The organism is Saccharopolyspora erythraea NRRL 2338, from assembly GCF_000062885.1.
Taxonomy (GTDB): domain Bacteria; phylum Actinomycetota; class Actinomycetes; order Mycobacteriales; family Pseudonocardiaceae; genus Saccharopolyspora_D; species Saccharopolyspora_D erythraea.
The window spans coordinates 6,352,713-6,410,383 of record NC_009142.1 but is presented as its reverse complement, the minus strand read 5'-3'; the positions used below and the strand labels follow the sequence as shown (position 1 = coordinate 6,410,383).

The 57,671-nt window shown below is 70.6% G+C and carries 51 protein-coding genes and 2 riboswitches (2 of these 53 cut by a window edge); of the genes, 29 read left to right on the top strand and 22 right to left on the bottom strand.

Going from position 1 to position 57,671, the window contains the following annotated elements; genetic code table 11:
- The 3 genes from leuA to SACE_RS38465 form a co-directional block, all read left to right on the top strand.
- A protein-coding gene (gene leuA / locus SACE_RS27350) for a 2-isopropylmalate synthase (protein ID WP_009948128.1) crosses the window boundary here: on the top strand, positions 1–1,059 show its 3' portion. 672 nt of this gene lie to the left of the window's left edge; the window shows 1,059 of its 1,731 coding nt (coding positions 673–1,731); its start codon lies beyond the left edge, outside the window; the stop codon is at positions 1,057–1,059.
- Positions 1,060–1,208: 149 nt separating this feature from the next.
- The gene (locus SACE_RS38000) at positions 1,209–1,376 is read left to right on the top strand and encodes a hypothetical protein (RefSeq protein WP_157355949.1); all 168 of its coding nucleotides are present in this window, start codon (positions 1,209–1,211) and stop codon (positions 1,374–1,376) included.
- 55 nt (positions 1,377–1,431) lie between these two features.
- A complete protein-coding gene (locus SACE_RS38465) occupies positions 1,432–1,581 on the top strand; it encodes a hypothetical protein (RefSeq protein ID WP_009948131.1) in 150 nt (49 codons plus the stop codon).
- Between the two features lie 21 nt (positions 1,582–1,602).
- Here SACE_RS38465 and SACE_RS27340 read toward each other — a convergent pair whose 3' ends face one another.
- From SACE_RS27340 to SACE_RS27320, 5 genes are all read right to left on the bottom strand, one after another.
- Positions 1,603–2,154: a PH domain-containing protein gene (locus SACE_RS27340; protein WP_009948132.1), complete on the bottom strand. Its 552-nt coding sequence runs from the start codon at positions 2,152–2,154 to the stop codon at positions 1,603–1,605.
- A 216-nt stretch (positions 2,155–2,370) separates the two neighbouring features.
- Entirely contained in the window at positions 2,371–3,762 is a 1,392-nt protein-coding gene (locus tag SACE_RS27335; RefSeq protein ID WP_011874810.1) for an amino acid permease, read from the bottom strand.
- A gap of 282 nt (positions 3,763–4,044) precedes the next feature.
- Complete coding sequence (gene glyA / locus SACE_RS27330; protein WP_011874809.1) at positions 4,045–5,325, bottom strand: serine hydroxymethyltransferase; 1,281 nt, start codon at positions 5,323–5,325, stop codon at positions 4,045–4,047.
- A 37-nt stretch (positions 5,326–5,362) separates the two neighbouring features.
- Positions 5,363–6,466 carry a glycine cleavage system aminomethyltransferase GcvT gene (gene gcvT / locus SACE_RS27325; RefSeq protein ID WP_009948208.1) on the bottom strand — a complete coding sequence of 368 codons (1,104 nt, stop codon included), beginning with the start codon at positions 6,464–6,466 and terminating at the stop codon, positions 5,363–5,365.
- Between the two features lie 119 nt (positions 6,467–6,585).
- A riboswitch (glycine riboswitch) is annotated at positions 6,586–6,690 on the bottom strand.
- 1 nt (position 6,691) lies between these two features.
- A riboswitch (glycine riboswitch) is annotated at positions 6,692–6,785 on the bottom strand.
- Positions 6,786–6,961: 176 nt separating this feature from the next.
- On the bottom strand, positions 6,962–7,624 hold the full coding sequence (locus SACE_RS27320; RefSeq protein ID WP_009948210.1) for a TetR/AcrR family transcriptional regulator: 663 nt from the start codon (positions 7,622–7,624) through the stop codon (positions 6,962–6,964).
- 138 nt (positions 7,625–7,762) lie between these two features.
- Here SACE_RS27320 and SACE_RS27315 point away from each other — a divergent pair, with 138 nt between their 5' ends.
- From SACE_RS27315 to SACE_RS39535, 8 genes are all read left to right on the top strand, one after another.
- A complete protein-coding gene (locus tag SACE_RS27315; protein WP_009948211.1) occupies positions 7,763–8,941 on the top strand; it encodes an acyl-CoA dehydrogenase family protein in 1,179 nt (392 codons plus the stop codon).
- Between the two features lie 127 nt (positions 8,942–9,068).
- Positions 9,069–9,224, top strand: coding sequence for a hypothetical protein (locus tag SACE_RS38460; RefSeq protein ID WP_009948212.1), 156 nt, complete (start codon positions 9,069–9,071; stop codon positions 9,222–9,224).
- A 170-nt stretch (positions 9,225–9,394) separates the two neighbouring features.
- Positions 9,395–9,712, top strand: coding sequence for a YbaB/EbfC family nucleoid-associated protein (locus tag SACE_RS27310; RefSeq protein WP_011874808.1), 318 nt, complete (start codon positions 9,395–9,397; stop codon positions 9,710–9,712).
- A 165-nt stretch (positions 9,713–9,877) separates the two neighbouring features.
- Positions 9,878–11,113, top strand: a complete 1,236-nt coding sequence (locus tag SACE_RS27305; protein ID WP_009948215.1) for a Tm-1-like ATP-binding domain-containing protein — start codon at positions 9,878–9,880, stop codon at positions 11,111–11,113.
- Positions 11,114–11,118: 5 nt separating this feature from the next.
- Positions 11,119–11,952, top strand: coding sequence for a phosphoenolpyruvate hydrolase family protein (locus SACE_RS27300; protein WP_009948217.1), 834 nt, complete (start codon positions 11,119–11,121; stop codon positions 11,950–11,952).
- A gap of 44 nt (positions 11,953–11,996) precedes the next feature.
- Positions 11,997–12,431 (top strand): SRPBCC family protein, encoded by a 435-nt coding sequence (locus tag SACE_RS27295; RefSeq protein ID WP_009948219.1) that lies wholly within the window; start codon positions 11,997–11,999, stop codon positions 12,429–12,431.
- A 120-nt stretch (positions 12,432–12,551) separates the two neighbouring features.
- Entirely contained in the window at positions 12,552–13,526 is a 975-nt protein-coding gene (locus SACE_RS27290) for an NAD-dependent epimerase/dehydratase family protein (protein ID WP_011874807.1), read from the top strand.
- Positions 13,523–15,982: a glycosyltransferase family 2 protein gene (locus SACE_RS39535; RefSeq protein ID WP_011874806.1), complete on the top strand. Its 2,460-nt coding sequence runs from the start codon at positions 13,523–13,525 to the stop codon at positions 15,980–15,982. Before SACE_RS27290 ends, SACE_RS39535 begins: the two co-directional genes overlap by 4 nt.
- 138 nt (positions 15,983–16,120) lie before the next feature.
- Here SACE_RS39535 and SACE_RS27280 read toward each other — a convergent pair whose 3' ends face one another.
- Complete coding sequence (locus SACE_RS27280) at positions 16,121–16,582, bottom strand: GtrA family protein (RefSeq protein WP_009948223.1); 462 nt, start codon at positions 16,580–16,582, stop codon at positions 16,121–16,123.
- Positions 16,583–16,878: 296 nt separating this feature from the next.
- Here SACE_RS27280 and SACE_RS27275 point away from each other — a divergent pair, with 296 nt between their 5' ends.
- Positions 16,879–18,048: an NAD-dependent epimerase/dehydratase family protein gene (locus SACE_RS27275; RefSeq protein WP_009948224.1), complete on the top strand. Its 1,170-nt coding sequence runs from the start codon at positions 16,879–16,881 to the stop codon at positions 18,046–18,048.
- 632 nt (positions 18,049–18,680) lie between these two features.
- Here the strand turns inward: SACE_RS27275 and SACE_RS27270 are convergent.
- Complete coding sequence (locus SACE_RS27270; protein WP_009948225.1) at positions 18,681–19,589, bottom strand: sulfite exporter TauE/SafE family protein; 909 nt, start codon at positions 19,587–19,589, stop codon at positions 18,681–18,683.
- A gap of 1,077 nt (positions 19,590–20,666) precedes the next feature.
- Between SACE_RS27270 and SACE_RS27265 the strand changes: the two genes are divergently transcribed.
- A complete protein-coding gene (locus tag SACE_RS27265; protein ID WP_009948226.1) occupies positions 20,667–21,509 on the top strand; it encodes a M23 family metallopeptidase in 843 nt (280 codons plus the stop codon).
- Between the two features lie 141 nt (positions 21,510–21,650).
- Here SACE_RS27265 and SACE_RS27260 read toward each other — a convergent pair whose 3' ends face one another.
- The 4 genes from SACE_RS27260 to SACE_RS27245 form a co-directional block, all read right to left on the bottom strand.
- Entirely contained in the window at positions 21,651–22,493 is an 843-nt protein-coding gene (locus SACE_RS27260) for an RNA polymerase sigma factor SigF (protein ID WP_009948227.1), read from the bottom strand.
- Entirely contained in the window at positions 22,490–22,930 is a 441-nt protein-coding gene (locus tag SACE_RS27255; RefSeq protein ID WP_009948229.1) for an ATP-binding protein, read from the bottom strand. The genes SACE_RS27260 and SACE_RS27255 overlap by 4 nt, the downstream gene beginning before the upstream one ends.
- A 150-nt stretch (positions 22,931–23,080) precedes the next feature.
- Positions 23,081–23,692 carry a vitamin K epoxide reductase family protein gene (locus tag SACE_RS27250; protein ID WP_009948230.1) on the bottom strand — a complete coding sequence of 204 codons (612 nt, stop codon included), beginning with the start codon at positions 23,690–23,692 and terminating at the stop codon, positions 23,081–23,083.
- Positions 23,689–24,435, bottom strand: a complete 747-nt coding sequence (locus SACE_RS27245) for a DsbA family protein (RefSeq protein WP_009948232.1) — start codon at positions 24,433–24,435, stop codon at positions 23,689–23,691. Before SACE_RS27245 ends, SACE_RS27250 begins: the two co-directional genes overlap by 4 nt.
- A 265-nt stretch (positions 24,436–24,700) precedes the next feature.
- Between SACE_RS27245 and ligD the strand changes: the two genes are divergently transcribed.
- Positions 24,701–25,702, top strand: a complete 1,002-nt coding sequence (ligD, locus tag SACE_RS27240; protein WP_009948233.1) for a non-homologous end-joining DNA ligase — start codon at positions 24,701–24,703, stop codon at positions 25,700–25,702.
- Between the two features lie 433 nt (positions 25,703–26,135).
- Here ligD and SACE_RS27235 read toward each other — a convergent pair whose 3' ends face one another.
- Positions 26,136–26,801 carry a GntR family transcriptional regulator gene (locus tag SACE_RS27235; protein WP_011874804.1) on the bottom strand — a complete coding sequence of 222 codons (666 nt, stop codon included), beginning with the start codon at positions 26,799–26,801 and terminating at the stop codon, positions 26,136–26,138.
- 287 nt (positions 26,802–27,088) lie between these two features.
- Here SACE_RS27235 and SACE_RS27230 point away from each other — a divergent pair, with 287 nt between their 5' ends.
- The 7 genes from SACE_RS27230 (at position 27,089) to SACE_RS27200 (ending at position 36,776) form a co-directional block, all read left to right on the top strand.
- Positions 27,089–28,297 carry a PucR family transcriptional regulator gene (locus SACE_RS27230; protein WP_009948235.1) on the top strand — a complete coding sequence of 403 codons (1,209 nt, stop codon included), beginning with the start codon at positions 27,089–27,091 and terminating at the stop codon, positions 28,295–28,297.
- Positions 28,298–28,551: 254 nt separating this feature from the next.
- Positions 28,552–29,850, top strand: a complete 1,299-nt coding sequence (locus SACE_RS27225) for an MFS transporter (RefSeq protein ID WP_009948236.1) — start codon at positions 28,552–28,554, stop codon at positions 29,848–29,850.
- A gap of 482 nt (positions 29,851–30,332) precedes the next feature.
- Positions 30,333–31,808, top strand: a complete 1,476-nt coding sequence (gene lpdA / locus SACE_RS27220) for a dihydrolipoyl dehydrogenase (RefSeq protein WP_009948237.1) — start codon at positions 30,333–30,335, stop codon at positions 31,806–31,808.
- Positions 31,809–31,826: 18 nt separating this feature from the next.
- Positions 31,827–32,933, top strand: a complete 1,107-nt coding sequence (pdhA, locus tag SACE_RS27215) for a pyruvate dehydrogenase (acetyl-transferring) E1 component subunit alpha (protein ID WP_029621810.1) — start codon at positions 31,827–31,829, stop codon at positions 32,931–32,933.
- Between the two features lie 170 nt (positions 32,934–33,103).
- The gene (locus SACE_RS27210; protein ID WP_372491171.1) at positions 33,104–34,090 is read left to right on the top strand and encodes an alpha-ketoacid dehydrogenase subunit beta; all 987 of its coding nucleotides are present in this window, start codon (positions 33,104–33,106) and stop codon (positions 34,088–34,090) included.
- A gap of 135 nt (positions 34,091–34,225) precedes the next feature.
- On the top strand, positions 34,226–35,524 hold the full coding sequence (locus tag SACE_RS27205; protein ID WP_029621812.1) for a pyruvate dehydrogenase complex dihydrolipoamide acetyltransferase: 1,299 nt from the start codon (positions 34,226–34,228) through the stop codon (positions 35,522–35,524).
- A gap of 412 nt (positions 35,525–35,936) precedes the next feature.
- Complete coding sequence (locus SACE_RS27200; RefSeq protein ID WP_009948243.1) at positions 35,937–36,776, top strand: hypothetical protein; 840 nt, start codon at positions 35,937–35,939, stop codon at positions 36,774–36,776.
- A 114-nt stretch (positions 36,777–36,890) separates the two neighbouring features.
- On the opposite strand, the gene SACE_RS27195 is transcribed toward SACE_RS27200, so the two are convergent.
- The 4 genes from SACE_RS27195 to SACE_RS27180 all read right to left on the bottom strand — a co-directional run bounded on the left by SACE_RS27195 (position 36,891) and on the right by SACE_RS27180 (position 41,899).
- Positions 36,891–37,877, bottom strand: coding sequence for a DUF6528 family protein (locus SACE_RS27195; protein WP_011874803.1), 987 nt, complete (start codon positions 37,875–37,877; stop codon positions 36,891–36,893).
- 122 nt (positions 37,878–37,999) lie between these two features.
- Entirely contained in the window at positions 38,000–38,830 is an 831-nt protein-coding gene (locus tag SACE_RS27190) for a hypothetical protein (RefSeq protein ID WP_009948245.1), read from the bottom strand.
- 228 nt (positions 38,831–39,058) lie between these two features.
- Positions 39,059–40,444 carry an aspartate aminotransferase family protein gene (locus SACE_RS27185; RefSeq protein WP_009948246.1) on the bottom strand — a complete coding sequence of 462 codons (1,386 nt, stop codon included), beginning with the start codon at positions 40,442–40,444 and terminating at the stop codon, positions 39,059–39,061.
- Positions 40,445–40,528: 84 nt separating this feature from the next.
- Positions 40,529–41,899 (bottom strand): APC family permease, encoded by a 1,371-nt coding sequence (locus SACE_RS27180; protein WP_009948248.1) that lies wholly within the window; start codon positions 41,897–41,899, stop codon positions 40,529–40,531.
- 207 nt (positions 41,900–42,106) lie between these two features.
- Here SACE_RS27180 and SACE_RS27175 point away from each other — a divergent pair, with 207 nt between their 5' ends.
- Positions 42,107–43,540, top strand: coding sequence for a gamma-aminobutyraldehyde dehydrogenase (locus SACE_RS27175; protein ID WP_009948249.1), 1,434 nt, complete (start codon positions 42,107–42,109; stop codon positions 43,538–43,540).
- Positions 43,541–43,559: 19 nt separating this feature from the next.
- On the opposite strand, the gene SACE_RS27170 is transcribed toward SACE_RS27175, so the two are convergent.
- Positions 43,560–44,087 carry an Lrp/AsnC family transcriptional regulator gene (locus SACE_RS27170; protein ID WP_009948250.1) on the bottom strand — a complete coding sequence of 176 codons (528 nt, stop codon included), beginning with the start codon at positions 44,085–44,087 and terminating at the stop codon, positions 43,560–43,562.
- 138 nt (positions 44,088–44,225) lie between these two features.
- Positions 44,226–45,263, bottom strand: coding sequence for an ABC transporter substrate-binding protein (locus SACE_RS27165; RefSeq protein ID WP_009948253.1), 1,038 nt, complete (start codon positions 45,261–45,263; stop codon positions 44,226–44,228).
- Positions 45,264–45,453: 190 nt separating this feature from the next.
- Between SACE_RS27165 and SACE_RS27160 the strand changes: the two genes are divergently transcribed.
- From SACE_RS27160 to SACE_RS27140, 4 genes are all read left to right on the top strand, one after another.
- Positions 45,454–45,687, top strand: coding sequence for a hypothetical protein (locus SACE_RS27160; protein ID WP_009948254.1), 234 nt, complete (start codon positions 45,454–45,456; stop codon positions 45,685–45,687).
- Between the two features lie 352 nt (positions 45,688–46,039).
- Positions 46,040–46,795 (top strand): EI24 domain-containing protein, encoded by a 756-nt coding sequence (locus tag SACE_RS27155; RefSeq protein ID WP_009948256.1) that lies wholly within the window; start codon positions 46,040–46,042, stop codon positions 46,793–46,795.
- Between the two features lie 156 nt (positions 46,796–46,951).
- Positions 46,952–48,421 (top strand): M20 family metallopeptidase, encoded by a 1,470-nt coding sequence (locus SACE_RS27150; protein ID WP_009948257.1) that lies wholly within the window; start codon positions 46,952–46,954, stop codon positions 48,419–48,421.
- Positions 48,422–49,020: 599 nt separating this feature from the next.
- A complete protein-coding gene (locus tag SACE_RS27140; RefSeq protein ID WP_011874798.1) occupies positions 49,021–49,557 on the top strand; it encodes a hypothetical protein in 537 nt (178 codons plus the stop codon).
- 84 nt (positions 49,558–49,641) lie between these two features.
- Here SACE_RS27140 and SACE_RS27135 read toward each other — a convergent pair whose 3' ends face one another.
- The 3 genes from SACE_RS27135 to SACE_RS27125 all read right to left on the bottom strand — a co-directional run bounded on the left by SACE_RS27135 (position 49,642) and on the right by SACE_RS27125 (position 54,331).
- Positions 49,642–50,493, bottom strand: coding sequence for a hypothetical protein (locus tag SACE_RS27135; RefSeq protein WP_162131625.1), 852 nt, complete (start codon positions 50,491–50,493; stop codon positions 49,642–49,644).
- 396 nt (positions 50,494–50,889) lie between these two features.
- The gene (locus tag SACE_RS27130; protein ID WP_009948260.1) at positions 50,890–52,824 is read right to left on the bottom strand and encodes an ABC transporter permease/substrate-binding protein; all 1,935 of its coding nucleotides are present in this window, start codon (positions 52,822–52,824) and stop codon (positions 50,890–50,892) included.
- Positions 52,817–54,331, bottom strand: a complete 1,515-nt coding sequence (locus SACE_RS27125; protein ID WP_009948262.1) for a sugar ABC transporter ATP-binding protein — start codon at positions 54,329–54,331, stop codon at positions 52,817–52,819. Before SACE_RS27125 ends, SACE_RS27130 begins: the two co-directional genes overlap by 8 nt.
- Before the next feature lie 173 nt (positions 54,332–54,504).
- Between SACE_RS27125 and SACE_RS27120 the strand changes: the two genes are divergently transcribed.
- A complete protein-coding gene (locus SACE_RS27120) occupies positions 54,505–55,464 on the top strand; it encodes a LacI family DNA-binding transcriptional regulator (RefSeq protein ID WP_009948263.1) in 960 nt (319 codons plus the stop codon).
- 53 nt (positions 55,465–55,517) lie between these two features.
- Here the strand turns inward: SACE_RS27120 and SACE_RS36975 are convergent, their stop codons facing one another.
- Positions 55,518–55,715 carry a helix-turn-helix transcriptional regulator gene (locus SACE_RS36975; protein WP_231849799.1) on the bottom strand — a complete coding sequence of 66 codons (198 nt, stop codon included), beginning with the start codon at positions 55,713–55,715 and terminating at the stop codon, positions 55,518–55,520.
- A gap of 564 nt (positions 55,716–56,279) precedes the next feature.
- On the opposite strand from SACE_RS36975, the gene SACE_RS27115 reads away from it, so the two are divergent.
- Both SACE_RS27115 and SACE_RS39530 read left to right on the top strand, forming a co-directional pair.
- Positions 56,280–56,552 carry a hypothetical protein gene (locus SACE_RS27115; RefSeq protein WP_081468351.1) on the top strand — a complete coding sequence of 91 codons (273 nt, stop codon included), beginning with the start codon at positions 56,280–56,282 and terminating at the stop codon, positions 56,550–56,552.
- A 5-nt stretch (positions 56,553–56,557) separates the two neighbouring features.
- Positions 56,558–57,671, top strand: the beginning of a protein-coding gene (locus tag SACE_RS39530; protein ID WP_231849797.1) for an alpha/beta hydrolase. It continues 1,226 nt past the right edge of the window; the window shows 1,114 of its 2,340 coding nt (coding positions 1–1,114); the start codon lies at positions 56,558–56,560; its stop codon lies off the right edge, out of view.

Genomic DNA, 57,671 nt, shown 5'->3' with positions numbered 1-57,671 from the left:
AACCTGCCCGCGACGGTCGAGGTCGCCACCCCCAACGTCTACGCGGACCAGATCGAGCACATGCACCGCAACCTCGCGCGGCGCGAGCACGTGATCCTGTCCGTGCACCCGCACAACGACCGCGGCACCGGCGTCGCGTGCGCGGAGCTGGCGGTGCTGGCCGGTGCGCAGCGGGTCGAAGGCTGCCTGTTCGGCAACGGCGAGCGGACCGGCAACGTCGACCTGGTCACGCTGGCGTTGAACCTGCACGCGCAGGGCGTCGACCCGATGATCGACTTCTCCGACGTCGACTCGGTGCGCGAGACGGTCGAGCACTGCAACCGCATCGGTGTCCACGAACGCCATCCCTACGTGGGCGAGTACGTGCACACCGCGTTCTCGGGCACGCACCAGGACGCGATCCGCAAGGGGTTCCGCCAACACGCCGAATCGGCGGCGCGAGCGGGAGTGCCGGTGGAGCAGGCCAGGTGGGAGGTGCCTTACCTGCCGATCGACCCGAAGGACATCGGGCGCGACTACGAAGCCGTAATCCGCGTCAACAGCCAGTCCGGCAAGGGCGGAATCGCCCACGTCATGCAGACCGAGCACCAGCTCGACCTGCCGCGAGGGCTCCAGCGCGACTTCTCGCGCGTCGTGCAGCGCCACACCGACGAAACCGGCACCGAGGTCGACGCGGCGACGCTCTGGGAGCTGTTCGCCGCGGAGTACCTGGTCCCCGGTGCGGTGGGGCTCAAGGAGTGGTCGATCGGGCACGGCCCGGACGGTGACCGGCTGCGCGCCACCCTGGAGGTCGACGGCGAGCCGGTCGCCCACCAGGTGACCGCCGACGGCGCGGTCTCGGCGCTGGTGCGGATGCTCGCCCAACACGGCCGGGACGTGGAGATCGTCAACCTGGTCCAGCAGTCGGTCGGCGCGGGAGACCGGGCGCGCGCCGCGACCTACCTGGAGCACCGGGTCGGCGCGAGCACGCGGTGGGCGGTCGGCATCGACGACTCGGTGATCGCGGCCAGTCTCGCCGCGGTGCTCGGCGCGGCGAACTCGGCGACCGCCGGAAGCTGAACCGGGCGGGGCCGGGACACGGCGCGTGTCCCGGCCCCCTGGTGTCAGCCCCGCTGGGCGCCGCGCTTGCAACCCTCGGTGGCGATGGCCTCGGGCACGGCGTGGTGCCTGAGAAGGCCCGTGCACGCCTCCTGGCGGCCCTTCTCAGCGTGCTCGCAAGCATCGAGTGCGAGTCGCGAAGCGCGGCGCAGGACGAGTGGGACGCGGCGGTGGCCGGGATGCGCGAGAACGTGCGCGAGATGCACCGGCTGCTGGTGACCGCGCACGGGAACCAGGCCTCTGCGGTCCGCGCCAACTCGAGGATCTGGCAGGTCTGAGCCGTGCGCCCGACCTCGCTGGCACCGCCGCCCGGCCCCGGCCCGGCGACGCCGGTTGAACGTCCGCCCGGAGGACTACTACGAGGTCGCCCGGACCTTCGCCGACGGGCAGAACCGCGTCATGCGGGCATACCGAGCGCTCACCCAGGCCCTGGGCGACCTCAGCGGTGCGGCGCAGCTGGCCCCTGAGGGCGAAGGGCAGTAGGACCCGCCGGCCACAGTCGGGCTAGCTGCGCACCTGCACGGCGCCGTCGCTGAGGTAGTACACCGACTGCCAGACCTGGCCGGTGTCCACGCCGCTGCCGGGCAGCGGCAGGGCGAGCCTGCCCACGCGGCCGAGGCGGTTGAGCCTGCCGACCTCGGCGGCCGGGCCGCCCCAGTCCAGGGCGTCGACCACCACGAAGGCGGTGCCCAGGTGGCGGCGGAAGCGGATCTGGCGCACCGCCGACCAGGGTGCGAAGAACGTTCCCGCGCACGAACGGTAGGCCACGCCCTTGGAGGTGAGCGCCAGCTGGAGGTTGCGCATCGCGCGGTTCAGCCGGCGCATCCGGATCTCGGTCCACATCACGTAGAGCCCGAGCACCGATGCGAAAAGCGGGAGAAACGCGAAAAGACCGGGAATTCCCACGATGGTCCCGGTCAGCCAGCCCACGGTCAACGTGGCGCACAGCGTCGAGCTCAGCAGCAGGCACACGATGCTGACCAGCGACGACCGCTGCACCCGCCGCTCCTCGGCCGCACTGCGGGTGATGACCAGCATGTCGGTGTGCGGCGGCATGAAGGGGATTCTCCCGCAGGACGGAGGTGGTGACCAGATTGTTGTCGTCACTTTTCGTCCGCGGGATATCCGGCAAAGCTGTCAGCCCGAGACCGGTCGCCGGTCCTATGAGGACGGTCGGTCCGCAGTGGACGCTCCCGGCCGGGCGGCGCAGGCGGAGCGACCTGTGAGTCCTTCGGGTTGCCAGAGCTACCCGAAGGACTCACAGGCTCCGGATCACTTGGTCGGCTGTTCAGCCGGCGCGGGGGACTGCTGCTTGTTGCGGGTCGCGAGGTAGCCCACGACCATCGCCACGGCCAGGACCGGCGTGATGTAGAGGGCGATGCGGGTTTCGGCGTCGAAGGCGAGCAGGACCACGACCAGGGCGAGGAAGGCCAGCACGACGTAGTTGGAGTAGGGGGCCAGCGGCATGCGGAAGGTGCCTTCGGGCAGGGTGCCGGTGGCGACCTTGCGGCGGTAGCCGAGGTGGGCGATGAGGATCATGCCCCAGGTGAAGATCGCTCCCACGGTGGAGGCGCTGGTGATGTAGGTGAAGGCCTGCTCGGGCACGAAGTAGTTGAGCACGACCCCGATGAGCATGGCCACGAAGGTCACCGCGATCGCCCGCGCGGGCACCGCCCGGGAGCTGAGCTTGGACACCGCCCGCGGGGCCTGGCCGTCCTCGGACAGGGTGCGCAGCATCCGCCCGGTGGAATAGATCCCGGAGTTGCACGACGACAGCGCGGCGGTGGTGACCACGAAGTTGACCACGCCGGCCGCGGCGGGGATGCCGATCAGGGTGAAGGCGTGCACGAACGGGCTGCCGTCGGCGGGGAACTGGTTCCACGGCACCAGCGCGCACAGCGCGGCCAGCGCACCGACGTAGAAGATCAGGATCCGCCACATGATGGAGTTGACCGCGCGCGGCAGCACCTTCTGCGGGTTCGCGCTCTCGCTGGCGGTCTGGCCGACCATCTCCACGCCGATGAAGGCGAACATCACGATCTGGAACGCCAGCAGCGCCTGGGTCGAGCCGGTGGGGAACATCCCGCCGTGGGCCCACAGGTTCGACACCGCCGCGGTGTCGCCGACGTCGGAGAACCCGAACGCCAGGATCGCCGCGGCCAGCACGATCAGGCCCACGATCGCCACGACCTTGACCAGGGCGAACCAGAACTCGAACTCGCCGAAGAGCTTGACCGCGATCAGGTTGACCCCCGAGAGCACGATCAGCGCGCCCAGCGCGGGAATCCACTGCGGCACGTGGGGGAACCAGAACTGGAAGTACTCGCCCACCGCGGTGATCTCGGCCATGCCGGTCACGATCCACACCAGCCAGTAGCCCCACCCGGTGGCGAACCGCGCCCACGGGCCCACGAACTCCCCGGCGTACTCGGCGAACGACCCGCTCACCGGCCGGTACATCAGCAACTCGCCCAGCGCCCGCATCACGAAGAAGATCATCAGACCCGCGACGGCGTAGATGAGGATCAGACCGGGCCCGACCTGGTTGAGCGCCTTGCCCGAACCGAGGAACAACCCGACACCGATCGCACCACCGATCGCGATCATGTTGATGTGCCGGGTACTCAGATCCTTCCGGTACTCCTCGGCCACTGGCTCTGACATTGAAACGAACTCCTTCGAGCCGAGCTTCTTGTGGAAGCCGTTGCTGTTCTCCAACGCGGTCGGTGTGCGGCGCGCGGGCGGTCGACCGGCACGCGGCACGTCGTCCCGGGTGCGCCTGGCTTGCCGAGATATTGGGCTATCGCGCTGGAGCCCGCAAGGGAGGAATGCGTTTTCGGGTAAGCCTTTTTCGGATTGTGGCCGAAAGGGGGACACCACTGTGGACAGCACGAAGCCGCATTCCGTCCGGAATCGGACGAAATGCGGCTTCGCGTGGTCGTGCGTTTACAGGTTGGGGTAGAGCGGGAAGCCGGCGGCCAGCGCCTCCACCCGGGAGCGCAGCTTGGCGCTGGTGGCCTCGTCGAAGTCGGGTTTGAGGGCTTCGGCGATGATGTCGGCGACTTCGGTGAACTCGGTCTTGCCGAAGCCGCGGGTGGCCAGTGCCGGGGTGCCGATGCGCAGGCCGGAGGTCACCATCGGCGGGCGGGGGTCGTTGGGCACCGCGTTGCGGTTGACCGTGATCCCGATCTCGTGCAGGCGGTCCTCGGCCTGCTTGCCGTCCAGTTCGGCCTCGCGCAGGTCCACCAGCACCAGGTGCACGTCGGTGCCGCCGGAGACCAGCCGGACCCCGGCCCGGGCCGCGTCGTCGGCCAGCAGCCGCTCGGCCAGGATCTTGGCGCCCTCCAGGGTGCGCCGCTGCCGGTCGCGGAACTCCTCACCCGCGGCGAGCTTGAACAGCACCGCCTTGCCCGCGATGACGTGCTCCAGCGGACCGCCCTGCTGGCCGGGGAACACCGCGGAGTTGAACTTCTTGGTGAACTCCTCGTCGGCCGACAGGATCACCCCGCCACGCGGGCCGCCGAGGGTCTTGTGCGTGGTGGTGGTGACCACGTGGGCGTGCGGCACCGGGTTCGGGTGCAGCCCGGCGGCCACCAGCCCGGCGAAGTGGGCCATGTCGACCATCAGGTACGCGCCGACCTCGTCGGCGATCTCGCGGAACCGCGCGAAGTCCAGCTGGCGCGGGTAGGCCGACCAGCCGGCGATGATCAGCCGCGGCCGGTGCTCGCGGGCCAGGCGGGCCACCTCGTCCATGTCGACCCGGTGGTCGTCGTCGCCGACGTGGTAGGGCACCACGTTGTAGAGCTTGCCGGAGAAGTTGATCCGCATCCCGTGGGTCAGGTGCCCGCCGTGGGCCAGGTCCAGGCCCATGATCGTGTCACCGGGCTTGAGCAGCGCGAACATCGCCGCGGCGTTGGCCTGGGCCCCCGAGTGCGGCTGCACGTTGGCGAACGAGGCGCCGAAGAGCTCCTTGACCCGGTCGATGGCCAGCTGCTCGACGACGTCGACGTGCTCGCAACCGCCGTAGTAGCGCTTGCCCGGATACCCCTCGGCGTACTTGTTGGTCAGAACCGAACCCTGCGCCTGCAACACCGCCTGCGGCGCGAAGTTCTCCGAAGCGATCATCTCCAGGGTCGTCTGCTGACGGTTCAGCTCGGCCCCCACCGCCGCAGCCACCTCGGGGTCCACGGCGGAGAGCTCGCTGTTGAACTGTCCGGGTGTCGACATGTTTTGCCTCCTGTTGGATCTCGGCTTCGGTGGCTGGTCAGGCGTTGCGGCGGTAGAAGGGCAGTGCGACGACCTCCACCGGGACGGCCGTGCCGCGGATGTCCACCTGCAGGGCGGTGCCGGGTTCGGCGTGGTCCCGGTCGACGTAGGCCATCGCGATCGGGTGTCCCAGGGTCGGGGAGGGCGCGCCGCTGGTGACGACGCCGATCTCGGCTCCGCCGGCGTCGAGCACCCGGTAGCCGTGGCGGGGGGCGCGGCGCTGGTCGGTGCGCAGGCCGACGAGCTTGCGCTCGGTGGGCTTCTCGGCGGCCGCGGCCAGCGGCGCCTTGCCCACGAAGTCGCCGGGCTTGTCGAGCTTGACGACCCGGCCGAGGTTGGCGTGGAACGGCGTCAGCTCCGCCGAGAGCTCGTTGCCGTACAGCGGCATGCCCGCCTCCAGCCGCAGCGTGTCGCGGCAGGACAGCCCGGCCGGGCGCAGCCCGTGCTCGGCGCCGGAGTCGGCCAGCGCCTGCCACACGGCGGGGGCGTCGGCGGGGGAGGTGAACAGCTCGAAGCCGTCCTCGCCGGTGTAGCCGGTGCGGGCCAGCATGACGCGCGCGCCGGCGACCTCGCTGCGGTAACCGGCGTAGTACTTGACCGTGCTCAGGTCCGTGCTGGTCAGCGGCGCGAGGATGTCCACCGCCTTCGGGCCCTGCACGGCGATGAGCGCGTAGTCGTCGGAGACGTCCTCGTGGCTCGCCTCGAACCGGGCGACCCGCTCGGCCAGCTCGGCCGAGACCACCGCGGCGTTGGCGGCGTTGGCCACCACCAGGTACTCCTGCTCGCCCAGCCGGTAGACGATCAGGTCGTCGAGGACGCCGCCCTCGGAGTTGCAGATCATGGTGTAGCGGGCACGGCCGACGGTGATGGCCGACGCGTTGGCCACCAGCGCGTAGTCCAGGGCCTCGGGCGCCTGCGGGCCGCTGATGCGGATTTCACCCATGTGGGTCAAGTCGAACAGGCCCGCGGCGGTGCGCACCGCGTTGTGCTCGGCCGCGTCGCCCGTGTAGCGCAGCGGCATCCGCCAGCCGGCGAACTCGGTGAAGGTGGCGCCGAGCGCTTCGTGGATCTCGTGCAGGGGTGTCTGCCGGGGCGACGACATGGTGCGGAACTCCTCCTGGTGGGGGCGCCGGTCGGCAGTCCAGAGCCGGGCCGCTCACTTCGGCCTTACCTTATCCGGGCCAGCTCGACTGCGACCCGCGCGGGCATGCGCTGGTCGGCGGTCTCCCCGGAGTCATTGGCCTGAGAGTTTCACCACGCCGGAACGCGCGGCTTGCACCTTGGGCGAGAGGCGCTCGCGCGCCCCTGCTTTTCTCCGTGTTCAGCCTGGTGCCGTGCGGTGACTGGGCCTGAGAGTTTGGCGGGGAGTATTGCTCCTTCGGCGCCTCATCCGCTGGTGAGGACTCTCCCGCACGACGTCTTCGGCTGCGGTGTTCGGTTGTCGTTCTGGCCGAGGACGCTACGTAGACGGGGTTGCCCAGTCAACAGGACGCCGGAGTGATCTCGGCGCCGTGAACGTTCTCGGCGCCGCACCGGCCTCGTCTTCGCGGTGGCGTGCGCACAGCCATCCGGGGCAGTTCTCGCTCCGCCGTCCGGCTCAGCCTTCCGGTCGGGCCCGCACCTGCGGGCCGTCTCCGTCGACGAGGTCGTGGTACAGCCGGTGCAGGCCGTCGATGAGGGCCGCCAGGGCCAGCTCGAAGCTGTCGTTGTCGATCTCGGCGGCGTGTTCGCGCAGCAGGTGCGCGCGGTCCAGGTGCGGGAAGCGCTCGTCGTAGACCTCGGCGTCGTCGACGAACCCGCCCGAGAACGACCCCATCGCCGAGCCCACGACCAGGTACTTCGTCGAGGCGCCGATCATCGTCGCGTAGCGCTGCGGCCAGCCCGCCCTGGTCAGCCCGCCGTGCACGGCGTCGGCCCGGCGCAGCGCCGCCTCGCGCCGCGCGGGCCCGGAGGCGATGTAGGGCACCAGGTTCGGATGCGCGGTCAGGGCGGCGCGGTAGGAGCGCGCCCAGGTCCGGATGCCGGTCGGCCAGTCGACCTCGAACCCGGAGACGTCGACCGAGGCGGTGACGTCGTCGGCGATCTCCTGGAGCAGCTGCTCCTTGGCGGGCACGTGGTTGTAGAGCGAGGCCGCCTTGACCCCGAGCTCGTCGGCGAGCCCGCGCATCGACAGGCCCTCCAGTCCCCGCGCGTCGATGATCTCCAGCCCGGCCCGTCGGATCCGGTCGGCGGAAAGCAGGGGATTGCTGGGTCTGGGCACGGTCGGTCTCCAAGGGTCGCCTCTTGCGGCCGTCGCCGGGGCGGTCTTAGGCTGCCACAAAACTAACGTCGTTAGTTACGGCCCCGCCAGTCGGGGCGGGCGCCACGCAGGCACCCCGTTCCCGGAAAGGAAGCCCAGATGGTCGACTTCGCCCTCTCCGACACCGAACGCGACATCCGCGACTGGGTGCGCAACTTCGTGCAGCGGGAGCTGATGCCGCTGGAGCAGGAGGTGCTGCGCCGCGAACGCGCCGGTGAAGCGGGCCTGACCACGACCGAGCTCACCGGGCTCCAGCAGAAGGCGAAGCAGGCCGGGTTCTGGGGCGTGCAGACGCCGGAGGAGTACGGCGGCATGGGCCTGTCGGCGGTGATGACGGCGCTGATCGAGGTCGAGCTCGGCCGCACCTTCGTGCCGTTCCGCTTCGGCGGCTACGCCGACAACATCCTCTACCACGCCAACGAGGAGCAGAAGCAGCGCTACCTGCTGCCGACGATCTCCGGCGAGCGCAAGTCCTGCTTCGCGATCACCGAGCCGGGTGCCGGGTCCGACGCCAAGAACATCCGGACCACCGCGCGCAAGGACGGCGACGAGTGGGTGATCAACGGCGAGAAGACCTTCATCACCGGCGGCATCGACGCCGACTTCGCGATGGTCTTCGCCGTCACCGACAAGGAGAAGGGCGCCGCGGGCGGGGTCACCTGCTTCCTGGTCGACCGCGACATGGGCTGGAAGTCCGAGCCGATCGAGATCATGGGTGAGCGCGAGCGCCAGCCCGCCGCCCTGGTGTTCGACGGCGTGCGTGTGCCGGACGCGAACATCCTCGGTGAGCAGGGCAAGGGCTTCGCGCTGGCGATGCAGTGGATCGGCCGGGGCCGCTACCTGCTGCCCGCGCGGGCGCTCGGCAACTGCGAGCGGCTGCTGGAGATGGGCATGGACTACGCCAGGTCCAGGGAGACCTTCGGCGAGCCGATCGCCGAGCGGCAGGCCGTCCAGTGGATGATCGCCGACTCGGCGGTGGAGATCGAGGCGCTGCGCTGGCTGGTGCTGCAGGCCGCCTGGCAGGTCGACCAGGGCATGGACTCCCGGCACGCGCAGTCGATCGCCAAGCTCTACGGCGGGGTGCGGGCCAACGAGATCGTCGACCGGGTCATGCAGATCCACGGCGGCATGGGCTACACCAGGGAGCTGCCGGTCGAGCGCTGGTACCGGGACCTGCGGCTGCTGCGGATCTTCGAGGGCACCGACGAGATCCAGCGCCGCACCATCGCCCGCAACCTCCTCAAGGGCCACGCCTCGGTCAGCGGCGTGCTCGGCTGACGGCGTGCTCGCGCGCTGCGTGCGTCGAGATGACCGGTTCGTGCCCACCTGGGCAGATCGGTGGCGGCGTGGCGCACCCCGGTGTCGGTACCCTGGACACGACCTGATCCGAATCGCAGGAGCCGTGATGTCGCTGTTCAAGAAGGTGGCCGACTTCGCCAAGAGCCCGCAGGGGCGCCAGGCGCTGAACCAGGCCAAGAAGTACGCCTCGGACCCGAAGAACAAGCACAAGATCGAGCAGGTCAAGAACAAGCTGTTCGGCGGCGGCAAGGGCCACCGCTGACCTGAGGTCCCACCCGGACGGCCGGTGGCCCGGAGCCCAGCGCTCCGGGCCACCGGCCGTCACGCTTACGGGCTACCGGTCGGGTTGCCGGGGCGGCGGGAACTTGTGGGATGGTGCGCGGAAACAACCGTCCCGACGACGTCCGGAGGCAAGCGGTGGGGGAGCAGGGCATGGCGATCCAGGGCAGCGGTGCGGCCGGGGACGGTGCGGTCGAGGTGGCGGTCGGGGCCGACGGCAGGGTCGAGCGGGTCGAGCTCGCGCCGGGCTTCTTCGCCGGCGACCACGAGGCGGCGGGCGAGCTCGTGCGCGACGCGGTGAACTCGGCGCTGGACGACCTGAAAGCGAAGTTGCACGCGGCGGGCGGCAGCGCGTTCGACGCGCTCGACGCCGAGCTGGACAAGATCACCGCCGGGTTCGAGAAGGCGATCGGCGCGGTCGCCGACGACATCGCCGCCGCGCAGAAGCGCCTCGACGACCTCGATCAGTAGCAGCGGCGGGTGTCGCTGACCTCGAGCAGTAGCGGCCGCCGGCGTCGCGACCGGACATCAGCACGCTCCGCAGCCGCCGCCTTCGCTTGATCGACGGACTGTGCCGAGCTCCCGGCATCAGTAGGCTCGCGCGCGACGACGATCACCGAGTCGCGGAGGCTGCGCATGGACACCGCCTACGTCGTCGGGACCTTCGACACCAAGGGCGCCGAGCTGGGCTACGTGGCCGGGCTCGTCGCCGCGCGCGGCGTTCCGGTGGTGACCGTCGACGTCAGCACATCGGGCCCGGAGACCGGCACCGCCGACGCCCGGCCCGCCGACGTCGGCAACGTCGAGGTCGCCGGGCACCACCCGGACGGTGCCGCCGCGGTGTTCACCGGCGACCGCGGCACCGCCGTCACCGCGATGGCCGTGGCGCTCGAACGGTTCCTGGCGGGCCGCGCCGTCGGCGGTGTGATCGCCCTGGGCGGCTCCGGCGGTACCGCGCTGTGCACGCCGGCGATGCGGGCGCTGCCGGTGGGTGTGCCCAAGGTCATGGTCTCCACGGTCGCCTCCGGCGACGTGTCGTCCTACGTGGACGCAACCGACATCGCGATGTTCCCGTCGGTCACCGACGTCGCCGGGCTGAACCGGATTTCCCGCCGCGTTCTCGGCAACGCGGCGCACGCCCTCGCCGGTGCGATGACCGGCGACATCGCGTCCACTGAGGACAAACCGGCGGTGGCGCTGACGATGTTCGGGGTGACCACCCCGTGCGTGACCGAGGTCGCGAGCAGGCTGGAGGCGCGCTACGACCCGCTGGTGTTCCACGCGACCGGAACCGGCGGCCGGGCCATGGAGAAGCTCGTCGACGACGGCCTGATCGGCGCCGTGCTCGACCTGACCACCACCGAGGTCTGCGACCTGGTCGCGGGCGGCGTGATGAGCGCCGGTGAAGGCAGGCTCGACGCCATCGCCCGCACCGGCGTGCCCTACGTCGGCTCGTGCGGCGCGCTGGACATGGTCAACTTCGGTGCCTTCGAGACGGTCCCCGAGCGCTACCGCGACCGCAACCTCTACGTGCACAACCCGCAGGTGACGCTGATGCGCACCACGCCGGACGAATGCCGCGAGATCGGCTCGTTCATCGCCGCGAAGCTCAACGCCTGCCGGGGACCGGTGCGTTTCCTGCTGCCGGAGGGCGGGGTGTCGCTGCTGGACGCGCCGGGCCAGCCGTTCCACGACCCGGACGCCGACGGCGTGCTGTTCGAGGTGCTGGAGTCCGAGCTCCGCCAGGACGGCGACCGGCGCATCGTCCGGGTACCGCACAACATCAACGATCCGGCTTTCGCCGATGCCGTGCTCACCGCGTTCGAAGAGGTGCTCGGCGCCGGGACGATCCAGGAAGGACAGCGGGAGTGACACCAGTGGGTGACCGGGCCGAGATCGTGCGGCGACTGCGCGCGAAGGTGGCCGCGGGCGAGCCGATCATCGGCGGAGGTGCCGGGACGGGGCTGTCGGCCAAGTGCGAGGAGGACGGCGGGATCGACCTGATCGTCCTGTACAACTCCGGCCGCTACCGGATGGCCGGACGCGGTTCGCTGGCCGGGCTGCTGGCCTACGGCAACGCCAACGACATCGTGGTGGAGATGGCGCGCGAGGTGCTGCCGGTGGTCCGCCGCACCCCGGTGCTGGCCGGGGTCAACGGCACCGACCCGTTCATGCTGCGCGACCGCTTCCTGCGGGAGCTGCGCGACCTCGGGTTCGCGGGCATCCAGAACTTCCCGACCGTCGGCCTCATCGACGGCACCTTCCGGGCGAACCTGGAGGAGACCGGCATGAGCTACGCGCTGGAGGTCGAGCTGGTCGCCGCCGCGCACGAGGCCGGCCTGCTCACCACGCCCTACGTCTTCTCCTCCGACGACGCGCGGGCGATGACCCGGGCGGGGGCCGACGTCATCGTCTGCCACATGGGCCTGACCACCGGCGGGTCGATCGGCGCGGAGACCGCCAAGAGCCTCGACGACTGCGTGGCGCTCATCGACGAGTGGTCGGCCGCGGCGGCGGAGGTGCGCGAGGACGTGCTGGTGCTCTGCCACGGCGGTCCGATCTCGATGCCGGAGGACGCCGAGTACGTGCTCGCGCGCACCGAGCGCTGCCACGGTTTCTACGGCGCCAGCAGCATGGAGCGGCTGCCCGCCGAGCGCGCGCTGACCGAGCAGACCCGGGCTTTCACGAACCTGGAGATCCGCGACCGCTGAGCCCTCCGGCGGGACGGTCCCGCCGGTACCCGCGAGGAGGAACGATGGCCAGGACCTACACAAGCGCCGTGATCCCCGCGTCGGCCGACGAGGTGTGGCGCCTGGTGCGCGAGTTCGACGGCCTGCCGCGGTGGCACCCGGAGGTCGCGGCGAGCGAGATCGAGGGTGGCGGCGACGCCCGGCCCGGGTGCGTCCGCGCGCTGACGCTGTCGGACGGCGCGCTGGTCCGCGAGCGGCTGAGCGCGCTCGACGACATCCAGCGCTCGTGCACCTACGAGATGCTCGAGGGCCCGTTCGCGGTCCGCCGCTACGTCGCCACGCTCCGGCTCGCGCCGGTCACCGACAGGGGGCACACCTTCGCCGAGTGGTACTCCGAGTACGACTCGGAGGCCGCCGACGAAGCGTCCCTCGACGAGAAGTTCGGCAAGGACGTGTACGGCGCCGGTTTCAGGGCGTTGCAGCGGCGCTACGGCGCGTAGCGGCGGCCGCGCGGGCGCGTCCCATCGCACTTGCGCTGGTCAGCGGGTGGGCCCCGGCACGCGCCGCGTTCGCCGGACGGCTTCGCGGAAGCGAAGACTCCGCCGGTTAGAGTCTGGCGCGTGCCAAGCAGCGTTAGTTCCCCCGAAGCAGACGCCGCGCAGCCGGGCGGCCGGGTCGTGGTCACCGGAGGGTCGGGCTTCGTCGGACGGGCCGTGGTGCGCGCCTTCGTCGAACGCGGCACCCCCGTCACCGTGATCGACCAGCAGCCCCTGCCCGAGGACCTCCGCGGCGACCTGGTCACCCACGTCGCGGGCGACCTCGGCGACCCGGCGGCCCGGGAGGCCGCCGTGACCGAGGGCGCCGCCGGAATCGTCCACCTGGCCGCGATCACCTCGGTGCTGCGCTCGGTCGACCGGCCCGCCGAGACCTACGCGGCCAACGTGGCGGTCACCCAGGAACTGCTGGAACTGGCGCGGCTGCGCGGCCTCGGGCAGTTCGTGCTCGCCTCGACCAACGCCGTCGTGGGCGACATCGGTCGCGGCACGATCTCGGAGTCGCTGCCGCTGCGCCCGCTGACGCCCTACGGCGCGACCAAGGCCGCGTGCGAGATGCTGCTCTCCGGCTACGCCGGCGCCTACGGCCTGGCCACCTGCGCGCTGCGCTTCACCAACATCTACGGCCCGGGCATGGGCCACAAGGACAGCTTCATCCCGCGCCTGATGCGCGCGGCGCTGGCGGGCGCCGGCGTCGAGGTCTACGGCGACGGCTCGCAGAGCCGCGACTTCGTGCACGTCGACGACGTGGTGCGGGGCGTTCTGGCGGCCTGGGACAAGCAGTACAGCGGCACCGCGATCATCGGCGCCGGCCGCTCGATCTCGGTGACGGAGCTGATCGAGGCCGTCCGGACTGCCACCGGCAGGCCGCTGCCGGTCACCCACGTCCCGGCCAAGAACGGCGAGATGCCCGCGGTGATCGTCGACGTCGCCAAGGCCGGCCGCGAGCTCGGCTACACCCCCTCGGTCGAGCTGACCGACGGCCTGCGCACGGTGTGGGAGGACTTCCAGGCCGCGGCCGGCGCTTCCGGGACGGCATGACCGCGACGTCGGTGAGCGCGCCCCGGGCGCACTGGTCGGCCACCCCGAGGCACCAGTGGCCGAGTGCACTGCGCAGGCACTGGCTGATCACGTCGCTGCTGGTCGCCGGGGCCGCGCTGCGGGTGGTCGTGCAGCTGGCCTACCAGCCCGCGCTGCTCTACATCGACTCCTTCCGCTACCTCGACGACCTCGGGTTCTTCTTCCCCGGCGGGATCAACCCGATCGGCTACGAGGTGTTGCTGCTCGGTCCGCTGCTGGTGGTCGGCAACCTGGCCTTCGTGGCCGCCGTGCAGCACCTGCTCGGTCTCGCGCTCGGCGCCGCGGTCTACGCGCTGCTGCACCGCTTCGGGGTGCGGCGGTGGATCGCCGCGCTCGCGGCGGCACCGGTGCTGCTGGACGCCTACCAGCTCCAGATCGAGCACAACATCATGTCCGACCTGCTGTTCCAGCTCCTGCTGCTCGCGGTGGTCGTCGTGCTCACCTGGCGCGGCACCCCGGGCCCGGTGCCCGCCGCGGTCGCGGGCGGCGTGCTCGCGCTCTCGGTGCTGGTCCGCATCGTCGGGCTGACGCTGGTGGTGCCCGCAGCGGTGTTCGTGCTGCTCGCGGCCGGCCTGCGGCCGCGGGACGGCTGGAAGCGGCGGCTCGTCTCGGCAGGTGCGCTCGCCGGCGTCTTCGCCGGGGTGATCCTCGGTTACGCGCTCTACCACCTGTCCTGGACGGGCGTGCTCGCGCTCGGCGGCCACACCGGCAGCGTCGTCTACGGCCGCGCCGCCGCCGTCGCCGACTGCGAGGCGCTGGACCTCACGCCGGACGAGCAGGTGGTATGCCCCGACGAGCCGCGCGAGGTCCGCGAGCGCAACGGGATCGACTACTACATCCACTTCTACAACATCCCCGCCAACGTGCAGGCCCTGCCGGAGGACTTCGACTACGTCGCCGCACAGGGATCGCTGGCCAGGAAGGTGCTGCTGCACCAGCCGATGGACATCGCGGGCGGGGTGGCGACCGACTTCCTCAAGGGCTTCGCGCCGACCCGCACGCAGAGCCCGGGCGACGTCCCGCTGGACCGCTGGCAGTTCCAGACGACCTACCCGATGTACGGGGCCGAGTGGTACGTCGCGGAATGGGCCGAGCACCACGGTGACGTGAAGCCGTCGGCGGACCCGGAACTCGCCGGCTTCCTGCGCGCCTACCAGCTCGGCGGCGGTTACACGCCCGGCATCGTGCTCGGCAGCGCGCTCGCCGTCGGCGTGCTGGCGCTGCTCGGCGCGGGCCGGGCGCGGCGTTCCGGCCTGCGCGCGCTGTGCCTGCTGCCCACCGGACTCGCCGCCACCGTGCTGCTGACCGCGGCGGCGATGGAGTTCTCGTGGCGCTACCAGCTCCCCGGTCTCGTGCTGCTGCCCCTCGCCGGTGCCCTCGGCATCACCGCCATCACCGGCCGCCGCGACACCGACCCGGCCGGGACGCGCGGCGGCCCGGGACCGGACACGACCTCCCGCACCCCCGAAGCCACCGCCGACGCGGCCTGCCGCGTACCCGAACCGAGCGCGACGACCCCCGCTAAGGAGCGCGAGATGTCCCCGACCTCCACCAACAGCCCCGCGACCAGCGACACCGGCACCGCCACCGGGCGAACCGAGCCCGGGGAGTTCCCGGACCGGGTCGACCGGCTCGCGCTGGAGGCGTTCGCCGACCGCTACGGCGACCACCGGTTCGCCCCGGTCGTCGTGCTGATCGCCGCCTACAACGAGGAGGAAGCCCTGGGCGGGGTCCTGGAGGCGATCCCCTCGGCGAGCTGCGGGCTGGAGGTCGACACGCTGGTCGTCGTGGACGGCGCCACCGACGGCACCGCCGAGGTCGCCCTTCGTCACGGAGCCCACACCTGCGTCGCGCCGGTCAACCGCGGGCAGGGTGCCGCGCTGCGGCTGGGCTACCGGCTCGCCGCCCAGCGGGGCGCCCGCTACATCGTCACCACCGACGCCGACGGGCAGTACGACATCACCGAGCTGCCGAAGCTGCTACAGCCGCTGGTCGACGACTCCGCCGACTTCGTCACCGGCTCGCGCCGGCTCGGCAGCAGCGAGCGCCCGCAGCTGATGCGCCGCGCAGGCACCTACTTCTTCGCGTGGATGGTCAGCGCGATGACCGGGCAGCGGATCACCGACACCTCCTTCGGCTTCCGGGGCATGAAGGTGGAGGTGCCCAACTCGGTCACGCTGCGCCAGCGCCAGTACCAGTCCTCGGAGCTGCTGGTCGGGGTGCTCACGCGCGGCTACCGGGTGCTGGAGCAGCCGATGGCGATGCTGGCCAGGACGGCGGGGGAGAGCAAGAAGGGCAACAACTTCCTCTACGGCTACCGCTACCTGAAGGTCGTCGTCGGCACCTGGCTGCGCGAGCGCCGCACCGCCGCGTCCGCGCCCGTGCGCGTCGAGGAGCCGGTCACCGCCGACCGCTGAGGCGGACCGCCGCGGCCCGTGAGTCCTTCGGGATGCTTTGAGCATGAGCGAAGCTCATGGTCTTGGGTGACCGCCCGAGCAACGCGTTCTGAATGCACTTCTCAGGGCTGCTACACCGACCTGAAGGCTCACGGGCCGTCAGCGGCGGGAGGCGAACACCAGTCGGTCGACCAGGAAGAACTTGACCACGAACATCACCAGGTAGGTGCCCAGGAAGGCGCCCCAGACCACGGCGACCTGCGGCGTCCGGGAGCCGGGGAACGCCGACACCGCAAGGGACTCCGCCGCGCTGGTCGCGCCCGCGGCCAGCAGCGCGGTGCCGACCGAGATCACGGCGTAGCGCAGGATCTCGCCGCGCAGCGCCGACCTGCCGCCACCACCCCACGTGCGCCTGTTGAGCAGGAAGTTGGGGACCGCGCCCGCCAGCCAGGCCAGCACCGTCGAGACGACCGCGACCGCACCAAGCGCGAACGACGTCACGAACACGACCTGGCTCACGCCGGTGGCCACCACCGAAGCCGCCGCGAACCGGCTCAGCAGCCGCCAGTACCGGCGCGCGGGCGTCTCCGCGCTGCTGCGTTCCTGGGCGGTCTGCGACACGAGCGTTCCCCTTCGACGTCCACCGGCCGGCACCGAACGATACCGACCGGCGGACGGCGGACGGCGCCGGGAAACACCGGCAGAACGCGGAGTTGCCACGCGGACACGGAGCGCACGCGGCGCTGGGCGCCGCGGCGTCGCCTCCTGCTCGGCGCAACCCTGGGGCTTCGCCGATCGAAGATTCGATGAGAGCATGCGCGGTGTTGTATTCAACGGCCGATGTCGCCGGGTGCGGCGTCGCCGAAGGACGTCTGCCTGCCGTGTGGGCTCCGCATTGACTTGGAGGAGAAGTAAGCGTGCGAATCCTCGTCCTCGGAGGGGATGGCTACCTTGGCTGGCCGACCGCTCTGCATCTGTCCGACCGCGGCCACGAGGTCGCCGTGGCCGACAACTACGCCCGCAGGGCCTACGACCACGAGATGGGTGTCCAGAGCCTCGTACCGATCGAGCCCATGCAGGTCCGCCTCGAAGCGTGGCGACAGGTTTCGGGCAAGACCATCAAGTCCTACTACGGTGACCTCGTCGACGGCGACTTCACGGTCGAGATGATCCGGGACTTCCGCCCGGACACCATCGTCCACTTCGCCGAGCAGCGCGCGGCGCCGTACTCGATGATCGACCGCAGGCACGCGGTCTACACCCAGCAGAACAACGTGGTCGGCAACCTCAACGTGCTGTTCGCGATCCAGGAGGTCGACCCCGACATCCACCTGGTCAAGCTCGGCACGATGGGCGAGTACGGCACGCCCAACATCGACATCGAGGAGGGATGGCTGGAGGTCACCCACAAGGGGCGGACCGACCGGGTGCTGTACCCGAAGAAGCCGGGCTCCTTCTACCACCTGAGCAAGGTGCACGACAGCCACAACATCGAGTTCGCCTGCCGCATCTGGGGCCTGCGCGCCACCGACCTCAACCAGGGCGTGGTGTACGGGCAGGAGACCCCGCAGACGGCGCTGGACACCAGGCTCGCGACCCGCTTCGACTACGACGCCATCTTCGGCACCGTGCTCAACCGGTTCGTCATCCAGGCGGTCCTCGGCCACCCGCTGACCGTGTACGGCACCGGCGGGCAGACCCGTGGCCTGATCGACATCCGCGACACCGTCGAGTGCATTCGGCTGGCCTCGGAGAACCCGGCCGAGCCCGGGGAGTTCCGGGTGTTCAACCAGATCACCGAGAGCTTCTCGGTCGAGGAGATCGCCAAGGTCGTGGCCAACAGCTTCGAGGGCGAGGTCTCGGTCGAGCACCTGGACAACCCGCGCGTCGAGCAGCAGGAGCACTACTACAACGTGGTGCACACCGGCCTCGTCGAACTCGGGCTGGAGCCGCACCTGCTGTCCAACACGCTCATCGAGTCGCTGTTCGGCGTGGCGGACAAGTACAAGGACCGCGTCGACCTCGCCGCGATGCTGCCGACCGTGAAGTGGCGTTCGGCGTCGAGCCCGATGCGCACGGAGGCCTGACGGGCCTGCTTCTTCGACGGGCTGGCGCCGGCCTGGTTCGAGGGTCGGTTCGCCGCCCTCGCGGTTGGGCAGTCCGTTGCGCGCGGGCCCGGACCCGGCGGTTCCGGCGGTGGAGCGGGGCTCCGCCGCCGGAATCCGTCGCGGACCTGCTCCAGCCGCTTCCGCGCTGGTCGAGCCCGGCCGCGAACGTGATCGAAATGGTTTCCCGCTGTGCGGTGTTGCGGGCTGGAATATGCCAAACAGGCCGTGCACACTGGTACCCGCAAGCTCGGGTGGGCGTCGGCCATCCGATGGCGTTGCGCCGCCCGGTAGCGGGCGGCAGCGTGGCGGTCGCGCTCAACGACCGCGGTACGGGGAGCGGCGCCCCGGGCGCGGAGATCATCGATGCACCCGGGGTGCCTACCGTGTGTCGGGGGGCTTCCACACGGTCTACTGAACGGTAATCCCTTCGTGCGGAGCACCGCGATACGACACGTGGGTAATACTCACGGCCGGTGAACGGCCGTCGCGCCCGCACAAGGCGTCGAGTCCGGGGCGTGTTGACACCGCCCGCAGACGAATCGCGCGGTGCAGGCCGTTGGTCTTGCTCCGCGCGACTGGTCCTGGTGCGTGTCCGCCTCCGCGGACCCGCCTCAGCCGGCGACCGCCTCGACCTGCTCCTCTTCCTGCTCGGCGACCGGCTGGGTGCGCTCGCGCACCACGCCGCGGATCGTGTAGGCCAGCGCGGCGATCCACGCGGCCGTGATGAGCGCGTAGATCAGCGTCGGCGACGGCGTCGTGATGTCCAGGCCCTTGACCAGCGTGCGGGCGTTGGTCAGTACGATCAGCCCGCCCGCGCCGACGCCGATCAGCCGCATCGGCACGATCCGCACCAGGTAGGCCGCCAGCGGCGCCGCGATCACACCGCCCAGCAGCAGCGCGGCCACCGTGGTCCAGGAGAACTTCTGGTCCGAAAGCGAGGTCAGGAAGCCGACGCTGGCCGCCAGCGCGACCAGGAACTCGCTGGTGTCCACCGACCCGATGACCTTGCGCGGCTCGATCTTGCCGGTGCTCAGCAGCGTCGGGGTGGACACCGGGCCCCAGCCGCCACCGCCGGTGGCGTCGACGAAACCGGCGACCAGGCCCAGCGGCGCCAGCAGCTTGGGGCTCACCCCGGTGAGCTGGCGGCGGCGCACCGGCCGCAGCGCGAACTTCAGCGCCACGTAGAAGCCGAGGGCGAACAGGATGGCCGCCATCCACGGCTCCGCGGCCTCGGTCGACAGGTTGCTCAGTGCCGTCGCGCCGAGGAACGCGCCGATCGCGCCGGGCACGCCGAGCAGGAGCACCATCTTCCAGTCGACGTTGCCGAACTTCCAGTGCGAGGCGCCGGAGACGACGGAGGTGCCGATCTCGGCCAGGTGCACCGACGCCGAGGCGAGCGCGGGCGTCAGGCCGGCGGTTAGCAGGATCGTGGTCGAGGTCACCCCGTAGGCCATGCCCAGGGAGCCGTCCACGAGCTGTGCGACGAAGCCGCCGATGGCGAAGAGCAGGAATGCGGGCATGAAGTCTCCGTTGGATGCGTCGAATGCATGAGCCGGGAACGCACGGCGGTGCGCGCCTCGGGGCGGCAACGTCGCCGTGGTGCGGTGCGGGATGCAGTGCTGGACAGGCGCGGAAGGCTACGGTTCGAGTCGACAGCCTGCGGAGATGACGCGCAGCAGGTCGATGTGTCGGCGCTGCGTGAGCAGGCTCCACTGATCACTGGGCGTCATGCGGGACAGTCAACCAGATAGCGCGTCCGAGTGGGATGTCCTCTCAAAGTGCGGGACTGGTGAGCGGACGCGCTTGACGGGTGCACCCGAAGGGCCGCTGGGACCCGGACCGGGGGGGCGAAGGGGCCTTCGCCGTCGTGTGGACCGGCTCGGCACCCCGGAAGCGAGGAAGCTCGACGCCGGAGCGCGGGCGGCTCAGCGCCTGGAGGCGAAGCGGCGCGGCGCCTGGAAGAGAGGGGCGCGGCGCCTGGAAGCGAGAGGTTCGGCGCCCGGAAGCAAGTGGGCTCAAACGCCCGCAAGCCAGCGCCTCGACGCCCGGCAGCAAGGGCGGGCCCAGCCCTCCGGAAGGGGGCGTAAGGCCTTATTCCGGCGTTCGGCCACGCAGTGTGCGCAAGGCCACTTTCGGCCTCTGACGGCCACCGTCCGACCGGTCGGGTGCTGATCCACTTCGGATTCCCGGTGTGCTGCCCATAGTCGTCGTGCGCCCCGACGTGTCGTGATCGGACGGTCGACGCGGGCGTGGTGGCGGCGACCGGAATACCCGGGCATTCCAGGCATGCCAACGAAAAGTCGGGCCGGGCCTCCGGGCGATCCGAGATCGCCTTCCCCGGTCGCTCCGCCCCTCTTTGCCAAGTAGTCGCTTGGGTGCCGTCGTTACCTGGAGGTCATCTTCGGCGGCTACACGCTGTGTGCACTCACGGCCTATCCGTACGACCGAACAGGTGAAGCTTGAAGGTGTTGGTGACCCTCCGCTACCTTCGCTTCTCGTACGTCACGGTTCGGTCACGAGCTTCCTCGCCCCGAAGAGGAGCCCCGCAACCCCCGAGCGGGAGTGACCGGACCTCCCCCGAAGACGGAAAGGCGAACATGGGCAAGCACCGCAAGGAGGACGGTCATACCCCGATGGCGTCCCTCCGCGAGACCCTCGTGAACACCTTCAAGCCCCGTTCCGGCGAGTCCGGTGTCCCGGTCCGCAACAAGGTCGCCGCCGCGGTCGTCGCCGCCGGTGCCTTCGCGGCCGTCGGCCAGCCGCTGGCCGCCAACGCCGACGCAGGCCAGCCGGCCAAGCCGGCCGCCGAGACGCAGAACCTCAGCGCCGCGGTGAAGGGCACCCCGGAGGCCCCCGCCTCGGTCAAGCTGCTCGCGGCCAAGACCGAGACCGGCTCGCACGCCGAGGCGCAGAAGCTCGACAAGAGCACCGCCATCGTGCAGGCCAGGGTCGAGCAGGCCCGCGCCGCCCAGGCCGCGGCCGAGCGCCAGGCCCAGGAGGCCGCCGCGAAGCAGCGGGCCGAGCAGGCCGCCGCCGAGCGCAGCGCGAAGGCCGCCAGCGGCTACGTCAAGCCGGCCGAGGGCACCTTCACCTCCGGCTTCGGTGCCCGCTGGGGCAGCAGCCACAAGGGCATCGACATCGCCAACAGCATCGGCACGCCGATCAAGTCGGTGTCGGCGGGCAAGGTCATCAGCGCCGGCCCGGCCAGCGGCTTCGGCCAGTGGGTCCGGGTCCAGCACGACGACGGCACCGTGACCGTGTACGGCCACATCAACACGATCGACGTCAGCGTGGGCCAGCAGGTCGACGCCGGCGAGCAGATCGCCACGATGGGCAACAAGGGCCAGTCCACCGGCCCGCACCTGCACTTCGAGGTGATCGAGGGCGGCAGCAAGATCAACCCGCTGCCCTGGCTGCAGAAGCACGGCATCTCCGTCTGACGGCGGGTGCCCCCAGAACGGCTGCCCGGGACCTGACCTCCCCCGACTGGTTCCGGGCAGTCCTCCCCGTGAAGACGTGAGGCCCCTTCGCCCGACCTGGGCGAAGGGGCCTCACGTGCTTCTGGGCCAGGGCGAACCGCGTCAGTCCTGCCTGGTGCGGGCCTCGTGGGAGCATCCCGGCCGCAGGTCCGGGACGTCGGTCTCCAGGCGCTCCCGCAGCCAGGCAAGCGTCCGGGACAGCAGCCGCGACACGTGCATCTGGGAGATGCCGACCTGTTCGGCGATCTGCGTCTGGGTCATGCCCCGGAAGAAGCGCATGACCAGGATGCGCCGCTCGCGCTCCTCCAGCTCAGCCAGCAGCGGGCGGATGGTCTCGCGGTTCTCCACCTCGTCGAGCTCCGCGTCGTTGGAGCCGATGGCGTCGCCGAGGGGGATCTCGTCGGTGTCGGTCAGCAGCTCGTCCAGCGACGCGCTGCGGTAGGCGTTGCCCGCCTCCAGCCCGTGGTAGACGTCGTTGGTGCTGATGCCCAGGTGCTCGGCGATCTCGCTCGGTGTCGGGGCGCGGCCGAACTCCTGCGACAGCCGTGCGATGGCCGCCGAGACCGACAGGTGCAGCTCCTGCAGCCTGCGCGGCATCCGCACCGCCCACCCGGTGTCCCGGAAGTGCCTGCGGACCTCGCCCATGATGGTGGGCACCGCGTAGGAGAGGAAGTCGACGCCGCGGCCGGGGTCGAAGCGGTCCACGGCGTTGATGAGACCGAGCGTGGCGACCTGGGTCAGGTCTTCCTGGGACTCCCCACGATGGCTGAACCTGCGCGCGATGTGCTCGGCAACCGGCAGGTGCTCGGTCACCAGCCTGTCGCGCAGTTGCTCGTGGCGGGGGTCCTGCCGCTCCACCTTCGCGAACTCGGCGAACAGCGGAGCCAGTTCGTCGTAGCGCTGGTTCCGCGAAGCGGCGGCAGGCCCGGAGTCCGCATGCTTCACTCGTGAGCCGTCCGTCCCTTGGTCAGTTCGATGCGCACCAGATGGCTCCCGTCGGAGCCCGCATCGGACTGAACCGAGGTTGACACACTGTCGGCGAGTGCGCTGAGCACGCGCCAGCTGAAGGTGTCCTTGCGAGGGCCGAAGGCATCGTCGCTGATCACCTCCGCGGTGACCGAGAGCCCGCCCTCGTGGATGTGGAACCGGCAGACCAGGGAGGCCGACGGAGCGGCGAGGCGGACCAGCGACGAGCAGGCCTCGTCCACTGCCAGCCGCAGGTCGGCGATCGAGTCGACGTCGAAATCCGCGCGCATGGCGAGGTCGCCGATGACCGCACGCATCACCGCGAGCTGGGCGGGCTCCGCAGCGACGCGGACCTCGACCAGGTTCGACGTGGGCGTGTCGGGTTCGGCGTACCCGGTGTCGCGCTCCAGGCTCATTTGCTTGCCACCTCGTCTCGGGTCGCTGCGGCGGTGGCCCCCTTACGGCTACCTGATACCCGGGGTGGCCAGGGGGCAAACGATGTTCTCCACGGCGCACGCGGCCGTGTCAAACAGTGCGGCCGCGCCCGGTGGGCGCGGCCGCCATCCCTACAGCAGGGTCGTCCAGTAGTCCCAGAACGCCTGCAGGCACAGGACCACGATCGCGAGGTACCAGACCGCCAGCACCACGCTGTGCACCCGCGCCAGCGCCTCCCCCACGCGGCCGGGCCGCAGGTTGTGCAGCGTGGTGTACCAGAACATCGGGATCGTCACGACCCACACGACCATGCAGTACGGGCACAGCGCGCCGATCTCGTACAGGCTCTGGAAGATCAGCCAGTGCACGAAGACCACGCCGAGGGTGGTGCCGAGCTGGGCGCCGACCCAGAACCAGCGCGGGGCGGGGAACCCCGCCAGCAGCGCCGCGCCGAAGACCACCATGACCGGGAAGCTCGCCACGCCCAGCAGCGGGTTCGGGAAACCGAACAGCGCCGCCTGCGGGCTGTCCATCACCGAACCGCACGAGATGATCGGGTTGAGGCTGCAGGTCGGCACGTAGCCCGGGTTGGCCAGCTTGGCCAGCTTCTCCAGGACCAGCGCGAACGAGGCGGCCAGCCCGACCAGGCCGCCGACGACGTAGAGCCAGCCGAGCCCGCGCTGGACCTGCACCGGGGTGCCGGCGCTGCCGGTGCCGGTCGTGGCGGGCATGGTCGCGGTCACCGGGCGAGCGCCTGGTCGATCTCGGCGCGGAACTTGTCGGCGACCTGCTGGTAGGTCACGCCGTCACCGCTGGGCGCCTGGAACTGCTTGCCGTTGATGAACAGCGTGGGCGTGCTGTTGACCCTGGCGGCCTCGCCGTCGGCGAGGTCCCGGTCGAGCTTGGCCTTGATCTGCGGGGAGGCCATGTCCTGGTGGAGACGGTTGACGTCCAGGCCGATCTGCTGGGCGTACTGGTCGATCAGGGCCGCGGCCTTCTGGCTGTCGGAGCTGACGTTCTGGCCGTCGGGAGCGATCGCCCACGCCTGGTAGTTGTCGTACAACGCGTGGTACATCTCCTTGAACTTGCCCTGCATCCCCGCCGCCTCGGCGGCGCTGGCGGCCTGCCGGGCCAGCGGGTGCATGTCCAACGGGAAGTTGCGGACGACGAAGTTGATGCGGCCGGCGTACTGCTGCTCGACCTGCTTGGTGATGCCGCGGTAGTACTGCTCGCACGCCGGGCACTGGTAGTCGAGGAACTCGGTGACGGTCACCTTGCCGTCCGGGGACTGGCTCAGGGTGCTGCTGTCGGGCTTGTTCAGCGTCTCGGCCGGGACCGCGCCGCTGAGCGAGCTGCCGTTGCCATCACGGTTGATCCACAGCACGCCGCCGATCACAACCACCGCCATGACCACCACGATGAGGGTCAGGATGATGTTGATCGAAAAGCCGCTCTTCTGGGTGACCGGATTAGTCGTCTTCGGCATCGGCTGGCTACACCTTCGTGTGCTCGGCGGGTGTGACCCGCGTTTTGCTACCGGGGCGAATCCAGTCTGCACCGTTCACACGAAGGTGAAATCAGGCGGGGTGGAAATCTCAGGCGGTTCTCAGCCGGTTCACACCACGCGTCCCAGCCGGTTCGTCCCCGTGCGCCGAACCGGTTCACCCGGACCGGCTCAGGCGCCGGGCCGGTTTGCCCCGAGCGCGCGCGAGGGTAAGGAGTGGGGAACCACTCCGGCGTCTGGAACGAGCATGACCGACCCGCAGGCCCTGCTGGACGACGACGAACGGTCGCTGCTTCGGCGGTGGACCGGCGACTGGGCGGAGCCCCAGCTCGCGACCCTGACCGACGCGCCCTTCTCCGACCCCGCCTGGATCTACGAGCGCAAGCTCGACGGGATGCGGGTGATCGCGGGCAGCGAGGGGGGCGGTGAACCCGTTCTGTGGTCGCGCAGTCACAGACGGGTCAACACGGCTTACCCGGAGGTGGCCGACGCGCTCGCGGAGCAGGCGGCCGACCGGTTCGTCGTCGACGGCGAGGTGGTGGCGTTCGAGGGCGACCAGACCAGCTTCGCGCGCCTGCAGCGCCGCATCCACCTGGGCGACGCGCGCGCCGCGCGCAACACCGGGGTGCGCGTCTTCTACTACGTCTTCGACGTGCTCGCCTTCGGCGGCGTGGACCTGCGGAGGCTGCCGCTGCGGACCAGGAAGCGGCTGCTGAGAGAGTCTTTCGACTTCGCCGACCCGCTGCGCTTCAGCGCTCATCGCAGCGGCAACGGCGAGGAGTTCCTGGCCCAGGCGTGCGAGCGGGGCTGGGAGGGGCTGATCGCCAAGCGGGCCGACCGCCCCTACTGCAGCGGGCGCTCCCGCGACTGGCTGAAGTTCAAGTGCGTGTCGGACCAGGAGTTCGTCATCGGCGGCTACACCGAACCCAAGGGATCGCGCGTCGGCTTCGGAGCGTTGCTGCTCGGTTACTACGAGGGAGACCGCTTCCGCTACGCGGGCAAGGTCGGCACCGGCTACGACGAGCGGACGCTGCGCGACCTGCGGGCGAGGCTGGACCGCATCGAGCGGGACGCATCCCCGTTCCACGACCGCGTCGCGGAACGGGACGCGCACTGGGTGGAGCCGGAGCTGGTCGCCCAGATCGGTTTCACCGAGTGGACGAGCGACGGCAGGCTCCGGCATCCGCGGTTCTCGGGGCTGCGCAACGACAAACCCGCGCACGAGGTGGTCCGGGAAGCCCCGGCCTAGGGATTGTTCCAGCCGTGGTTCTCACGGCGGTGCGGGCTGGATTCCGCACCCCGAGCGGCTTACGCCGCTCGGGAACAGACCCTGGTCAGCGCGCGATCTGCAGGATCGTCCCGGAGGAGACCGGGGTCGGCGGCTGGGGTTGGGGCGGTGACCACGCGGCGAGCAGGACGGTCATGACTACCATCGCTACAGTTCCGACAACCGACACGAGTGTGCGGCTGTTGATTCGCATGGCGGGGCCCTCGGCTTTCTCGGGGTAGGTGTTTCGGGGGTGTGATCTCCGCGGAGACCGGCCTCGGACCGGGGGAGATCGAGGCCGGGAGCAGCGGCCTCACCTGCAGTGTCGCCGCCGAGAGGGCAAACGTTAGCGGATGCCCGGAATGTTTCCGGGTGTGATGTGAAACTCCCCGAAACCCCTTTGGCGGTACCGGTTTCAGTCCCCGCCCGCCCACATTCCCGATTGCTCCAGGTGATGGGTCAGTAACCGTCCGGTGTGGGTCACGTGCTTGTGCATCGCCGCGCGTGCGCCGTAGGGGTCGTGATTCCGCAGCGCCACCAGGATTTCCCGGTGGTCGGCCACCGCCATGTCGCGCCAGCCGGGCACTCCCGAGGTGAACCGCCGCGGCGTGTAGCGCAGCGCGATTCCCAGGAACCAGGCCAGTTTTCCCGAGTCCGCGACGCTGTTGAGCTCGTGGTGGAAGAGCAGCGCCAGCTCGTCGATCTCCCCGCCGCACCGGCCCGCGCTCTCCATCTCGGCGTACAACGCCTCCAGGCGCGCGAGTTGTTGCGGCCCGATGTCGCGCGCGGCGCGGGCGGCCAACTCCCCGGCGAGCGTGGCCTGCAAACGGTGCGTGTCCTCGACGTCACGGCGGGTCAGCGGCACCACCGTGAACCCGCGCCGCGGCTGCAACTCGACGAAACCCTCGCCGCGCAGCGCCAGAAGCGCCTCCCGGACCGGAGTGACGCTGACGCCCAGCTCGTCGGCGAGCCGCTCCAGGTGCAGGTGCGCGCCGCCGCGCAGCCGGCCGGTGAGGATCCGCTCGCGGATCCAGGCGGCGACCTCCTCCGGCAGCTGCGCACGCCGTCCTGCTCCGGGCATCGCACTCTCGATCTTCGCTGAGTTGGCTCGGCTGTCGGGTTGCGGCGACCCGTGCCCGCCGCCCGGGCCGGCCACCTGCCGGGCGTCGCGTAGCCGCCGGCCGCCCTCGGTGCCGGTCACCGGAGAACTTGATACCACCCCCGTCGGACGTCGCACCCGGATGCCGAGTTCCATCCCGAGGTGAGGTCGGGCGCCACCGCGCGTGGCGCCGGCGATCACCGCCTTCCTGCATGCACGCGTACGCGCGCTCGCGTGCGCGTGCGAGGGGGCGGGTATCGTCGAGGGGCGTGGTAGCCGATCCTGCCGACGCCTCCGAAGAAATCACCCATTCCCTCGCCCAGGCGCGCCTCAACGACGTCCCGGCGCTCGCCGAGCGGCTGATGTCGGCCATCTTCACCGACAACCCGGAGTGGACCGATTACAGCCCGGTGCCACGCGAGGACCTGTGGGAAGGCTGCCACCGCTACCTCGAACGGATCCTGCAGATCCTCAGCGGCGCGGTCTCCGGACCCGATGACGACGACGTCGCCGCCGCGATCGGGCGCAGGCGCGCCGAGCAGGGCGTGCCGCTGGAGGTCATGCTGCGCACCTTCCGGCTCGGCGGCCGGATCGTCTGGGAGGCGCTGGTCGAGCAGGCCCACGCCGACCGCGCCGACCCCGACGTGGTGCTCGGCGCGGCCACCTCGATGTGGACCGTGATCGACGGCCTGTCCTCGACGCTGTCGACCTCCTACCGCAACACCGAGCTGGAGAAGCTGCGCCGCGACGACCAGCGCCGGCACGCGCTGGTCGAGGACCTGCTCAGCGGCCGGGCCAGGGACACCGCCTTCGCCCAGCGCACCGCCAAGGAGCTCGACCTGCCCACCGGCGGGCGCTACCTGGTGGTCGTCGCCGAGATGCGCGCCGACGGCAGCTTCGCGCTGCGCGGCCAGCAGGCCGCGCTGAGCGCGCTCAACGTCCGGTCGGTGTGGCAGGTGCGCGCCGACACCCTGGTCGGCCTGGTGGCGCTGGAGCAGCGCGACGAGCACCCGGTGCTGGAGGTGTTGCGGCCCCTGGCGCGCGGCCGGGTGGCCGCGTCGCCGACGGTGCGCGGGCTGGCCGAGATCGGCCTGGCGCACCAGCTCGCGCTGACCACGCTGGGGACCTCCTCCCACGGCGCGAGCGAGCTGGTGTCGCTGGAGGAGCGCTACCCGGAGGCGCTGCTGGTGCAGTCGCCGGACCTGGCGCAGCGGCTGCTGGAGTCGCAGCTCGGGGCGGTGCTGGAGCTGCCGGTGCGGGAGCGGGACATGCTGCTGGACACCCTGACGGCGTGGCTGGAGGAGAACTGCTCGACCGCCAACGCGGCGGTCCGGCTGCACTGCCACCGCAACACGGTGCTCAACCGGCTGCACCGGATCACGACGCTGATCGGCCAGCCGCTGTACGGGCGAAGCGCCTACGTCGCGCTGTCGCTGGCGCTGTCGGCGCTGCGGCTGCGCGACGGTCTGCGCGGCTGAGGGCGCCGCACGGCTGACGGTGCTTCGCGCCCGGCTCCGTTCCGGGCGGGACCACAGCGCCCGCGTGTCCTGCTGTCCAAGAAGTCACCCGCGTCCTGCTGTCGAAAGAGCCGAGCCTGCACGGTGACGGCCTGACGCGTCCCCTTCCTGCATCTTGCTGACCGATTTGTGCATCTTGTTGCAGTTCCCCGGGCTCCCCGGTCATCTACCGCCACCCTTCCGAGGCAGTGCGCCGTGCGGGAGCGAGGTGGGAAGTGACCCGGACCGACGTGGTACGTCCCGGAAGTGCCGCCAGGGCACGCGGCGGGGGACGCCGCGAGCTGCTGGCCGGCGCGGTCGGCGCGGCCGTGGAGTCGTTCGACTGGACGATCTACGCCGTCATGGCGCCCTACTTCGCGTCGCAGATGTTCGCGGGCGACGACGAGCTGACCAAGCTGCTGGCCGCCTACGCGGGCTTCGCGGTGAGCTTCGTGGTGCGCCCGCTGGGCAGCTACCTGTTCGGCAGGCTCGCCGACTCGCGCGGCAGGCGGTTCGCGCTCGTGGCGAGCATGGGCACGATCTGCCTCGGCAGCCTGCTCATCTCCGCGCTGCCCACGGCCGCGAGCATCGGGATCGCCGCCCCCGTGCTGCTCGTGCTGCTGCGCGCCGTGCAGGGCGTGGCGATGGGCGGGGAACCGCCGAGCGTCGCCGCCTACATCACCGAGACCGCGCCGAAGGACCGCCGGTTCCTCTACAGCGGCCTCTCCCACGGCGGCGTGATCGTGGGCAACGTGCTGTGCTTCGCGGTCGTCGGGTTCCTGCTGCTGTGGATGGGGGAGCGGGGCGTGGCCGACGGCGGCTGGCGCCTCGGGTTCGTCTTCGCGGCGCTGTTCGGGCTGCTGGCGTTCTGGGTCCGCCGGACCGCCGCCGAGAGCGGGGCCTTCGAGCGCGCCGCGACCAGCGGCGCCGCGCAGCCGGTCCGGGTTCGCGCGCACGTCCGCAACATGGTCGCGGTCTTCCTCATGACCACCGGTACGACGGTCGGCTACTACTTCGGCACGACCTACCTGCCCGCCTACGCCGCGCAGGTCGGCGTCGCGCACGCCGCGTCGAACAACCTGAGCATGATCCCGAGCCTTCTCGTGCTGCTGGTCGCGATGGCGGTCAGCGGGCTGCTGGCCGACCGCTTCGGCGGCATGCGGGTCTTCCGCGCCGGAGTGGGGATGCTGGTGGTGATCACCGTGCCGGTGATGGCGGGGCTGGCAGGCGGGGTGCTGCCGCTCTGGGCGGCGACGGTGATCTACCTGGTGCTCGGTGTCGGGCCGACGGTCGCGCTGGTCAACGTGCTCTTCACGCGGATGTTCCCGGTCGGGGTGCGGGTGGTGTGCATGGGGCTGCCCTACACCCTCGCCGTCGCGCTGTTCGGCGGTACGTTCCCGATGGTGGCGCAGGCCCTCGGCGCGGTGGGCCTGCTGCACGCGGTGCCCTGGGTGGCGGCATCCCTCGCCGCGGTGTCGCTCGCCGGCACGGCGGTGCTCAAGCGCGAGGCCCACGAGTCTTCCGGGCCGGCATAGCGACCGGGAAGATCCGCGGCCACGGCGTAGCCGTGCACGCTGCGCAACGGGGATGGGCAGCGCCGAGGAGCCACCGCGGTGCCGCGGGGCGTAGCGCACAATCCGACTGCTGGGGACGGCGCCGGTTGGCGTCGTCCCCAGCGGCGGTCTCCGGCCAAGTCCTAATACGGGCATCGGGCCGGACTGTCGAGCGATCCCCGCGCGCAATTTTCGGAGAAGTTTCGGGCGCCAAAAAACCGATCTGCTCCCGCTGCTCCAAACGGACGCATGCATGTGGTTTCGAGCACACTGCGTGCTCGGATGTAACTCTGTGGTGCCCGTCACCCTCTTGTGATGTGCAGTGTGCACATTCGCTCCCCCGCAAGTCTGGGCGGCCGGGCATGGCGCGGAAGTGGTCGTGCTCACGACACTCAGAGTGAGATTCGCTCGGATGTCCCGGGCCCCTCGAACCAGCGCGTGCAGCACCAAAGGAGCACAGCGAAGTGCAGGAATTCGACGTCCTCGTGATCGGTGGCGGCCCGGGCGGCTACGTCGCGGCGATCCGGGCAGCGCAGCGCGGCCTCTCGGTCGGCGTGGTGGAGAAGGAGCGGACCGGCGGTGTCTGCCTGAACTGGGGCTGCATCCCGACCAAGGCGATGCTGCGCTCCGCCGAGGTGTACGAGACGGTTCTGCACGCGGCCGACTACGGCGTGCAGGCCGAGAACGTCTCCCTCGACTACGACGCGGTCTCGCGACGCAAGGACGGCATCGTCAAGGGCCTCACCGACGGCGTCGCGTCGCTGCTGAAGGCCAACGGCGTCACCGTCATCTACGGCCACGCCCGCTTCACCGGCCCGACCACGCTGGACGTCTACGCCGTCGGCGAGTCCGCGCTCGGCGCAGGCGGCCCCAAGTACGCCGCCGACCCCACCGGCGACCAGCCGGTCGAGCAGGTCAAGGCGCGCGACGTCATCATCGCCACCGGCTCGGTCCCCGTGCAGCTGCCGCTGCCCGGCGCGGACCTGCCGGGCGTGATCACCTCCGACGGCGCGTTCGGTCTCACCGAGGTGCCCAAGCGGATCGCCGTCATCGGCGGCAGCGCCGTCGGCGCCGAGTGGGCCAGCCTGTTCAACACCTTCGGCGCCGAGGTCACCATCATCGAGATGCAGCCGACCCTGGTGCCGGCCGAGGACGCCGAGATCGGCAAGGCGCTGGGCCGTTCCTTCGGCAAGGCGGGCATCAACGTCCTCACCGGCTCGACGGTGTCGAAGATCGAGAGCGCCGGCCGCGGCAAGAACGCCGGCCTGAAGGTCTTCGTCGACGGCCCCAAGGCGCAGGAGATCGACGCCGACGTGGTGCTGGTCGGGGTCGGGCGCAAGCCCAACACCGCCGCGCTGGACCTGGAGAAGGCCGGGGTCGCCACCGACGCCCGCGGCTTCGTGCCGGTCGACGAGCAGTTGCGCACCAACGTCGAGCACGTCTACGCCATCGGCGACGTCACCGGCCGGGTGCTGCTGGCCCACGTCGCCTCGCACCAGGGCGTCACCGCCGCCGAGGTCATCGCGGGCAGCGACCACGCGCGGATGGACTACGACGTCATCCCGGCCGCGACCTTCACCCACCCCGAGATCGCCAGCGTGGGCCTCACCGAGGCGCAGGCCGTCGAGGCCGGGCACGAGGTCGTCACCGGCAAGTTCCCGTTCGCCGCCATCGGCCGCACGAAGACCTACGGCAACTCCGATGGCTTCATGAAGATCGTCGCGGGCAAGCAGTACGGCGAGGTCCTCGGCGTCCACATCATCGGCCAGTCCGCCAGCGACCTGATCACCGAGGGCGCCCTGGCGATCAACCTCGAAGCCACGCTGGACGAGCTCGCCGAGACCGTCCACGCCCACCCGACGCTGGGCGAGATCGGGATGGAGGCGGCGATGTCCGCGCTCGGTCTCCCGATCCACGTAGCACCGCCGAAGAAGCGCTGACCGAAAGGACCTTCCGAGATGGCAGAGACGGCTACCCGCAGCAAGCCTGCCTCGCGAGGCGGGGCGAAGACCCGGCGTGCGACCGCCCCGGTGCGCGGCACCGGCAAGACCCGGTTCGCCGGTGAGTCGCCGGAGCTCCTGCGCGACTACTTCCAGCAGATGACGCTGATCCGCCGGTTCGAGGAGCGCGCCGCCCAGGGCTACACCCAGGCCAAGATCGGCGGCTACTGCCACCTCAACCTCGGTGAGGAGGCCACCGTCGTCGGCCTGATGACGGCGCTGCGCAAGACCGACATCCTGTTCACCAACTACCGCGAGCACGGCTACGCGATCGCCAAGGGCATCGAGCCGGGCCGCGTGATGGCCGAGCTCTACGGCCGCACCACCGGCACCTCCAAGGGCTGGGGCGGCTCGATGCACATGTTCGACGTGGAGGCCGGGCTGCTCGGCGGCTACGGCATCGTCGGCGGCCAGATCCCGCTGGCCACCGGTGCCGCGCTGGCCATCGACTACCGCGGCGGCGACCAGGTCGTGATGTGCCAGATGGGCGACGGCACGACCAACATCGGCGCCTTCCACGAGTCGCTGAACATCGCGGCGCTGTGGAACCTGCCGGTGGTCTTCGTGGTCATCAACAACTACCTCGGCATGGGCACCACCGTGGAGAAGTCCTCGGCCGAGTCCGAGCTGTACAAGCGCGCGGTCGCCTACAACATGCACGGCGAGCGGGTGGACGGCAACGACGTCCTGGCGGTGCGCGACGTGGCGACCCGGCTGGTCGAGCGGGCCCGCGAGACCGGTGCGCCGGCGCTGCTGGAGGCCACCAGCCAGCGGCTCAAGGGCCACTCGGTGGTCGACCCGGCCAAGTACCGCAGCGAGGAGGACAACGCCAAGGCCCGCGCCGCGGACCCGGTGTTCAACTTCCGCGCCCAGCTGATCGAGGCCGGTGTCCTCGACGAGGACGGCGCCGCCGAGATCGAGCAGAAGGCCCAGGCCGACGCCGACGCCGCGGTCGCCTTCGCCGACGACAGCCCGCACCCCGACGTGTCGACGCTGTTCGACTACACCTATGCCACCCCGGTGGCCAACGACTCGCGCCGCCTGCCCGCCGACCCGGTCTTCTGACCCGGTTACCGGACCAGGTCCGCCGGCCCGGGGCCGTCCCGGTTCGCTGACCGGGTCCGCCGCCGAGCGCGATTCCGACACCCCGCCGCAGGACCCGTGGGTCTTCCGCGCCGCCACCGCGACCCGGAAGACCCGCGGCCCCCTTTCTTGGAGAAACACCCTTGGCCGTCATGACCTATCGCCAAGCGCTGCACGACACGCTTCGCGAAGAGATGCTGCGCGATGAGGACGTCTTGCTCATCGGCGAGGAAATCGGAGTCTTCGAGGGCTCCTACAAGATCACCGCCGGGCTGCTCAAGGAGTTCGGCGAGAAGCGGGTGCGCGACACCCCGATCGCCGAGGAGGGCTTCGTCGGCGCCGCCATCGGCGCGGCCATGCTCGGGCTGCGCCCGGTCGTGGAGCTCATGACGATCAACTTCTCGCTGATCGCGCTGGACCAGATCGTCAACCACGCGGCCAAGATCTACGGCATGTTCGGCGGGCAGACCAGCGTGCCGATGGTCATGCGCACCCCCGGTGGCGGCGGGCAGCAGCTCGGCGCCACGCACTCGCAGAACATCGAGCTGTACTACGCCTTCGTGCCGGGCCTGAAGGTCGTCGCGCCGAGCACGCCCGCCGACGCCAAGGCGCTGCTGCTGGCCTCCATCCGCGACAACGACCCGGTGCTGTTCCTGGAGAACCTCTCGCTCTACAACACCAAGGGCGAGGTTCCCGACGAGGTCGAGCCCGCCGAGATCGGCAAGGCGAAGGTGACCCGCGAGGGCAGCGACATCACCATCATCGGCTACTCGCGGATGGCGATGGTCGCCCAGCAGGTCGCCGACAAGCTGCACGCCGACGAGGGCATCGACGCCGAGGTCGTCGACCTGCGCAGCCTGCGCCCGCTGGACCGCGACACGCTCGTGGAGTCGGTGCGCAAGACCGGCTGCGCGGTGATCGCCGAGGACGACTGGCTGACCTACGGCATCGGCGCCGAGATCGCGGCCTCGATCTCCGACGGCGCGTTCGACTACCTCGACGCCCCGGTGCGCCGGGTCGCCGCCGCCGAGGTGCCGCTGCCCTACGCCAAGCCGCTGGAGCGCGCCGCGCTGCCGTCGGCGGAGTCCCTGACCACAGCGGTCCACCAGACGCTGGACGCGGTCGGCCGCCGCCGCTGACCAGACGCCCCCGATGGGGCGTCAGGTGGCGCGACGCGCCATCCGCGCTCGCGCGGATGCTCGAGCCCACGTGGTTGCTCCGCCCGCTCCGTACCCCGACCCAAGCCTTCGCCGAGAGGCACTCCGAGGAAGACCATGACTGACATTCAGATGCCGAGGCTCTCCGACACCATGGAGGAGGGCGTCATCGCCAACTGGCGCAAGCAGGTCGGCGACAAGGTGAACCGCGGCGACGTGGTGGCCGAGATCGAGACCGACAAGGCCCTCATGGAGCTGGAGGCCTACGACGACGGCGTGCTGGAGAAGGTGCTCGTCGGCGAGGGCGAGACGGTGCCGATCGGCACCCCGATCGCCGTCCTCGGCGACGGTTCGGGTGCGGCCGCCGCCGAGGCCCCGGCCTCGGCTCCCGCTCCGGCCGCCGAGCCGGCGGAGCCGGCCGCGGCCGAGCCGGCGGAGTCCGCCTCCGCCGCGCCCGCTGCCTCGGCCGCTCCCGCACAGGCTCAGGCGCAGCCGGCCGCCGTGCCCGCCGAGCCGGGTGCGAAGCCGAAGGCCTCGCCGCTGGCCAAGGCGGTCGCCAAGGACCTCGGCGTGGACATCTCCACGGTGACCGGCACCGGACCCGGCGGCCGCATCATCCGGGCCGACATCGAGGCCGCCGCGTCGGCCGCGCCCGCCCCCGCCGCGTCCGCCGCCGAGCAGGCGCCCGCCGCACCGGCCGCCCCGGCCGTCGCGCAGGCCGGCGAGGACGTCGAGGAGATCCCGCTCAGCAACATCCGCAAGGTCACCGCGAAGCGGCTCACCGAGAGCAAGCAGACCGCGCCGCACTTCTACCTGACCAGCGCGGTCGACGTCACCGACCTGGTGGCGTTCCGGGCCGACCTCAACGAGCGGCTGCAGGCGGCCGGCGGGCCGAAGGTCAGCATCAACGACCTGATCGTCAAGGCGGTCGCCACCGCGCTGAAGGCCAACCCGACGCTGAACGTCTCCTTCGGCGGCGACAAGATCCTCCAGCACAAGCGGATCAACCTCGGTGTCGCGGTCGCGATCGACTCCGGTCTGGTCGTGCCGGTGATCCCCGACGCCGACCGCAAGAGCGTCTCGGAGATCGCCGCCGAGGGCCGCGAGAAGGCGGGCCGGGCGCGCGAGGGCAAGCTCAAGCTCGACGAGATGACCGGCGGCACCTTCACCATCTCGAACCTGGGCATGTTCGGCATCGAGCACTTCTCGGCCGTGATCAACCCGCCGGAGGCGGGCATCCTCGCGGTCGGTGCCACCAAGGACGAGGTGCAGGTGCGCGACGGCGAGTTCGTGGCCCGCAAGATCATGCGGATGACCCTGTCGGCCGACCACCGCGCCGTCGACGGCGCGGTCGGCGCGGTCTTCATGCAGCAGCTCACCGCGCTGCTGGAGGACCCGCTCCGCATCATCGCCTGACGCACGGCGACCGCTCCCGCCCCGGCAGGCCATTCGCGCGGCAGCGCGGATGGTCGCAGCGCCCCGAGACCAAGCCCCTTCCGCGATAACCCCCGACTCTCGCGGAAGGGGCTTCTTCACGTCGTGGAGTGGGGTTTTCAGAGTTGCGAACCCGATGCTTCGCGTTTTCGTCCACATAGAACAGGCGGTGACTTTCGGCTCTGGCTCCCCGCGGGACCCCATCGGGAGACTTGCGCGCGGGAGCAGGAGAGCCGCCGAGGCCGCGCGTACGGGATCGAAGCAACGCCCGGCGGATCGCGCCCGTTCAAGGGGCGGGATGCGCGATCGGCTCGCCTGGCGCCTTTGGCTCTGCGTGCGACGACGCTCTGGCGGACTTCCTCCCGGTTTCGGCCTGGTTTGAGGGGAGGCGATCATGGTCCGCACCGAGTTCAGCATCTACGCGATGACGCCGGAGAAGGACGGTGTCTTCCACTTCCACGACGGGAGCTGGGTCCAGGTGGGTGGCCCGGCGGCCCGGCTCTTCGGCGGCAACAGGGGACTGGTGGCCACCACTCCCGACACCGGGGACTTGTTCATGTATCTCAACACACCGTTCAGTTGGGCGCACATCGGGGGTCCGGGTGCTTCGTTCGCGGTGACCGGGGATTCGGTGTACGGGTTGAGCAAGTTCCCGGGAGGTGGTGGTGTTTTCCGGTATGACGGTTCCGGCATGTCCTGGACGGAGATCGGCAGTGTTGCGGGGGAGATCTATGGCGGCCCCTGGGGGCTGGTGGCCACCACTCCCGACACCGGGGACTTGTTCATGTATCTCAACACACCGTTCAGTTGGGCGCACATCGGGGGTCCGGGTGCTTCGTTCGCGGTGACCGGGGATTCGGTGTACGGGTTGAGCAAGTTCCCGGGAGGTGGTGGTGTTTTCCGGTATGACGGTTCCGGTATGTCCTGGACGGAGATCGGCAGTGTTGCGGGGGAGATCTATGGCGGCCCCTGGGGGCTGGTGGCGACCAACCCCGACAACGGAGAGCTGTTCGGTTTCCAGTTCCACAGTCCGGAGGACAACCCGGACAACCCGCCTCAGTGGCGTCACATCGGGGGTCCCGGCGCATCGTTCGCGGTCAGCCTCGAGAACATTTTCGGGCTGAGCACCAACCCCGACGGAGGTGGTGTGTTCCGCTTCGACGGCGACCCGGCGAACTGGACCCGGATCGGTGGTCCGGCGAACTCCATCGTCGCCGCTCTCTGGACCGGGTAGCGGCGGAAAGGTCGTGACGCGCACTTCGGCGTCGGTGCCCTCCGGGCAGCAGCCGCGTTGACACCGCAGGTGCGCTTCCGTGAGATGTGCCGGTGGAGTTGCCGAAGTCGACCCTCACCGGGACGTGGCGAACCACCAGCGGGCCTTGTAGATCCCGGCGTCCTCCAGGGTCAAAGCCCCCGCGGCCTGTTCGAGCTGCACGGTTTCGGTGCACCACGTGCAGGTGTGCCCCGGCTGCGGCGACGTCGAGAGCACGCGGCCGGTCGAAGGGTCGCTGCCGACCGTCTTGACGCCTTCCCTGTCGATGCGCCCGGCGCCGGGGTAGTCGTCGAGGAAGGCGTTGCGCGACTTCGAGTACTGGTACACCCGTGTGCCGGTGCTGACCCACAGCAGGTCGGCGTTGCCGGGGACCGGGGTCAGGTCGTGGCCGTGACGGGTCGGCAGCGCCACCTTCCGCGTCTCCGTCAGCACCGGGTCGGCCACAGTGCCCCCGATGGTCAGCACCACGAGGTGGTCGTCGCCGAGCGCCCACAGCACTCCGCGCTCGCCGTCCCACACCACGCCGTGTCCGCCAGGCATCGGGTATTCGGCGTGGTGCGTGCTGCGCGGGCCCTGCGAGGCGGTGTAGACGCGGATCCACCCGCCGGTGCTGGCGGCGACGGCGACGTTGCCGTCCGGGAGCAGTTCGATGCTGTGCGGGTTGTTGCGCGCGTCGACGTCGGCGGCCCAGTAGGAGCCGGTGCCCTGCGGGTAGGGCACGACGGCGGCCAGGCCTTTGGAGTCGGTGGTGAGCAGGTACCGGCGGCCGCCGCGTTCGACGAGCTTCGCCTCGTCGGGGTTGCCCCAGTTGCCGGTGAACTCGCCCATCCCGTTGTCCCGCGTGGGCTTCCACGACCACAGGAACCTCGGCGCGTCCCAGGCGGCCTGGTCGGCCTCGAGCACCAGGATGCGGTCGCTCGCCTGCTCGGTGACGACGATCGGGCCATCGGTGGCCTGGGTGCCAGGGGCGGCACCGGCCACCCCGCTGAGCCCGATCAGGCTCGTCAAGCAGGCGACCGCGGTGAGCCCCAGGGCCTTCCGGCGCGGGTGTCGTGCGCCCATCATGTCCTCCCGGTTCGACGCGGACGACCACCGTCCGCGAACTGATCGAACCGGCAGCCGGCATCCAGTGGAAGAGCAACCGGCGAACCGGAGGTGACACCGGCACCAACCTGCCGAGGCCGTCAGACGGCGCCGGTCTCCTCCCGGTAGACCCGCACCAGCTCCGGCGCGTAGGCCAGCAGCAGCTCCAGCATGCTGACCGGTGCGCCGACGGGGTTCGGGAGCGAGATGTCGTAGGCGGCGTGTGCACCGCGGTAGACGGGGACGGGCGTGGTCACGTCGGTCAGCCAGCGCAGGAAGTCGGCCGGGACGAACGGGATTCCGAGCGGTCCCGCGATGTGTTCGTCCAGTAGGATCAAGGCGGTCTGCGGGTTGCGCATCATCCACCGGTAGAGCTGGGCGAACTGGAAGAGGTTCCACTCCATCCGGGCGGGGCTCACCCCGGCGCGCTCCGCCAGGCGGCGTCCGTGGTCGGTCGACACCTGTTCGGCCTGGCTCCACGCCTGGTCGTGCACCGAGCGGTCGGTCAGCTCGCCCCGCCGCATCCGGTTGAGGTAGTCGGCCCACAGCGGTGCGCCGGGGTTCCCGAAGTCGTCGTCGGACACACCGAGCGCGATGGCGGTGCCGCGCTCAATCCCTTCGAGATCACCAGAATCCACATGGGACACCCATGAACCCCTTGCTCCCATTCCCTTCTCGCTGAAGAAGGTGAGCAGACCTTCGATGTTGCGCCAGTGCCGGAAACCGGGCACGTGCTCGGCCGCGACGCGGTCCTGCAACGCACGGATGAAGACCAGCCGCTCCCGCAGTGGCAACGACTCCAGCTCGCTCGCAGTGCAGTCCAGTGTGGACGCGCACCGGGCGCCGTCGCGGGCCTGCGCGAGCGCGGGTGCGGCGGTCGCGGTGAGCAGCATTGCGAGCAGCAGCGTGATCAAGGGCCGGATGGTCCCCACGGCGTGTCCTCCTGAGTCCGGTTGCGTGAGAAGGCAACCAGAATGCCGGAGGCCGAGCCTCTGCTGACATCCGATGGGGTGTCGTTCCACCTGATCGGGAAATAGCACCCGGTCGGCGTCCCGGTGCCGCACCGGGACGCCGATGCCCACTGGGAAACCTGGGTGGCAGCCGGGACCACCCGGAAACCGGGGGGAGGCCACCGCGGACCGGCGGCCTCCCCACGGCTCTCACAGCCGCGTCCACGCCTCCGACAGCACCGAGCGCAGGATCTGCTCGACCTCGTCGAAGTGCTCCTGGGTGCAGATCAGCGGCGGCGCGAGCTGGATCACCGGTTCGGCGCGGTCGTCGGCGCGGCAGTAGAGCCCGGCGTCGAACAGTGCGTCGGAGACGTAGCCGCGCAGCACGCGCTCGGCGTCGTCCGGGGTGAAGGTCGCCTTGGTCGCTTTGTCCTTCACCAGCTCGATGCCGTAGAAGTAGCCCTGCCCGCGCACGTCGCCGACGATCGGCAGGTCGAGCAGCTTCTCCAGCGTGGCGCGGAAGTTCGCCTCGTTGGACAGCACCCGGCCGTAGAGGTCCTCGGACTCCATGACGTCGAGGTTGGCCATCGCCACCGCGCACGAGACGGGATGTCCGCCGTAGGTCGAGCCGTGCGCGAAGCTGCTGCCGCCGGACAGGAACGGCCGCATCAGCCGTTCGTCGGCGATCATCGCGCCCAGCGGCGCGTAGCCGGAGGTGAGGCCCTTGGCGGTGGTGATGATGTCGGGCTGGTAGCCGTAGCGGTTGGCGCCGAAGTCGTGCCCCAGGCGGCCGAATGCGCAGATCACCTCGTCGGAGACCAGCAGGACGTCGTAGGCGTCGCAGATCTCGCGGACCCGCTGCCAGTAGCCGGGCGGCGGCGGGAAGCAGCCGCCGGTGTTCTGCAGCGGTTCGAGGAACACCGCCGCCACGGTGTCCGGCCCCTCCATCTCGATGGCCAGCGCGACCTGGTCGGCGGCCCACCGGCCGAACGCCTCGTAGTCGCCGGCGTGCTCGGGAGCGCGGTAGAAGTTGGTGTTGGGCACCTTGATGGCGCTGGGCACCAGCGGTTCGAAGTCCTGCTTCGCGCCCGGGATGCCGGTGATCGACAGCGCACCCTGCGACGTGCCGTGGTAGGCCAGCGAGCGGCTGATCACCTTGTGCTTGGTCGGCTTGCCGGTCTTCTTGAAGTACTGCTTGGCCAGCTTCCACGCGGTTTCGACGGCCTCGCCGCCGCCTCCGGTGAAGAAGACCCGGTTCAGCTCGCCCGGCGCCTGCGCGGCGATCCGCTCGGCGAGCTCGATGGCGCTGGGGTGCGCGTGCGACCACAGCGGGAAGTAGGCGAGCTTGCGGGTCTGCTCGGCCGCGGCCAGCGCCAACTCCTCGCGGCCGTGGCCGACCTGGACCGCGAACAGCCCGGCCAGGCCGTCGAGGTAGCGCTTGCCGCGCTCGTCGTAGACGTAGGCGCCCTCGCCGCGGGTGATCACCGGGATCTCCCGGTCGGCGTAGCCGGCGTGCTGGGCGAAGTGCAACCACAGGTGGTCGCGGGCTCGGTCGCCGAGCGTCCTGGTGGCGGCGGGGTTCTCCGTCGCGGTCATGATCAACCTCGCGTTCTGGATGGCTTTGCGGTTTCCATCGTAGATGAGCGACTAAGCAACTGAAAGCGTCGTCCGGTATCGAGATTACGACTGTTTCGAGATGATCCAGTGCGTCTCACGACGGCTCCGGAGGTGGCAGGCGTAGTACAGCCCGGCCAGGGCGACGACCCCGCCCGTCAGCAGCAGGTCGGTGGTCTCCTGGTTCGCCAGCGCCAGGCAGATGGCCGCGATCGTCACCACCGCCGGGACCGGCCACAGCGGCATCCGCCACCCGTGCTCGGCCCGCTGCCGCCGCGACCGCAGCGCCGCGACCGCCAGCAGCAGGTAGAGCGCGGCGACGACCACGCCGGTGACGCCGATGAGCGCCTCGATGTCGGCCAGCCCGGCCAGGACCGCGCCCGGCAGGCCCACCGCGAGGGTCGCCACCCACGGCGAGCGCCAGCGGGGGTGCAGCCGGGTCAGCGCGCGGTTGACCGCCGACGGCCACGCCCGGTCGCGCGCCGAGGCGTAGAGGACGCGGGCGTTCTGCAGGACCATGACGATCACCGCGTTGAGGATCGCCGCGGCCACGGTCAGGCTCACGAACGCCGCGAGCACCGGTCCGCCCCACGACTCGACGATGGCGGTGAAGTCGGCGCCGGCCAGGTCCGCCTCGGTGGGCGCACCGAGCACGACCGCGGCCGTCGGCACCACGATGATCAACACCGACGCCAGCAGCGAGCAGATCACCGTCCGCGCCACGCTGCGGCGCGGGTCGCGCAGTTCCTCCGACAGGTAGACCGCGCTGCCGAAGCCCTGGAAGGTGAAGATGCCGACGGTGAGGCCGGTCAGCAGCACGCCCGCGGTGAACGGCGCGGACCCGCCCGCGGCGTCCGGGACGACCGGCGCCACCAGCGTGCTCACCGGCCGTTCGGCGTTGGCGAAGCCGAACACCGCCACCAGTGCGGCGGCCAGCACCTCGATGCCGAGGAAGATCCCGGTCACCAGCGCGTTGGAGCGGACGTCCAGCAGTGCGGTCGCGGTGGCCAGCGCCATCACCGCCGCGCCGGTCAGCGACGGGTCCAGGCCGACGAAGGCGCTCAGGTAGTCGGCCGTGCCCAGGGCGATCACCGGCGGCACGACGACGATCATCGTCAGGCTCATGACGAAGGTGACCCACCCGGCGCCGCGGCCGAGCACCCGCGCCACGATCGAGTACTCCCCGCCGGCGTGCGGGAAGCGGGTGCCCAGCTCGCTGTAGCAGCACGCGACGCCGAGCGAGACCAGCGCGCCGAGCACGAGGGTGAGCACCACGCCGGTGCCCTGGGTCTGCACCAGCGGCGGCACGACGATGAACAGCGACGAAGCCGGGGTCACGCAGGACAGCGTCAGCAGGACGCCGCCGAACACGGTCAGCACTCTGGGCAGGTTCTCGGTCCGGGCCGGTGACGCCTGGGCGTCATCGATTCGCGACATGTGGGTGCCTCGCAGGGGATTCGAGGGGCAGGGCAGCGCGCGCGTGGCGTCCCATTGAAAGCAGCGGGCGTTGCCGCGTCAATACTCCGGCAACGAAAAAAGTGGTTCCGGAGCACGTATTGCCATCGAAAGCGTTGCGGGAGAGCATGTTCGCGACTGAGTCAGTCGATCCGATCGATTTTGAGCGTTGAAGGAAGAGGTGTGCCGATGGCGGGCAGCCGGGTGCTCGACAACTTCATCGACGGCCGCTGGGTGCCGGCGGCCGACGGGCGTGCGCTGGAGGTGCTCGACCCGGTCACCGACGAGGTCCAGGCCGAGCAGGCGTTGTCCGGGCCTGCCGACGTCGAGGCCGCGATGTCGGCCGCGGACAAGGCTTTCCGCGACTGGCGGCGCACCACGCCCGCGCAGCGCCAGCTCGCGCTGACCCGCATCGCCGACGCCGTCGAGGCGCGTGCGGAGGAGGTCATCGCGGTCGAGTGCGCCGACACAGGCAAGCCGCTGGCGACGACCCGCGCCGAGGAGATGCCGATGGTGCTGGACCACCTCCGGTTCTTCGCCGGGGCGGCGCGGGTGCTGGAGGGCAGGGCCGCGGGCGAGTACATGGCCGGGCACACCTCGTTCGTGCGCCGCGAGCCGGTCGGTGTCTGCGCGCAGGTGACGCCGTGGAACTACCCGCTGCTGATGGCGATCTGGAAGATCGCTCCCGCGCTGGCCGCCGGCAACACCGTCGTGCTCAAGCCGTCGGAGACGACCCCGGCGAGCACGCTGCTGCTCGCCGGGATCGCCTCGGAGTTCCTGCCCGCGGGCGTGTTCAACGTCGTCACCGGCGACCGCGACACCGGGCGGCTGCTCGTGGAGCACCCGGTGCCGCGGATGGCCTCCATCACCGGATCGGTGCGGGCGGGCATGGAGGTCGCCGGGTCGGCCGCCCGCGACCTCAAGCGCGTCCACCTGGAACTCGGCGGCAAGGCCCCGGTGCTGGTCTTCGACGACGCCGACATCGCCGCGGCGGCCGAGGGCATCGCCACCGCCGGGTACTTCAACGCCGGGCAGGACTGCACCGCGGCGACCCGGGTGCTCGTCCACGACGCGGTGCACGACGACTTCCTCGCCGCGCTGACCGAGCAGGCGCGTGCGACGCGGACGGGCGCCTCCGACGACCCCGACGTCCTCTACGGGCCGCTCAACAGCGCGGCGCAACTGGAGAAGGTCGCGGGCTTCGTGGACCGGCTGCCCGCCCACGCGACAGTCCACTGTGGTGGGGAGCGGGTCGGTGACCGCGGGTACTTCTACGCGCCGACGGTCGTCTCGGGCCTGCGCCAGGACGACGAGATCGTGCAGGAGGAGGTCTTCGGGCCGGTGCTGACCGTGCAGCGGTTCAGCGACGAGCAGGACGCCTACGACAAGGCCAACGCCGTGCGCTACGGGCTGGCCTCATCGGTGTGGACCACCGACCACGGGCGGGCGATGCGGGCGAGCGCGGAGCTGGAGTTCGGCACGGTGTGGATCAACACCCACATCCCGCTGGTCGCCGAGATGCCGCACGGCGGCTTCCGGCATTCCGGCTACGGCAAGGACCTGTCGATGTACGGCCTGGAGGACTACACCCGCGTCAAGCACGTGATGTCGAGCCTGGGCTAGGGCCTGTGCTCGCGGTGGCTCAGCGCAGCGTGCCCCAGGCGTAGGTCTGCTTGCGGAGCTTGAGGTAGACGAAGGTCTCGGTGCCCGTGACGGCGTCCAGGCTGCGGATGCGCCGGTTGATCACTTCCAGCAGCTGGTCGTCGTCGCGGCACACCACCTCGACGAGCACGTCGAAGGACCCGGCGGTGACCACGACGTACTCGATCTCCTCGATCTCGGCGAGCTCGTCGGCGACCCGTTGCGCGTCACCGGAGACCTTGACCCCGATCATCGCCTGGCGCAGGAAGCCGAGCTGGAGCGGATCGGTCACCGCGACGATCTGCACCATCCCGGAGTCGAGCAGCCGCTGGACCCGCTGGCGCACGGCGGCCTCGGACAGGCCCACGGCCTTGCCGATGGCCGCGTACGAGCGGCGGCCGTCCTCCTGCAGCTGCTCGATGATCAGCTTGGACAGCTCGTCGACGGCGACCGTGCTCCGCGCGGGAGCGGTGTTCTTCGAGGTGCTGTCCGGGTTGTCCTGTTCCCGGTCCACCGGCTTGCGTGCCACAGCGACGTATCGTCGTGGTTGATCCAACCGGTTGCAAGCTCGCCACGTGGCGGCGGCTCGCAACCGGTCGGAAGACGCCCCGGAGGGCGTCAGCTCAGTGGTCCCGGTGGGCGTCAGCTCAGTGGCCTCGGGAGGGCGTCAGCTCAGCGCGTCGACGAGCTTCGGCGTGAGCCGGTCGAGCGCGAACGGGATGCTGGAGACCGTCGCCGAGCCCAGCGCCATGGTCAGGTCGTAGTCGTCGAGCACGACCAGCGCGCCCCGCTTGGCCGCGCCCAGGTTGTTCAGCAGCGGGTCCTTGCGCACAGCCTCGACGTCGGTCGGCTTGGCCGTGGTGACGATCACCACGTCGGCGTCGAGCAGCGAGACCTGCTCCTTGCTGACCTTGACGTTGAACCTGCCCTTGCTGTCCATCGCCTCGATGGCGGGCGAGAGCCGCAGGCCGAGCTGTTCCAGCAGGCGCGTGCGCGCGTCGGCCTTGGTGTAGGCGGCGTAGGTGCCCGCCGAGTCGGTGCGCACCGTGACGTGCGTGCGGCCGGCGAACAGCGGGTTCTCGGCGCGGGTGCGGTCGATGCGCGACTGGGTCTCGGAGATCAGCCGCTGCACGTCGGCCTGCCTGCCGACGGCCTTCCCGATCGTCTCGGCCTGCACCCTCCAGTCGACCCCGTAGTCGATGGTGCCCGGCGGCTGCGCGAGCACCGGGTTGAAGCTGCTGAGCCGGTTGTACTGGTCCTGGGTCAGCGCGCTCTGCAGCGCGATCATCAGGTCCGGGGTCTGGGCGATCACGCCTTCGACGTCGACCTCGCTGCCGAACACCTTCGGCCGCTGACCGCCGAGCATCGGCTCAACCCACGGCCCCACGCCGGCGGGCCACGGTCCCCACGCGGTCAGCCCGGCAGGCACCACGCCCAGCGGCAGCAGCACGTCGTGGTCGGTGATGCCGAGCGTGACGATCTGCCGCGGGGCGGAGGCGATCTGCGCGGTGCCGTAGCGGTTGGGGATGCTGACCGGGAATCCCGCGCTCGGCGCCAGCCCTTCGGCGGGGGCCTGCGAGGAACCGCCCCCGCAGGCGGTGAGTCCGGCGGCGAGCCCGGTCGCGACGACGCCGGAGACGCCTGCCAGGAACCCGCGCCTGCCCAGTCGGGGAAGGCGGGCGCTGGGTGCTGGTGGAGGAGTCATCGGCGTCCCCTTCGCTGATCCGGACGCATGTGCCGTCGGGACGAATATAAGGAAGGCTAACCTAAGTAGTCCGGGGTGTGGTTGCGGGTTGGAAGCGTTGATCGCCGACCGGCCGGAAGTGCTCTTCGGTGGGTTATCGTGGAAATCGAGCTGTCGCGTGGTCGCGCACCTACCGGTGTCAGGAGTCGCGATGAAGGACGATGACGTTTTCGGCCGCCGCTGGGTCCTGACCGAGGACGAGTTGCTGAGGATGCTCTGGCGCTGCCACGCGGGGGAGAACCCGGACGTGGTGCTCGTCGAGCTGCACGCCAACCACCGCGAACCGCAACCGCAACCGCGGCATCGCGGCCCCTTCCGCGGACGGCTGACGTCGGCCGCCCGCCACGCCGCCCATCGCCACCGCAGGCACCACGTCGCGGAGTGATGCGGAGCCGGCGCGGAGCGGCAGCGGGCGGGACGGCGCGGGCTTCGGAGTGATGCGAAGCCGCACCAGGCTTCGGCGCGCGGGATGGTAAAGCGCGGGACCGGTGTCGGAGTCATGCGGAGCCGCAACGGGGCGGTGGCGCGCGGGATGGTGCGGGCGCTGGTGTCTGGCGGCGGGTGTCGGCGGTGCTTGCGGCGGTCGGGGACTTGACGCGGCTCTCCGAGGGTTGGCGGCATGGTGGTCCGCGGGCCCCGACCGTCCACAGTGACCGGTGTGATTCGTCCCAATCGCCCGCGCGGGAGGGTGTCCGGCCGATACGGTTCGGTCGACACCCACACCGCCCGGGAGAGACATGAACAGCTTCGTCGCCGGAGTCCGCACGCTGGGCGCCGGATTCGGCATGATCCTGCGCTCGCCGAAGCTCCTGCTGCTGGGAGCCCTTCCCGCGCTGATCAGCGCGCTGCTGCTGCTCGGATCGCTGGGCACGCTGGTCTACTACAGCGGCGACCTGGCGACCGCGCTGACCCCGTTCGCCGACGGCTGGGCGGAGTCCCTGCGCGGAGCGCTGCGCCTGCTGCTCGCGCTGGCGATGATCGGCGCCGGAGCACTGCTGGGAACGGTCACGTTCATCGCGCTGACCCTGCTCATCGGCGGCCCGTTCTACGAGCACATCGCGGAGAAGACCGAGGAGCGCCTCGGGCTGGACACCTCCGGTGACGGCGCCGGGCTCGTCCGCGAGCTCGGCCGGGGCATCCGCGACTCGCTCAAGCTGCTGCTGATCGCCCTGGTGGGCGCCGTCGTCCTGTTCGTGATCGGGTTCATCCCCGTCGCCGGCCAGATCGCCGCCCCGGTGCTGGGCGCCCTGTTCGGGGCGTGGGTGGTGACGATGGAGATGGTCGGCCTGGTCTTCCAGCGGCGCGGGCTCTCGCTGGCCGACCGCCGCCGGACGCTGCGCCGCAACCGCGCCGCGGTCCTCGGCTTCGGGCTGCCGACCTACCTGCTGTGCCTGGTCCCGGTCGCCCAGCTCCTCGTCATCCCGTCGGCGGTCGTCGGCGGGACGATGCTGGCGCACCGGTTCCTCGGACCGGCGAGCCCGCCGCGGGCCTGACGGAGGAACTCCCGAGGTACGTGTGGGCTCGTCGCTTGCTGGTAGCGGGTGCGGGCGGGGGTGCGCACAGGCCGTAGCGGCTTGTTTCCGACGCGCCAGGAGCTTCGCTCAACCGGAGTTTGCTCCTAAGGTCGGGGTGTGAATCGCTCTCAGCCCTTGCAGCCCGACGACTCCTACCTGCGTTCCGTGGCCGAGTCGACCGCGCGAGCGGTGGCGGCGGCCGAACCGGTCGGCTCCGGCTTCGACGGCGCCGACCCGGCACTGCACCGCCGCGTCGAGTCGTGGCTGGACGCGCACGGCGCCGACCTGGTGGAACTCAGCCGCGACCTGCACGCCCACCCCGAGGAGGGCTTCGCCGAGCACCGGTCGGTCCGGCAGGTCGCCGAACTGCTGCGCAGGCACGGCTTCGACGCCGAGGTCGGCGTCGGAGGGCTGGAGACGGCCCTGCGGGTGGACGTCGGATACGGGGATGAGGCGAAGGCGGGACTCCCGGGTTCGGACTCGAACGCGGGCAGCGAGGCGAAGGGGCGAGTCCCGGGTTCGGACGCGGGGAGCGGGGGTGCGGCGAGCGGCCCGGCTGGAAGTGCGGCGAGCGGTGGCGTCGGCGTGGATGCGCGGACTCGCGTGCCGCACGTGGCGTTCCTGGCGGAGTACGACGCGCTGCCGGGCATCGGGCACGGCTGCGGGCACAACATCATCTGCTGCTCGGCGGTGGGTGGCTTCCTCGCGGCCGCGAGCGCGCTGGCTGCCGAGGACGGAGGCATCCCGGGCCGGGTCAGCCTGATCGGCACCCCGGCGGAGGAGGGCGGCGGCGGCAAGGAACACCTCGCCAGGGCCGGTGTGTTCGACGACGTCGACGCGGTGGTGATGCTGCACCCGTTCTCCCACGACATCGCGGCGCACCCGTTCCTCGGCCGCCGCCAGGTCGAGGTGATCTTCCACGGCATCGCCGCGCACGCCTCGGCGCAGCCGTTCATGGGCCGCAACGCCCTCGACGCCGTCGTGGCGACCTACCAGGGCGTGGCCGCGCTGCGGCAGCACATGCCGTCTACGGACCGCGTGCACGGCATCATCACCGACGGCGGCCAGCGGCCCAACATCGTGCCGGAACGGGCCGCGGCGCTGTTCTACCTGCGCTCGTCCGACCCCGGCACGCTGCGAGAGCTGGCCGGTCGCGTCGAAGCGATCGCGAGCGGCGCGGCGGAGATGACCGGATGCGGGCTCGAACTGCGCTGGGACCAGCAACCCGCCTACATGCCGATCCGGCACAACGACGCGCTCGCCGGACGCTGGGCGCGGCACCAGGCCGAGCGCGGACGGACGGCACTGCCGCGCGGGGTGGTTCCCGAACACCTCACCGGCTCGACGGATCTGGGGAACCTCAGCTACCGGATGCCGGCCATCCACGCCATGATCGGCCTGGAAGGCGAGAACCTGTCCTTGCACACGGCGGAGTTCGCCGCGGCGGCCGGATCGGAGACGGGGGACAGGGCAGTGCTCGACGGAGCGTACGGGCTCGCATCCACGGCCCTGGACTACCTCGGCGACGCGGACCTGCGAGAGGCCGCGCACGCGGAGTTCGAGCGCGCGGGCGGAGCGGTGAACGTGGCGGCTTACTTCGAGTGAGTCGCGGTGGGGGCGCTTGGCGGCTGTGGGCGGTCGGGCCGCGGGGCCTCCGGGCCCTCTAGGAAGTGCGGTGCGCATCGATGTGGCCGAGGACATGGAGCGCCTGACGAGGGAAGTGGAATGCCTGGCCAAGGGGGCGGTGGGAAACGGAGGAACCACCAGCGAGCGCCCCTTGGCCAGGCACGGTCCGGTGCTCGGGGGAAGGGCGGTCAAAACACCAGACCGGGTCCGCGGGAAGAGCTTTCGCTTTCCGACTACCAAGCTAGTGCCCGCGGACAGCGCGGAGTGACAGCGGAGTGACAGGAAGTGACGGGAAGGTGGAGTCGCGGCTGGTCACTTCGGCGGTGGGAGCACGGCTTTTTGACGGATTCGGGCTGCCGCCTTGGCATTGCGGGTGACTTCGGGAGCGGGGGTTTTTTCGACGCATCCAGCGGGTCTGCGGCGTGCTTCGGAGGGCGCAAGTTTTCGGGGCAGCGGCTCGGGTTGGCGGCTCACCCGAATACCGTCGTACCGCCCTCGCAGGCGTCCAGCGGCAGGTAAAGTCCGCGCAAGTCGATCGGAGCCGGGGGACGGTATTGCTTAGCGCAATCAGCCAGATCGTGGTCGCGGTCCTGGGCATTGGCGGCACGCTCGCATCCGCCCTGCTCACACAGCGCAGTGCCAACCGTGCCAAGAGCCGGGAGCTGGAACATGCAAGACAACTCCAGGCGGACGAACGCGAGTACGCCACTCGCCAGGCCCAGTTCGAGGCGCGGCGCACCTGCTACGCGGCCCTCACCGCCGGTACTCGCGACTTCATGAACGTGGCGACGAACGTCCTGCACGCTCTGGAGAAGGGCGAAGTGACCGAGGAGCTGCGGTCAGAGCTGGACCGGGTGCGCCGGGATCACCGCTTGCGCCACGCCGAGGCTTCGATGATGCTGCCCGACACCGTGATGGCGGCGGCCAGCACGGTGAACCGTCACTTCGGTGAGCTTTACGGCCGGTTGGTCCGGCTTGACAGAGGTACTGCCGAGCAGGGAGAGAACGTGGAAGCCGTCCGGGACGGCATGGACGCGCTGTGGGACGCCGTGTGGCGACTGCGCCACGTCATGCGTGTCGACCTCGGGATCACGGCACCTGATCAGGACTCGTAGGTACCGTTTCCTCGGGCACGTACGGTTCCAGCCGCGAGAGACGGCAAGACGGCCGTGCCAACGCCGGCCCGGCGGTCAGACGTCCTAGCTCCCGACGTGGTTCTCCGGGCCCGCGGCTCTGGAGGCGGCCTTGGCGGCGGGGCCGGTCCATTCCGCGCTGCGGCTGTCCGACGTCAGGTTCGTGTAGAAGGCGGTTGCCAGGACCAGATACCTGTGGTCTGCGGCGCGGTACTGCGAAATCTCCGCCTCGGGGTAGTCCGAGCTGCCGCAGGCGTCGCTTCCGACGCCGTTGGTCGGGCAGAAGATTCCGTAGTTGACGGTCTCCGTGCGTCCGATGGCGTCGGACAACCGCTGCGCGGTCGAAGCGTCTTCGAATGCCTGCACCTGGACGGAAACCAGGATGCTGTCGTCACCGGGCCGGTAGTTCCCGGTCACACTCCTGGAGCAGTCGAACTCGCTGAGCAGCTCCCGCATGTTGCTGCTCATGTGGGCCGCGGAGGTGCAGTCGTGGGTGCCCGAGGCCACCAGCGAGTACTCGACTCCCTTGCTGTCGGTGAAGGTTCCGGGTAGCAGGGCGTCCCGCGTGAACGGGGTCTCGTCGGTCGAGATGTCGTCCAGCGTGCTCGAGTCGAACTCGGTGGAGGTCGGCCGGGCGGCCTCGGAAGTGCTGTCCCGTTCCGTGGATTCCGGCTCTGCGGATTCCGGCTCTGTCGTCTCCGACTTCGCGAACTCGGTCGACGTTCGCGTGGGTTCGGTGGTTGACGACGGTGACGCGGATTCGGCGAACAGGCTCGTCACCTGCTCGATGTTGGAGAACCCGAAGAAACCGAGAACCGCGACGATCGACGCGGCCGCGCCGGTGATCAGGACCCACGGCGGATCTCCGGAGCTGCCCTGCTTCTCCGGGGGTTCCCTCTTGTCCTCCGGCAATGTCACCAACCCCCGCTCGCCGGCCGGCACCAAGAGCAGAACTCTAACAAGCGGGGCGTCGCAAGAACGGTGATTCGCCGGTATCGCGGTGCGTGGGTTTGCGGGGCATCCGGTGGGGCTGGCGGGTCGCCTTCAGGGTGGGGGCGCGGGACTCTCGGGGTGGTCACCTTGGCATTGCGGGGCGCTTTGAGAGCAGGGGCGCGTGGGTTTTCGGCGCATCCGGTGGTGCTGGCGGGTCTCTTTCAGAGTGGGGGTGGGCCAGTTTTCGGGGTGGTCACCCTGGCCTTGCGGGTCGCCTTGAGAAGGGGGTTTCTGGGGCGCTCGCCGCCCCCAGGCCCCCGGCAGGTCTCCGGGATGAGAACCGGGGCCCCGCCCCTGTGGGTTGGCGGGGCCCGCTTCGTGTCACTGGCCGCGTAGGAACTGCTCCACGGTTTCCCTCGTGACTACCTGGACCGGGATGCTCGTTGCCGGGCCAGGGCCCTGGTTGTGGTCGCGGGCTGCGCGGACGGCCTGCTCGACGGCTGCCTTGCCGAGAAGTTTCGGCTGTTGGGCTACGTCGGCGCTTTCGGTGCCCGCGCGGACGGCGTCGAGGCCTTCCGGGGTGCCGTCGAACCCGACGACCTTGACGTCCGTGCCCGCCCTGGCGCCGAGTGCCTTGACCGCGCCGAGGGCCATCTCGTCGTTGGCGGCGAAGACGCCCCTGACCTCCGGGTGCGACTGCATGATGTTCTGCATGACGTCGAGGGCCTTGGTGCGCTCGAAGTCGGCCGGCTGCGAGGCGACGACCTGGATCTGCGGGTGGTTGCGGATCTCGTTGGTGAAGCCCTCCCCGCGTTCCCTGGCCGCCGAGGTGCCCGGCTTGCCCTCCAGCACCGCCACCGGACCCGACCCGACCAGTCGCACGAGCTCCCTGGCCGCGAGCTGACCGCCGGTGACGTTGTCGGAGGCGACGGTGGTGACCACGGTGCCCGCGCTGGGCGCGCGGTCGACGCCGACCACCGGGATCCCGGCGTCGTTGGCCGCCTTGACGGAAGGGACCACCGCGTCGGAGTCGACGGGGTTGACGATGATCGCGTCGGCGTTGCGCGCGATGGCGTTCTGCACCGCGTTGGCCTGCTGCGAGGCGTCCTCGCCCGCGTCGGTCACCGACAGCTCCACACCGAGCCGGTCGGCCTCGGCCTGCGCGCCCGCCCGGACGTCGACGAAGAACGGGTTGTTCAAAGTGGACACCGAGAGCGCGATGCGCAGCCTGGCGTCGGCCGGTCCCTGCTGCCGCTCGTAGACGGCCCAGCCCGCGGCGACGACGAGCAGCGCCGTGACGGCCGCGATGGCGCGCCGCACCGCTGGGGTCCGCAGCGCCCCGCGGCGCCCGGTCCGCCTGCGCTGGCGCAGCGTGTCGAACAGCACCGCGACCGCGATGACCGCGCCGATGGCCACCTGCTGCCAGAACGCCGAGACGTCCAGCAGGTTGAGCCCGTTGCGCAGCACCGCCAGCACCAGGGCGCCGACGAAGGTGCCCAGCGCCGAGCCGACGCCACCCGCGAGGCTCGCGCCGCCGATGACCACGGCCGCGATCGCGTCCAGCTCGTAGCCGCTGCCCGCCTCGGGCTGGGCCGACGCCAGCCGCGCGGCGAGCAGGATGCCCGCCACCGCCGCGAAAAGCCCGGACAGCGCGTAGATCAGCAGCTTCTGCCTGCTGACCTTGATGCCGGAGAGGCGGGCGGCCTCGGCGTTGCCGCCGATCGCGTACATCGCGCGCCCTGCATAGGTGCGGCGCAGCACGAACGCCGTCAGCAGCCCGATCGCCAGCATCACCAGCACCGGGTAGGGCAGGAACCCGAACAACTCGCCGCTGCCGAGCTCGGCGAGCCAGCCGTCCAGGCTGATCGGACGCCCGTCGGCGAGCACCAGGGCCAGACCGCGCGCGACGCTGAGCATCGCCAGGGTCGCGATGAACGGCGGCACCCGCCCCGCGGTGATCAGGACACCGCTGAGCAGCCCGGCCGCCGCGCCCGCGGCCAGCCCGACCGGAATCGCCAGCCACAGCGGCAGTCCCGCCCCGGCTACCGCCCAGCCGGTGACGATGCCGGAAAGCCCAGCGACGCTGCCCACCGACAGGTCGATGCCACCGCTGACGATCACGAACGTCATGCCGAAGGCCAGCACCGCCACGACCGACGCCTGCACACCCACGTTGAGCAGGTTGTTGGCGGTCAGGAAGTCCGGCGACAGCACCGCCAGCAGCACCGCCAGCGCCAGCAGCCCGGTCAGCGGACCGGCGGTGCGGCCCAGCGCGCTCAGCGGGCGAGGTCGCTGCTTGACCTCGTTGTCAGGCATCGGAATCTCCTTGCGTGTTGTTCGAGACCGCCAGCGCCATCACGCGCTCCTGGGTCGCCTCGGCGCCGTCGAGCTCCCCGCGCAGTCTTCCGTCGGCCATGACCAGCACCCGGTCGCTGATGCCCAGCAGCTCGGGCAGGTCGCTGGAAACCACGACGACGGTCGTGCCGTCGCGGGTGAGCTCGTTGATCAGCTCGTAGATCTCGGCGCGGGCGCCGACGTCGATGCCGCGGGTCGGCTCGTCGAGGATCAGGACCCGCGGCCTGGCCAGCAGCCACTTGCCGATCACGATCTTCTGCTGGTTGCCGCCGGAGAGGGTGACCACGTGCTGGTCGAGCCCGGCAACGCGGATCCGCAGGTCCCGCACCGACTTCTCGGCCGCGCGCCGCTGCTCCGCGCGGTCCACCAGACCGCCGCGGGTGCGCTCGCCCAGCGTCGCCAGCCCCAGGTTCTCCTCCACCGACCCGCCGAGCACCAGACCCTGTCCGGCGCGGTCCTCCGGCACCAGCGCGAGCCCCGCGGCGCGGGCCGCTGCGATGTCACCGCGCGGGATCGACCGGCCGCCGACCCGGACCTCGCCCCGGTCGTAGCGGTCGGCGCCGAAGATCGCGCGCACCAGCTCGGTCCGCCCGGCACCGACGAGCCCGCCGATGCCGACGACCTCCCCGGCCCTGGCGCTGAACGTGATGTCCTCGAGCACGCCGTCGGTGCCGAGCCCGCGGACCTCGAGCCGCGTGTCACCGATCCGGGACTCGCGCGGCGGGTACTGCTGGTCGATGGCGCGGCCGACCATGAGCCGCACCAGCTCGCCGGGGTCGGTGGAGGCGGGCACCTCGCCGACCTTCGCGCCGTCGCGCAGCACCGTGACGCGGTCGCCGATCTCGCCCACCTCGTCGAGCAGGTGCGAGATGAACACGACGCCGACGCCGTCGCGGGCGAGGTCGCCGACGAGCTCGAAGAGCCTGCCCGCCTCGGTGCGGCTGAGCACGGCGGTCGGTTCGTCCATGATCAGGAAGCGGGTGTCCAGGCTGAGCGCCTTGGCGATCTCCACCAGCTGGCGCTGGGCGACGCCGAGCTCGCCGACCACCGCGTCCACGTCCAGGTCCAGGCCGGTGCGGTCGAGCAGTTCGCGCGCCTGGCGGCGCATGCGGGCGTGGTCGACCACGCCGAACCGGCGGGGCGGGCGGCCCAGGTAGATGTTCTCGGCGACGGTGAGCTGGCCGACGAGCGCCATCTCCTGGTGGATGGTGGAGATCCCAAGCCGCTCGGCGTGGTCGGGCCCGCTCAGGCGCACCTGCTCGCCGTCGACCCGCACGACTCCGCCGTCGGGCCGGTGCACGCCCGCCATGATCTTGATCAGGGTGCTCTTGCCCGCACCGTTCTCGCCGAGCAGGACGTGCACCTCACCGGCGCGCAGGTCGAAGTCGACCGAGTCCAGCGCCCGCACGCCCGGGTAGGACTTCGAGACTCCGGCCAGCTCCAGGCGCCCCCGGGGCGGTTCGGCCATGGTCGTGCCTTTCTGCCGCGTTACTCATCGTCGAGCCGGCAGGGAAAACGGGTGGAAACCGATTTCCATGCTCGGCGTACCTTGTAGCAGCGCGGCAGCGCTGTCAAGTGACTACTTCTGGCGGAAACCGATTACAGTAGGGTGGCGGTCACATCCGCGAAGGGGGCTGGCAGTTGGGCATCAGGATCCACGACGTGGCGGCGCGGGCCGGGGTCTCGGTCGCCACCGCCTCGCGCGCCCTGTCCGGGCAGCGCGGGGTGCGGGCGGAGAACCGGGAGAAGGTGCTTGCCGCCGCCCGCGAGCTCGACTACGAGCCCAACTCGGTCGCCGCGGCGCTGCGCAGCCGCACCACCCACACCGTCGGCATGCTCGTGCCGCGCATCTCCAACCCGTTCTTCGCGACCCTCGTCGAGGCCGTGGAGCGCCGTCTCCAGCTCGGCCAGCGCAGCCTGCTGCTCACCAGCTCCCACTACGACCCGGAAGCCGAGCAGGCGCAGGTCCGGTCGCTGCTGGACCGCCGGGTCGACGCGCTGGTGATGATCCCCTGCCACCGCGAACACAGCATCGAGGTGATGGAAACCGCCGCCGCCCGGGTGCCGGTGGTGCAACTGGACCTGCGCGTCAACGGCTTCGCCGGAACCTGGGTCGGGGTCGACAGCGAGGCGGGCATCGCCGAGGTGGTGCGCCACCTGGGCGCGCAGGGCGCGAGGAGGCTGGCCTTCGTCGGAGCCGAGCCGACCGACTCCTCGTCGCAGGAACGGCTGGACGCCTACCGCAGGCTGGCGGGCGATGCGGTGCTGCTCGGTGACTTCAGCCGGGACTGGGGCAAGGAGGCGGCCGGAAGGCTGCTCGCCGCGGGCCCGCTGCCGGAGGGGATCGTCTGCGGCAACGACACCATCGCGCTCGGGATGCTGGCGGAGTTCGCGCGCCGCGGCGTCCGCGTCCCCGACGACGTGCGGGTCACCGGCTTCGACGACATCCCCTACGCGGAGCTGGGGCAGCCGCCGCTGACGACGGTCCGCCAGCCGCAGGAGCAGATGGCCGCCGAGGCGGTGCGGCTGCTGGCGGCCGAGGACGCGCCCGTGCAGCGCATCGCCATCGCGCCGGAACTCGTCGTGCGCGCGTCGGGCTGAGGGCGGAGTACCGGGAGCGGTTCAGCCAGGTATACGGCGGGTGCTGTGCACACCTACGGTTGGTCGTTACGGCGGTCCTGCGCCAGCTTGCGGAACTGGTCTTTCACGTCGTCCAGGTCCCATCGGTACTGACCGCCTGGCGTGATCAACGCTGGTGTGAGGCGTCCATCCACGGCGTAGCGGGCGATCGAGGATCGAGACAGCCCGAGAGTCTTTGCCAGCTCTCCCGTCGAGATCAGTCGATCAGCCACTACCCGAACGTACGAACTTCCGGCACCTCGCGCGCCTCCGTTGCTACAGTTGAGTCAATTGGGCCAAATAAGGCAGTTGAGGCACTGGTCGAGGGGATGAGGTCGTCGCAATGACGAGCGGGCACTACTGGCTACCGGTAGCCGAGGAAGTCGGTGGAGTGCGCCACGCCTTCCGCGGACGGCGCTGGGAAGGCCGTTCGGCCGACGAGGCTGTGTGTGGCCGCACGGTGCCGATGGCTCAGCCCTCGGAGATGGACTGGATCACGTTCAAGTCCTGCCGCGACTGCCGACACAGCTTGCTCTCGGAAGCAGGGATTCAGCCCGAAGTCGTGCACGCTGACCGCTCTTCGAAGTCCAGTCAGTAGCAACGTGGCATGGCCGACCACAGCAACGACGATGGGAAGGAGTGGTACCGGACCGAACGATGAAGCTAACGCCACAGCTGTAGGACTACGCGTATCACCTTGGGCTGTTCGGGTGATGCGTAGAAGTACGCTGCCCGCGACATAGTGGGTTCGATAGCGTCACCCCTGATCAACACTCAGTGATCAGGGGAGATTTTACGTGTCCGTTCGTGTCGACCCAGCGACGTTATCGACGCTGGCCGGTGAGATGGAGGTTTCCACCACCGAACTCGGCAAAGCTCAACCGTTGCCGCCCGCCGACGCGGGCGCCTCCAGTGCGGCGGTGTCGGCGACCCTGGCTGACTTGATGCGCGCTGCCGCCGGATACGTGGAAACCGTGCACAAGGGTGCGGCAGACCTGGACGCCAATAAGGCCGACTACGCCGCCACCGACGACAGCAACTCCGGGATGTTCCGGGACCTGGGGCGCTGACGAGCATGACCTTGAACACGTGGGTCGCCGGAAGCCCGGCCACGATGCGCACCTACGCCCGGCAGGTACGCGCCTTCGAAGGTGCCATTGAGCGGGTGGCCACCGGCCAGTACCAAGTCCGGACCAAGGCTGCTGGCGAGTGGGAAGGGCAGGCGTCGGAGGTGTTCCAGGGTTGGGTAATCCAGCAAGGGCGCGACGGCGACGCCTTGGCGCAGTTGTTCCCACGCGTCGCACAAGCCGTCGAGACTTGGTCGGATGAGATCGACACTGTCAAGGCGCGCATGGAACAGGCCAAGCAGGTGGCGCGGGACGGCGAACTGATGGTGGCCGACCTGATGATCTACCCCCCAAAGCTATCGGAGGCGCACCCTCCACCGCCGCTCGGGGATAACCCGTCGCCGGATGACATCCGGGTCACCGACCAGGCGAATGCCAGGTACGAGGCCATTAAGGCGCTGAACGAGAAGAAGGCGGCCGCGTGGGCTGAAGCGCAAGCGACGGTGCAACAGGCGCGCGGGACCGAACGGGTGGCGCATGAAGCCCTGATCAGGGCGCTAGACGTGCACCGGGCCACACTCGAAGCCATTCCACAATCCGCTGCCTGGGGTGAGGCCGGCGCTCACCCGAGCAGCCCGGCGAGCATGGCGTTGGCTAACGCCGCGACCTTGGTCGAAACCCGCGCCGCCGAGGCGACAAGGGGCATGTTCGAACAGGCGATGGGGCAAGGTCCGGCGGCCGTACGTGGTTGCTGGGCATCGCTGTCGGACGCCCAGCGCGCGGATTTGAGCGACCGCTACCCTCAGATGGTCGGCAGCGCCGATGGCGTCCCGGCTGTCGTCAGGGACGACGTAAACCGGGCACGGTTGGCCCAGCAACGTCAGGCGCTTGTGGACCGCATCCGGGACGAAAAGGCACGACTCGACCCCGAGAGTGAGAACGCCCAGGACTGGTACCGAATCGAGCAGATGGAACAAGCCCTTGATGGGATTGAAGCGCTAGAGGAAAAGATCGGTCCTCCAAACACAGGGCACTTCTTGCTCGGCATCGATTCCACCGGTGCCGACGGGCGCGGTCGTGTCATTGTCGCCAGCGGGAACCCGGACACCGCGGATCACGTGA

Bases quoted from the DNA above. Each gene is read 5' to 3' on its own strand.
- SACE_RS27340 (WP_009948132.1), bottom strand. From the start codon at position 2,154: ATGCCGCCGCACACCGACATGCTGGTCATCACCCGCAGTGCGGCCGAG.
- SACE_RS27335 (WP_011874810.1), bottom strand. From the start codon at position 3,762: ATGTCAGAGCCAGTGGCCGAGGAGTACCGGAAGGATCTGAGTACCCGG.
- glyA (WP_011874809.1), bottom strand. From the start codon at position 5,325: ATGTCGACACCCGGACAGTTCAACAGCGAGCTCTCCGCCGTGGACCCC.
- gcvT (WP_009948208.1), bottom strand. From the start codon at position 6,466: ATGTCGTCGCCCCGGCAGACACCCCTGCACGAGATCCACGAAGCGCTC.
- SACE_RS27315 (WP_009948211.1), top strand. From the start codon at position 7,763: ATGGTCGACTTCGCCCTCTCCGACACCGAACGCGACATCCGCGACTGG.
- SACE_RS38460 (WP_009948212.1), top strand. From the start codon at position 9,069: ATGTCGCTGTTCAAGAAGGTGGCCGACTTCGCCAAGAGCCCGCAGGGG.
- SACE_RS27310 (WP_011874808.1), top strand. From the start codon at position 9,395: ATGGCGATCCAGGGCAGCGGTGCGGCCGGGGACGGTGCGGTCGAGGTG.
- SACE_RS27305 (WP_009948215.1), top strand. From the start codon at position 9,878: ATGGACACCGCCTACGTCGTCGGGACCTTCGACACCAAGGGCGCCGAG.
- SACE_RS27295 (WP_009948219.1), top strand. From the start codon at position 11,997: ATGGCCAGGACCTACACAAGCGCCGTGATCCCCGCGTCGGCCGACGAG.
- SACE_RS39535 (WP_011874806.1), top strand. From the start codon at position 13,523: ATGACCGCGACGTCGGTGAGCGCGCCCCGGGCGCACTGGTCGGCCACC.
- SACE_RS27270 (WP_009948225.1), bottom strand. From the start codon at position 19,589: ATGCCCGCATTCCTGCTCTTCGCCATCGGCGGCTTCGTCGCACAGCTC.
- SACE_RS27265 (WP_009948226.1), top strand. From the start codon at position 20,667: ATGGGCAAGCACCGCAAGGAGGACGGTCATACCCCGATGGCGTCCCTC.
- SACE_RS27255 (WP_009948229.1), bottom strand. From the start codon at position 22,930: ATGAGCCTGGAGCGCGACACCGGGTACGCCGAACCCGACACGCCCACG.
- SACE_RS27245 (WP_009948232.1), bottom strand. From the start codon at position 24,435: ATGCCGAAGACGACTAATCCGGTCACCCAGAAGAGCGGCTTTTCGATC.
- ligD (WP_009948233.1), top strand. From the start codon at position 24,701: ATGACCGACCCGCAGGCCCTGCTGGACGACGACGAACGGTCGCTGCTT.
- SACE_RS27235 (WP_011874804.1), bottom strand. From the start codon at position 26,801: ATGCCCGGAGCAGGACGGCGTGCGCAGCTGCCGGAGGAGGTCGCCGCC.
- pdhA (WP_029621810.1), top strand. From the start codon at position 31,827: ATGGCAGAGACGGCTACCCGCAGCAAGCCTGCCTCGCGAGGCGGGGCG.
- SACE_RS27210 (WP_372491171.1), top strand. From the start codon at position 33,104: ATGACCTATCGCCAAGCGCTGCACGACACGCTTCGCGAAGAGATGCTG.
- SACE_RS27205 (WP_029621812.1), top strand. From the start codon at position 34,226: ATGACTGACATTCAGATGCCGAGGCTCTCCGACACCATGGAGGAGGGC.
- SACE_RS27200 (WP_009948243.1), top strand. From the start codon at position 35,937: ATGGTCCGCACCGAGTTCAGCATCTACGCGATGACGCCGGAGAAGGAC.
- SACE_RS27195 (WP_011874803.1), bottom strand. From the start codon at position 37,877: ATGGGCGCACGACACCCGCGCCGGAAGGCCCTGGGGCTCACCGCGGTC.
- SACE_RS27185 (WP_009948246.1), bottom strand. From the start codon at position 40,444: ATGACCGCGACGGAGAACCCCGCCGCCACCAGGACGCTCGGCGACCGA.
- SACE_RS27180 (WP_009948248.1), bottom strand. From the start codon at position 41,899: ATGTCGCGAATCGATGACGCCCAGGCGTCACCGGCCCGGACCGAGAAC.
- SACE_RS27175 (WP_009948249.1), top strand. From the start codon at position 42,107: ATGGCGGGCAGCCGGGTGCTCGACAACTTCATCGACGGCCGCTGGGTG.
- SACE_RS27165 (WP_009948253.1), bottom strand. From the start codon at position 45,263: ATGACTCCTCCACCAGCACCCAGCGCCCGCCTTCCCCGACTGGGCAGG.
- SACE_RS27160 (WP_009948254.1), top strand. From the start codon at position 45,454: ATGAAGGACGATGACGTTTTCGGCCGCCGCTGGGTCCTGACCGAGGAC.
- SACE_RS27155 (WP_009948256.1), top strand. From the start codon at position 46,040: ATGAACAGCTTCGTCGCCGGAGTCCGCACGCTGGGCGCCGGATTCGGC.
- SACE_RS27130 (WP_009948260.1), bottom strand. From the start codon at position 52,824: ATGCCTGACAACGAGGTCAAGCAGCGACCTCGCCCGCTGAGCGCGCTG.
- SACE_RS27125 (WP_009948262.1), bottom strand. From the start codon at position 54,331: ATGGCCGAACCGCCCCGGGGGCGCCTGGAGCTGGCCGGAGTCTCGAAG.